Here is a 54,695-nt window from a genome sequence, read left to right as displayed (position 1 = left end):
TATCCTGTGCTTGTATTGTCGTCAGGGCAATTCAAGTTTTCGGATAGGCACTAAGCGTAAGTTTGCCTCTGTCATGTGACATTTTGCAGTTTCTCCGCTTATTAGCGTTTTCAACAAACTTTCTTCCGACAGGTTGACGGCTTCGCACCAAGCTGAACATGAAACTGAATTGCCAAGTTGCTGAGTCAAACTATCTCGGACTTGAGTAACATACTGCAACTGTTTAACTTGTCTTCCGTAATAGATTTCTTCGTCTTGACTTAATGGTGGAATGCGCCCAATTTGATTGAGATAAATTTTGAGAAAGTCCATGATGCGTTACTGAATTTTAGTAGAACTTCGATTTGCCTTTGAAAATCGGCGCAAAACCTCGACGCGAATAGCATTGAACGACTCGGTTAGTGACTGTTGAAAAACGTTGTAGAAGATGCCTTTTGGGGTGCCAGATCTAGGCTGTGCCTCAACAACCTGAGTAATCAAAACTTGATCTGGCTTTGCTGCTAAACACGGTGCAACAGATTCAATCAGCCAGTAGCCCTGTATCTGTTGAAAGTCGCCCTCAATCTGTTTGAAATCAATGCGCTGATTTTTAGTTTCGGCAATAGCAGACCGAGTGCGCGATCGCAACGTCATAAAAAAGACTTGTCGTGCCTCGATTTGCTCAATTACCTTGCGATCGCCCTCTGCCACAAGAACTTTGCTAGAAATCACGTTTGGCATGAAATTGGGTAAGTTTCTGTAGTCTGTAAGAACTGCCCAAGCGACTTCTGGAGATGCCCGAATCAGAATTCTGGCAGTAAATCTTCCCTGTTTGCCAACTACTATGGGCTGCCCTTTCTTTAAAGCAACTCGTTGCTCTAAAGGCAGGCGATCGATAGCGCTACTAAACAACTGAGCGGATGCAGGCAGGGCCGTCACAAGCAGTATGAGCATTATGCCAACGCCATCCGATAGCCTATGAATCTGAACACAATGCGCCATAAAACAAGGCTCCAAGTAGACTGTTTGGGTTCAGTAGAATTTTTATATTCTCGCTTTTTGGTCAGCTACCGAAAGATTGGATGACCTAGAGAAAAAGCAATACAGTCTGCAATCAAGAGAATGCCTAATCCAATTAGCAAAGCTCGTAATATTCTGTGTCCCCACTTCTGAATTGATCGGTTAATTCTACGCATCAAATTGATGCTGTGTCCGCCTAGACAGATATAAAGTCCCAATAGTACGATCAGCGGCAGAACAAAGATTAGGTTGTAAATTGCTAGGATACTCATCGTGGTAAGCAGATCAGGGCGCGATCGTACAATTCGCTCGATTGCGGCTAAGTAAGGGAGTGCAGTTGGAAAATCCCAAAGCGTGGCAGCACTGCCAAAGAGAAAGGTTTGAGCGATCGTCAATCGAAACGGGCGTTTTGTTTCTTGGGAATTAGCCTCAAACTTGTTTAGATTCCAGCCCACCATCAACAGAACGACCCCAAGGATCAGTTGAAGCATATACATCAAGGTCGTTGGCAGCTTCGGGAAACTGATGTTTAATTGGCTGGCTCCGAGAACTACTGCTAATCCTGCTGTCCAGTAGGTAACGAATACTCCCGCAATAAATGAAACTGAACGAGCAACAGGCTTAGGCGTACTGAGTAAATAGATTTGGACGGTGGTCGTTGTAGGATTAAGGCTGTCTAGTGCTGCGATCGCGACCAAATAAGCAAGCAAAGATGACATCTGGGAACACCCAATAAGAGCTAGAAAATATCAGCCGGATCAGCCGATTGGAGTTTTCGCATGGCGATCCCTCCAGATGCAGTGCACATCACAATCGTCAACGTCAACACCAGCACAGCGCGACTTGCGGTCATCCCGATCGGTAGAAAGGTGGCAGCGGCGGCAATAGAATAAAGCCCGATCGAAATCACGAATCCTGGAACAAATCCTAAAATAGCCATGATCAGCGCTTCCTGAATCAGTACGCCAACCAAGTAGCCGTCACTATATCCCATTGCTTTCAGGGTGGCATATTCTGGTAGATGGTCTGATACGTCCGAATAGAGAATTTGGTAAACGATAATCGTGCCAACCACAAATCCAACGATTGCACCAAACCCAAACAGGAACCCGATCGGGCTGCTCGTCTCCCAGTATTTCTTTTCGTGGTCGATGAACTCTTGGCGATTGAGAATGAGAACGCCTTTTAGCTGCGATCGCAGTACGGTTTGAACCTGCTCAATATTCGTGCCTGGTTTGAGCGTGATCGCTCCAATATCGATTTCATCCGCTTTGCGGTCTGGAAAGAGCCTCAGAAAGGTGGAATGACTGGTAATCACATTTCCGTTTGAGGAGAAAGAAGCTCCCATCACGAAGGTTCCAACGACTTTAACCTGAAAGTTATTAAGTTGAATCGGAACAGTTCTTGATTGCTGAAGCTGCTCAACAACATTGCCAAAGTATTGTTCCGCGCCTGCGCGATCGTAGAGAATTCGATTTAGTAGCTTCAGATTATTCTGATGGGCTTGAACTTCTGGCAATGTGATCGCTGGATTGAATGGATTGACAGCAAATACCGTTGTGGGCTGATTTTTCCGAGTTTGAGCATTTCGCCACTCGCCTCGACCCAAGTAGAGATAATTCATTGATTCAACTCCTTCAACTCCTGCCGCCTGATATAGCTGCTTTCTGGGGAAGCTTCTCACTACATTCAGACTTTCAAATAACGGATTGATCAAAAATAGATCCCCTTGAAGAGAGGCATAAGGTTTCACAACAGAACCAAATAAAGCATCCAGAATTCCCAGTTGAAAAAACATCAGAATATCTGCAAAGGCGATTCCAGCGAGAGCCACTGCCAGACGAGCTTTTTCGCGTTTTAGCTGAAACCAAGCGAGTGGCGTTTTGCGGAGTAGATTACGAAACATAATTAATCTTGGTTAGGGTCGAATGGCAACCTGTACTTGTAAATTTGTCAGTCCAGAAACGCGATCGCTCTCTTCTGCATTCAATCGAATTCTGACTTTCACGACTCGCTGATCTAGATTTTCTCCCGGTTGGTTACTAGTAATTTCTTGTCGGCTCACTTGCAGTCCAATTTCCTCGACAGTGCCCCGCAGTTCACCAGAAAACGGCTCTCCTGTAATCACTGCCTGTTGCCCAACACGAATCTTTTTGATGTCGCTCTGGTACACTTCGGCAACCACACGCATCTGACGAGTTTGCCCCAGATCTGCAATGCCGTTTGTGCCGACGACTTCGCCAGGTTTGGCATAGATTTCGAGAATCTGTCCGGCTTGGGGCGATCGTACTTCGGCTTGTCGCAAATCTGCTTCGGCCCGTTTGACCGTTGCGATCGCTTGATTCACTTTTGCCTGAGCCGTCTGCACATCTTCTGGACGCACTTCCGCAATGCGATTTAGGTTGGCTCTAGCTGATTTGATTTGTGCCTGTAACGTATTCGTTGTTCGGTTTTGATTCGCTTTGCCTTCATTAAACTGTGCCTGTGCTTTTTGAAGTGCTAATCGCTTTTGGTCAAACTGAGAGGCAGAAATTGCGCCTTGTTGGTAGAGCGATCGATTGCGATCGTATTCAGCGCGGGCATTGTTAACTTCTGCCTCCAGACTCGCTAAAGTGGCTTGTTGTTGCTGAGATTCACCCGCTAATTCAGCTTGTAGACGAACAATCTCTGCTTGCTGAGCATTGATTTCGCCAGATCTCGCACCTGCTTTTACTTGAGTAAGTTCTGCTTGAGCAACGGTGACTTGCTGTTCAGCTTCCAAAAGCGCTCCTTGTAAACGATCATAGCTGTCTAAAATCGCGATTACTTGATTGGCTTTGACCCGATCGCCTCGCTGGATTAGAAGTTGAGAGACACGATCGTTGTTCAGCGTGGCAGGAACCGAGATTTTTACAACTTCGGTTTCAGGCTCCAGCGTGCCCAGCGCGACGACAGATTCGATCGTTGGAATAGTTGGAGGCGTTTCGGCTGGCTTTACAACAAATTGCGAAATCCCGTGGTAAGCAATTCCGCCTGTGATGGCGGTTGCGATCGCCAACATGATTAATGTCCGTCGATTAGGAGGTTTAGATAACAGAGCGAAACTCATAAGGCTTCTTAGTTGATGTGCAAGGAATGCAAAACTCGACTGCTGACCATCATAGGCGAGGCGCTGCTTGCACACATGAAGCAATACTCCCAAAGTTTGAATGGTCTAAATAACTCAAAGCAGTAGGACAAATCTCCCAATTGCGATCATGACAATTGTCTCTATGCTTCAAAGACCAATTTGATTACGCTAAGTCCTGTAGGCAACAACCAAGGATATCCAGTGGAGGAAGCGCTTATGGCTACAAAGCCAACTGCTAGCCCAATCAAACGAAATAGATTGAGGTATCAAACAAACTGTAAAGTGGTCACGATCGCAACCTTCACTGTTTTACTATTTGGAACAGTTGAACTATCGAGCCAAGCACAAGAACAAGCTGCCGGAAACGCTCAAGTCATTAAGGTTAAATTAAACGAACTCGCCGGAGTCGCGGAGTGGGTGAGAGTCGAAGTCAACGGAAACCGAGTTAGGCTATCTCATTCGATTACGTCGCCCAGCGGTATTTCTAGAGCATTGAGATCAGTGATTCCTCTCAGCATCAACAATACTTGGTATGATCACCCAACCACTCGCATTGTGTTTCAGCCTGATGGGTGTCAAGAAACAATGCCTGCAAGCATTTTACCTACTAGAACAGGCAGCTGCATCATTGTAGGACGCGACTTTGTGGATTTACCGCCTGGAACAAATCTATTCAACGGAAGGTTCACCGTCGAATATACCCGAAGCGATTTGCCAAGTTCTGTAACGTTCAGAGTCCCGCAGCAAAATCAGCAGAATAATTAGAGTGTGAGTTGCTGACTCCTAACAATCATGGCTAGAATCCAGACCGATTCTCAACTGTCCACATCCTTTTTTCAGTTCGCGGATCATCCGTTTCGGCTATTGCGACGAGTCGAGTGCCTGTTCTTGGGAATGAGCATTGTTGCCGAACTTCCCTGGAGCCGCATTCCCTTTCTCGAAACCTTCGCGCAAGCTCCCACACAGACTTATCAGTGGATGTCATTTTCGCCAATGCTGGTGCTACTGTGTATTGCAATCCTAGCGTTGATGGGTATGCGCTTACCTACAGGACAACTCGCTGGAAAAGTGCTATATATTGCGATCGCGCTAGGATTGATCTGGCTCACCATTGCATTAGAGGGAGGTCGCAGCCCTTTTATGACGCTCTACTTAGTGGTGATCATTCGTAGTTGTTTGATGTTTCCATCACTTGGCTATCTAATCGTCACGGCAATTGTCTTTCTATCCTGCTTCTTGTCGATTCTGCTACTTCAGCCCGATGTTCAAACTTTGCGAAACTGGTTTTTCAATCCCCAGCAGATTGATCCAGAGCGATCTCAGCTAGTCCCTTGGATCTGGACAATCAATTACTTTTGCATCATGGGATTGAGTACGTTTCTCCTATTGCTGCTGGTGCGATCGCTAATTGCCGAAAATCGGAGCCGTCAAGAACTTGCGATCGCGCATACTCAACTTCAAAAATACGCCCTGCGGATTGAAGATCAAGCCATGCTACAAGAGCGAAACCGAATTGCCAGAGAGATTCATGATTCCCTTGGTCATGCCCTCACAGCGCAGGATATTCAGCTACAGAATGCGATTCGATTTTTTCAACTTAATCCTGAGAAATCGCTCAACTCAATTCACAGTGCCAAGCAACTAGGCAAAACGGCTCTCCACGAAGTTCGGCAATCAGTGTCAGCGTTGCGAGTTGTGCCGATTGAGCGGCGATCACTAGCCACCCTCATTCATGATCTAGTCAAAGAGTTTCATCAAGCTCACGCTCTAATTCTTAAATGCCAGATCAATCTACCTGAATCTATCCCGATCGATGTTGAAATCGCAGTGTATCGGATTGCTCAAGAATGCTTCACAAACATTATCAAACATAGCCAAGCTGCTGAAGTTGCACTTCAATTAAACACTGATCAGGAGTGGCTATATTTTACGATTCGAGATGACGGACGAGGGTTTAATATTGAACAGAATATAAGTGGATTTGGATTGCAGGGAATGCGAGAACGAGCGATCGCACTCGATGGAACGTTTCAAATCATCAGCCAACCGGGAGCGGGATGCTGTGTTACGGTAAAACTGCCATTGGTGAAATTCTGAGTTTTGTTGCTTCGCATCCATGACTATGAATTACTTTAGTTCAAACTCGGCAGCAGAGCGTTACGCAAAGGGACGACCCTACTTTCACCCAATGATTGTTAGGTATATCAAAGCGTTTCTTGCGACTGTGCAAGCTTCCGAAGGAATTGTGGAACCTTTCCCTTCTGTCCTGGATGTCGGTTGTGGTACAGGTCTTTCTACGATCGCTCTACAAGAAATTGCTCAAAACATCACTGGCATCGATATCTCAGCAGAGATGATTGCCTTAGCTCCGAGAGAAAACAACCTTCAATATTTTGTCGCTTCAGCAGAAGAACTTCCATTTGAGGAAAACAAATTTGATCTGATTACGCTATCTCAAGTGTTCCACTGGCTCGATAGAAACAGGTTTTTTGTAGAAGCTAACAGAGTTCTTCATGCAAACGGCTGGCTGATTGCTTACAGCAACGATTTTTTAGGGCAAATGGTTAGTAGTCTTGAGTTCTACAGATGGTTTAAGACAGAATATCTTGTGAAGTATCCGACTCCACCTAGAGGTATGACTACCTTTGCGCCAGAAAATATAAATCCTTATGGCTTCCATTTTATCAAAGAAGAACAGTATGAGAATGCGATCAGATTCTCGCTTGAACGATTAGTAGATTACCTGGTTACCCAAAGTAATGTGATTGCGATCGTCGAAGGTGGAAGGGAAACGATTGAAGAAACCAAAACCTGGCTAGTGGAAGCCATCAAACCGATGTTTAGCAGTGTTGAGGAGGAATTCTTGTTTAGTGCATCCATTTGGTATATGCAATGTACCACCGAGGTTTCTGGGATGAGTGAGGCAAAACAATGATTCGCTTGGTATTAGTCGATGATCAGGTGATTATTCGTCAGGGGCTAAAGAGCCTATTGGAGCTAGAGCTTGACTTGGAGATTGTGGGCGATGCAGAAGATGGTCAGCAAGCGATCGACCTGATCGCCTCACTACATAGCACTCTACAACAGCCGGATGTTGTACTGATGGACGTGAGAATGCCAATCATGGATGGAGTTGCTGCAACTCAACACCTGCGCGATCACTTTCCAGAAACGCGAGTTTTGATTTTGACCACCTTTGATGATGCCGAGTATGTGTCTCAAGCCATGCGATTTGGAGCCAGCGGCTATCTGATGAAAGATACCCCCGCAGAAGAATTGGCAGTTGCCATTCGATCAGTATTTCAGGGCTACACTCATCTGGGGCCTGGGTTATTTGAAAAAACACTGAGCGCACCCACTTCAGGTCGCTCGAACGAAGATACAGACCTCTCTCCTAGAGAGTATGATGTCTTACGCTTGATTGCGTCTGGTGCAAGTAACCGAGAAATTGCACAGAAGTTATATATCTCAGAGCGAACGGTACGAAACCATGTCACGCATATCCTAAATCGATTGAATTTGCGCGATCGCACTCAAGCTGCACTCTGGGCGCACGGGAATTTAGAGCAGCGATCGTTCTAGAGGTTGTTATGCACTTTTGAATCCGATACCCACGAACTGTCTGACCATCAACATCACAAATGCAATCAGGTGAGACCCGATTAAGGTGTCCGTAAGCCGTTCGTAATCTCGTGCCAAGCGCCGAAACCGGAACATCCAGCCAAAACTGCGCTCTATTACCCAGCGCTGGGGCAATAGCACAAAGCCCTTCTTAGCCTCCGGCAGTTTGTTAGTGTCACGAATTTTTCGCCACGTCTCAGAGAATAAAAAACAACATTTCAGAGCCTCTACCAGATAAGCGTTTCAAAAACCTCCCAATTATTCTTCGACCGATGGCGAAAAATTAAAGACACTAACTTGATTGCAAGGTGCGACTATCCAGAATCACCGCACTCGGTTGCGCGTTTCCCCTGCTAAGATTTGCAGAACCTCGCGCAAATCCTGCACCATCGCTTCAAAGACCCCAGCTTTGAGCCACCGTTGCGTTTGTTGGTAGACGGTGTGCCACGGCGGTAGGTCATGCGGCATCAGTCGCCCAGCCCCACCCGTGCGAACAATCCAGCGCCCAGCCCTGGAGGAGGGTTTCCCTCAGTAGGGGGTTGGGCAAGAGCGCGCACCCCATTGAATACTTCCTGTAGGCTATGGTCGCGTTGTGGCGCATCTTCTATCATTAAGGTTAAATAAGTAAGGTTAAATAAGGAGCGACAAACGCCCATTCTTCGTCGCTCACGTCTGTTGGGTAGGGTTTTCTAGTTATACTTTCAGTTCAGCGAAAAGTGCCTAACACTCTCTAAGCCATCCACTCGACCAGTTCTTGAGTAAAAACTTGCACAAAACCGATCGCCACCTGGATTAAGGGAAACCCCACCAGACTGATCAAGGCTGCCTGACGAGTTCTAATATCCAACCCCTGTCGCACGGCCACAATGACCGCCAGCAAACTCCAGACGGCCAAAATAAACTCGATCGGTCGCCCCAACAACGGAACCAGCGTCAAAAAGTTGAGCACTTGAGGCGCATAAGCAAACCCGATCGGGCCAAGTAAATCGCCATACGTGGGGTCGATCGGTTTCAACCACTGACCAACTTTGAGAATGGTAAATGTCCAAAAATAATAGCCTGCTACAACACTCAAACCACTTAAAAAAAGCGCAATTGGTAATATAGGAAAAGTCGCTCGGTTGATGATTAAAATGACCATCGTCCCCAATACGTGAGAGAACGCAGCGAGTAATACAATCGTCAATGCTAAACGATGAGTTTTTGGCGTGTTGTGAGCGTTCTCATAAAAATCAGCGTTCAGTGAGAGCGCTTTGATTAAGGTTGTCCAAACTCCTTCTCTAGCGGGCTGACGGCTCACAGGGGTTACAGTCCTACAACTGGCGATAGATGACAGGTCGATCGAGCTATGGTCTGATGCAACAGATGTCGAAGCTGCTGCGCCAATTCCAAAATAACCATACCTTATTGAGATTAAATGCTGTCGCTGATCGAACGAATTTTATCGCGCCTCCGAGGTGAAACGTTGAAGCTGTTTTTCTTAGCAGGCGGGTTGCTGTTGATTTGGGGGACGGTGGCTCCGATCGGAACGCTAGTCTGGTGGCTCAATCAAGGAGTCGAAGGTCTGGGCTTGAGGCGTGAAACCAAAAAGCTGCCTGCCACGGTTGCTCGTGCAACTCAGAAGATTGTTAACTGCTACATCGTCTATCTACCGGGGGTGGGAGATTCGTCGGCCAATGAGTTGAGTGCGGGGGAGGAATATTTTCTCGATCGCTTGCAAAAGGCTCATCCTAATTGTGTGACGGTGCGCGATGTGTTTCCTTATTCTGCGGCAAATCAAGATCTGGCCGGGCAAAGGTTTTTGGCTCCCTTCTGGCAAGCTGCCCAAAAAGGAGAAGGCTGGTTTAAGAATGCTGATGTTTTGATCAAGATTCGGAATTTGTGGCGCTTTGCGATTTCTGCGGACGATCGCTATGCTCCCGTTTATAACCAGGGAATTGCGGCGGCGATCGTCGATCGTATGAATGCCGTTCACCCGATTTCGCAGTCTGGTCAGCCGATTCGGGTGGTTTTGATTGGGACGAGTGGCGGGGTGCAGGTGGCGCTGGGGGCGGTGCCTTATTTAAACGAGTGGATTAAGCCTGAGTTAGCGGTGGTTTCGGCGGGGGGTGCGTTTGATGGTGAGGCGGGGTTTGAGTCGGCGCAGCGGGTGTATCACTTACAGGGCGATCGCGATTGGGTGGATGACATCCCTCGTGTGGTGTTTGCGTCTCGCTGGCCGTGGGCGATCCAGTCTCCGTTTAATCAAGCTCGTCAACAGGGACGCTTTACCAGTTTGAACAGCGGCAATCATACGCACGATGGCGCTCAGGGCTATTTTGGGCAAGCGATCGCCCACGATCGGACGACCTACGTCGATCTGACGCTACAAAAAGTCAATCAGTTGCCCATCTGGTCTAACAACAAGTAGGCTCAATTTTTTGGGAAACAAAATTGTCCACCATGATTGTGACTCCAGTGTCGTCAAGCATTTTGCGCGGAAGTTTATATTTGACAGATTTTGGAATTTTTGGGTGAGTTGAAGAGGCGCGATCACACAGAGGCACTTCACACTCGATTCATAAGACTTCCTTAGTTTTACGGAGACTGAATCATTCGATTGCTATTTTATGTGCATCGGATGAAATCCTGGATCTGTTTGCATGACTGACGTTTTTCTCTCTTATTCTCGGAAAGATAAAGCTTTTGTGCAAACGCTGCATGACTCACTGAGAGCACAACAGCGAGAAATCTGGGTGGATTGGCAGGCGATTCCTCTGACGGCTGATTGGTGGCAGGAGATCGAGCGAGGCATTGAAGGCACCAACACCTTTGTGTTTGTGATTAGTCCTGATTCGGTGGTGTCTGATGTTTGTCGTCAGGAGATCGATCACGCAGTCAAGCACAATAAGCGATTGGTGCCGATCGTTCATCGCGAAGGTTTTGACTTGTCAGCCGTTCATCCGATGTTGTCGAGACACAATTGGCTGTTTTTTCGCGAGATAGATGAGTTCGATCGTGGCTTTGCTTCCTTGGTTCAGGCGATCGAAACGGATTTAGAGTATGTGCGATCGCATACCCGCTTGACAGAACGAGCGGTCGAATGGAACGGCAAGCAGCGCAATGAGAGTTTTGTTCTTAGAGGGGATGACCTCAAGTTTGTAGAACAGTGGTTAGCCAATGGTGAGCAAAAAACGCCTGTACCGACTGAGCTACAGCGAGAATACATTCGTGCCAGCCGGACGATCGAAGAAGCGACGCAGATTTTGATCGAGGCAGGACAAGAGGCAGAAAAGCTAGTGCGGAGTGCCAGAAGACGAGCGGCGATCGCGCTAACCGTGCTTGGGGTGGCACTAGTTGGCGCAGGAATCGCAGGAAGTTGGGCAGTTAAGGAACGGAGTGATGCGCGATCAGAAACGCGACTGGAGCGATCGAGCGTGTCGGCAATGAGACGATTTGACTCAAACCAAACGGATGGGCTGCTCTCGGCAATGCGATCGGGCTTTGAGCTACAGTCCTTAATTCGTGAAAAATCTTTGGGAACCTATCCTGCCAGCCCGATTTGGGCACTCCAATCAAGCCTGGTCAAGATTCGCGAAACTCTACTGCCCGGTCGTCAAGATCTCATTTGGGGTGTGGCGTATAGTCCCGATGGCACCCTGATCGCAACGGGCGGCAACGATGGCACCTTAAAACTGTGGAATCCAGACGGCAAGCTGACCGCGGAAGTGAACAGCGATCAAGAAGTCATCTGGAGTGTGGCATTTAGTCCTAATAGCAAACTAATAGCCACAGGCGGCGGCAAGGAAGGCAACACAAAGCTTTGGGATCGCAACGGTAAGCAGGTGAAGGAGTTGGAAGGGAAGCAAACACTCGTTTTGAGTGTGGCCTTCAGCCCCGATAGTACGCTGATAGCTACAGGCGGCACTGATGGCACCCTAAAACTGTGGACTCCAGACGGCAAGCAAATTTTGCAAGACCGGGCAGGTAAGCCAATGCCAGAAGTGGGATGTCGCCAGTCCGAGGTCTACAGTGTGGCCTTTAGCCCTGATAGTCAGCGAATGGCGATCGGCTGTAGCGATGGCACTCTAAAACTTTGGGATCGAGATGGCACTCCGATTCAGGAGACTCTAGAAACCAACCACATCAAAGTCAATAACGTGAAGTTTAGCCCAGATGGGCGGCAAATTGTAACGGGCGGTGAGGATGGCACTGTGCGACTGTGGAACCGAGACGGCAAATCGATCCGAGAGTTGAAAGGGCGACAGGGCATTGTTCAGAGTGTGGCATTTAGTCCAGACGGAAAGCTGATTGCGGCGGGCGGGCATAATGGCAATACACAGCTTTGGGATCGAAACGGCAATCCGATCGACGAGTTCAAAGGTAATCAAGGCATTATCTGGAGCATCGCCTTTAGCCCAAACAGTCAGCAGATTGTCACAGGCGGCAATAATGGCAACGCGAGTCTCTGGGATCGAGACAGCCGTTCGATCGGCAAGTTGACTGAGAAGCGAAGCGGTATTTCTAATGTAGTCTTCAGCCCAGATGGTCAGCAGGTTGCCATCAGTGTGGATAAAACTATCAGTAATGGCCCAAGCATTACAGAACTCTGGAGTCGAGACGGCAAGCTGATCAAAGCCTGGAAAAATGACCAGGAGAAGGTTTTCACTGTGGCGTTTAGTGCTGATGGTCAGCAGATTGCAATAGGCGGCGATCGGGGTACAACCAACCTGTGGGACAGAGAAGGCAAGTCGATCGGGGAGTTGAAAGGTGAGCAAGGCTACGTCAGAAGTGTTGCGTTTAGTCAAGACAGCAAGCTGATTATCACTGGAGGCGGCGACAGCACAACGAAACTATGGGATCGAGACAGCGGCGAATTGATCAGAGCGTGGAAAAATGACCAGGGGATTGTCTGGGGTGTTGCGCTTAGTCCTGATGGCAAGCTGATTGCATCGGTCGGTAATGATGGTCAGGTCAAGCTATGGAATCAGAATAGTGAACAGATCGGCGGGTTTCCCTGTCAGCAAGGCATTGTCAAAAGTGTCACGTTTAGTCCTGATGGCAAGCTGATTGCGACGGGAGGCAACGATGGCAACACAAAGCTGTGGAATCAAGACGGTAAACAAATCGGTGAGTTTCCTGGTAGTCAAGGCAGTGTCAATCGCGTGACGTTCAGTCCTGATGGCAAGCTGATTGCGACCGTTAGCAGCGGTGGCACGACGCAGTTATGGCATCAAGAGGGCAAGCAAATCGCGCAATTTGAGGGAGGCTACCCATCAACACTGAGTCCTGATTGGAAAACGATCGCCATCACTGAAACGCCCCTCGGCTCTGATACCCAAATCGTCCGGCTCTACCGCATTGACCTCGATCTCGATAGCCTCCTGCGCCGCGCCTGCCAACGTCTCAAAAACTATCTGCTCTACAGCCCAGACCTGAAGGACGATCGCGATCGCTGTGCCGCTCACCTGGAAGGACGTTCAGAACGCAAAATAGAACCCACGATCGATATTGTCTACCGAGGGTTACAAAAAGAGTCTTGATAAACGACTAGCTTTTCTTTCTTCTAAACTTTAAGTCGTCAAATAAGGCATACAGCACAGGCACCACAATCAAGCTCAGTAGCGTTGACGTGACAAGCCCACCCGCGATCGCCACTGCCATCGGAGAGCGCAATTCTGATCCAGCCCCCAAACCCAGGGCGATCGGCACCATGCCCAAAATCGTCGCGGCCGTCGTCATGAGAATCGGTCTGAGGCGAATCGGGCCCGCTTTGAGAATGGCTTCTGTCCGCTCCAGTCCTTCTTGTCGAAGTTGATTGATGTAATCGACGATCAGAATGGCGTTTTTATTAGTCAAGCCCAACAAAAAAACGAAGCCAATTAGCGAAATCATGCCAAAGTCGCTCTGGGTGAACAACAACGCCAGCATCGCACCCACCAGCGCCAGCGGTAGCGAAAAGCCCACCACGAGCGGATCGAGCCAACTGCGAAACAGCGCCACCAGCACGACGACAATACACAACGCAGACAAGGCCAGGGTCGTCCCAAAACTCTGAAAGATTTCACTACTCGTGGCCGAATCTCCGCCCAGCGCCAACGTCACCCCAGCCGGAAGGAGTGGTTTTGCTTCAGCGACCAGGCGCTCAGTGGCATCTCCTAGAGACAAATCTTTGCCCAAATTGGCACTGATATAGGCGACGCGCTGACCATTTTTGCGATCGATAACCGCGATCGTCTCTTTTTCCTGGCGGCTGCCTGAGACGGTGACATCTGCAAACCCTGGTAAAGTCTGGACTTTGGTTTTAATGTCGGCTGCCACTTGAGACAACACTTTCACATCGTCGCCTCGAATCGCTAACTGCAACGGTTTTTGATTGCCCGCCTCGACAAAGGGAATGTCTTCGACACTGGTGGTTACGCCTTCCAATTTGGGCAATGTAGCCCGAAACTGATCCTGAAGTTTGGCAGTTGGTGTGGGGTGATTGGGCTTTAATTTAACTTGCAGAATGCCCTTGTTGGGTTCTCCTTCACGCGAGCCGACGATCGTCAGTACGGTATCCACTTCTGGCGATTTTCTCACGACCTCTTCAAGCTGGGTTGCTACTTTTAACGAATCTTGCAGGGGATTAAATGCAGGCGGAATCAGAGCCGCAGGGTTTTGAGGGGTTTGAAGATTTTGAAGATCTTGAGGATTCTGAGGATCTTGAGGATTCTGAGGATCTTGAAGATTGGCTTGTGAAGGCTGTGCGGATTGGCTCTGCTGCGCTGCTCCTGGTGGCAAGGTCGGCAATGGAGACACATAGCGAATATTGAATTCACCCCGATCGAGCTTAGGAATAAACCCCTGGGGAATCAGTGGAATCAGCGCCACACCCGCCACCAGACTGAGAATCGCAATGCCCACGACGACCGCTCGATGCCGCAGTGACCAATTTAGTAAGCGTCGATAGGCTGCCGCAAATCTGATCCAGAGTCCGCTGGTGTGTTCGGGCGATCGGTTGGGGTTGGCTCTAAGCAGATAGAGCGAGAGAACTGGGGTCAGCGTGCGGGCAACCAGCATGGAGATGAGCATGGCGGCGGTGACCGTGATCCCAAACGGCTTAAAAAATTGACCAATCACACCGCCCATCAGTCCGATCGGCAAAAAGACCGCCACTGCTGTCAAGGTGGCCGCCGTTACAGGTAAACCAATTTCGCTCGTGGCTGATAAGGCGGCTTGTCTGGGCGATGCTCCAGCATCAATGTGACGGCTGATATTTTCGACATCGACGATCGCATCATCGACGACACTTCCAATCACCAACGCCAACGCCAGCAGGGTAATCGTCTCCAGATTAAAGCCAAAAATCGCCATGACGATAAATGTCCCCAATAGCGAAATGGGAATCGCCAGCGCAGAAATCAGCGTCGCTTTCCAGCTTTTGAGAAAGGGGAAAATGACGATCACAGCCAGAACGATCGCTTCGATCAGTGCGTCGATTGTTGATCGATTGGCTTTGCGAATGTAGTCGGCTTGAGTGGCGGCCAAAACCAGTTTCACATCTGATAAGTCGGACTGAAGTCGCGCCACTTCTGTTTCGACGGCATCCACGACTTCTAGAGTATTCGCCGATCCACTTTTGATCACCTGGAATGCCAACACATTTTGTCCATTAAATCGGGCCAATGTTCCCGCCGTTTGAGGAATGGGAGATCCTCCGATCGCTGCGTTTCCTTGCCCCAGTAGTGAAACTTTGAGAACGCCAGGAATCTTCTGAATCGGAGGAAGAATCTGATCATTGGCTAATTTTTTTAAGTCATCGAGACTACGAGACTGACTCTCAATGGCGTAGCTGACGGCGGCTGATTCGTTGAGATTGAGCGCGATCGCTTCAAACTTCCCATCTTTAGGCAAGCTCACCTTTTCAACGGCTTCTTTGACCAGCCGAGTCGAGTCTTCTAAACTGGTGCCCACCTGAAACGAAACGCTGACCACCGATCGACTGGCATAGGTTGAAGCGTTGACCTGATTTAAACCTTTAAGGGATTGTAGAGCGGCTTCGATCGGTTCAGTCAGTTGGCGTTCAGTTTCAACCGCCGTAGACAGAGGGGCAGTCGCATTCACCACCACCACTGGGAAGGCAATATCTGGAAACAGCGCATATTTGAGCGAACTGAAGGCCAAAATTCCGGCGACGGTGACGGCAATCCAGAAGCCCAGCGTCAACCACGGAGCAGAAATTGCCCACCGCGAAATGTTGAAGCGCTCCCGGACAGGTTGGTTGCGAGGTGCCATAGTGAGTTTTTGAGGGGTGAGATGCGGCGATCGCAGTGCTTTATCAGACTACTGTAAGCAACAGGCCGTTTGAGCTATTTTAACGACTGAGTTAGGGGAATGTTCACTCGTTTAACTTACGATCGACCGCCTCAAACAGTTCCTCAAATCCCGATTCGCTGTGAATTTTGGCGGTCAGGGTGTTCATGTCTTTGAGCGTGTTGGTGAGGTCAGCGATCGTCATTCTGATTTTGGTGTAGAGGTCGATCGATTCTCGAAAGCCTTGCAAATATTCAGAACCCACGCTTTTCATTGCTTCGTCTAGAGATTGTTTTTCTTGTTCCCAGTGTTGGAGATATTGGATGCGATCGAGAGGCTTGTAGATTTTGGCATCGTCGAGAACAATTGGAAAGATACGATTTTTGAATGACTGGTTTGCAGCGATTTCCACCAGTTCAAACATGCAGTTTTCGGACTTGAGATATTTTTGGCTGATCACAACGATTACACATTTTCCGCGACCGATACGCTGCATAAATTGGGTGATGCTGCCTTTGAATTCTAGGTCTCGTTTGTCGCGAACGATCGTGATCCCTTTTTGCTGGAAGGTGCGATCGACTTGATTGACAATTTCCTCACTTTCGCCGCCCCAGGCGTAGGAGATGAAGACTTCTTGGGTGGGTGCAATCTCGCGAGGCGTTTTGTAATCGATATCTCTGGGATCTCTGGAGAGTTTGGTGCGATCCATGATGTCGTCGATCAAACCGAGAACGTTCACCATGTCGAAGTTCTTCTGACACTGGATTTCGCGCTGCTGATTATCGATAAATCGGCGTAGCGTTTCTAATGGATAAAAATAGAGATCTTGCTGATTTTTGCATCCCGCACAATTGCAGGGGATGAGTTTTTGGTATTTTAATCGTTTGTAAGTTGCGTGAATTTTATCGATTTCATAAGTGACAATATCCATTAATCGCTTTTTGTCTTTACCAATCACCCGAACTTTAATTTCGCGTTTACCATAATTCTCAATCACTTCTGCTTTAGCGTTGTCTTGCTGAAGAATCACGCCACTGCGCCAGACATATTTCTGTTCGTCAATCCATTGGTGCATTGATACGATGAACTGTGTGAGAATGCCTTTAGGCATGAATTCGTAGGTGTATCTCAGAATTAGATTGTTGGATTCATCCCAGTGATAGTCGGGCTGATTGATCGTGAGTAACTGCGGTGCAATATATTCGTTTCGGTTGGGAATCTGATAGCATAGCCGAAACTTGATCATAACTTGCAGCAGTTTGCCGCGCATGTGGGCGTAGGTGGCTTCATGCCAGATGGCTGAGAGATCAGCGCGATCGAATCTCCCCAGTTTCCCAATCACAATCTCGCTATCCAGAACTTTGTAGACGGCATCGGTGCCCCACTTGGGTTTGAGAATGACGGTTTCAGTTAACAGATCGTCGTCCTGAAAGTGAAGACAGACACCCAGATCATGCAGATAGCCACTGAGCTGTAGGGCATCTTCAGGCTTCTTGAAGCCGTTTTGGTGGCAGATTTTGAAATATTCTTCGAGGCTGATGTGGTCGCGATCGTCTCTCTCCAGCGCCTCCCGAACTCTCACCCAGGTTTTGGGCAGTGCGGTTCCGATGTGGGGTAAATGAGCGATCTGGTGTTTGATTTCTTTGAGAATGTCATCCAGACCTCGATTGGTCGCGAGATTAGTCGCTAAGGTTTTTTCGAGATTGGTGAATTGCCCTCGTAGAGCAGCTTCGTTGATTTCGCGGTGTCGATCGTGCTTCTCATTTTTGATGATCAGCAGAGGACTGTTTTCACTGAGAAGTTCGACAATGTTGAGCCAATAATGGAAATCGGTGTCTTCTTTACGACTGTCTGCAACAAGTACATAGAGAGAACGTTTAGTGAGGAAAAATTGATGGGTAGCGTGATAAATCTCTTGCCCGCCGAAGTCCCAGATGTTGACACGGAACTGCTTGCCATTTTTCATCGGTAAGTACCATTGAATGACCTCAATGCCTTCCGTCGATGGTTCCCTTTCTACAAGTTGATATTTTGGGTTCTCAATCTTTTTAGCAAGAGATGTTTTTCCTGCTCCGCCTTCACCAATGACTAGAAGTTTGGCTTCGTAGAGACGATCAATTCCTTCTTCTTCCTGTTGCTGAAAATACTTTCTGATTGCCCCAATTCCCTTTTCCGCAACTTCTAAAGGTGGAGTCCTAAGAGGATTCTCAGCCAAAGACAGGTCAGTTAAGTTTTGGATTTGAGTAATCGAACCAGGAATAACTGTAATCTGATTTTTGTATAAATTTAGTCTTATTAAGTTTTGAAGTTGAGCAATAGCAACAGGAATAGCGGTAATTTGATTATGAGACAAATACAGTTTTGTTAGGTTTTGGGCTTGGGCAATAGAGTCAGGAATAACTGTGATTTGATTGATAGATAAATCTAGTTCTGACAAATTTTGGAGATGAGTGATGGCATTAGGAATAACTGTGATTCGATTGTTATATAGATACAGTTCTGTTAAACTTTTAAGATGAGCAATAGAATCAGGAATAACTGTGATTTGGTTGTCGAATAAGTCCAGCTTCGTCAGGTTCTTAAGTTGACCTATTGCATCAGAAATAACTGCGATCCGATTATTGGACAAATCCAGTACTGTTAAATTTTGAAGTTGAGTAATTGCATCCGGAATGACTGTAATTTTATTGAAGGATAAATTAAGTATTTCTAACTGCTTCAATTCAAAAACCTCGGCTGGAATGCGAGTTAGATTGCTCTCCTCTCTATCGTACTGTCTACCTTCTAAGTCTAGTTGTTTAAGCTGTTTCTCCTTTGCCTCCTGAATCTTTCTCAAAACACGATCGGGGGTTCTATCTTCTCTAGGTTCCTGGCTAGTCATCTTGAGGAGGGATGGGGTGATTTTTGAGACGCTCTCCCCAATTATCACTGCAAATCTGAAGGGCGATCGCTGTGAGGAGGCGTGGTCACGATCGAGACTTTAAGCTGCGTCTATCTTGCCCTTTGCTTCAGCAACAGCCGTAGCAATCACCTCATCGCTCACACCATGCCGCCGCAAACTCTCAACCAAATTCGATAGCTCAAAATCTTGATCAAAACGCTCAAGATCCGCCCGTAAACCCTGCCCGATGTAAGCTCGAATCAGAGGTTCACAGCCAGAAAAGCCAAGCTGAGGTGCAATGCGCTGTAGATCTTCCACAACATCCTCTGGAACACTCAACTGAATCGTCATCATTGGGCGATCCTTTCTCAATCGCTGCTTCAAATCATTGATCTTCATAGCGAATTCTCTCTGAGTTAGTTGCCAACCGTGCAGAAATGAGCCGAATTATATCTTCTCGAAGGACAACACCACATAAAGCAAGCGCCAATCTACAGTGACTCCTATGACAGCTTCTCGCTCCTCACCATCAATGTAGCCAGCGTCTTCGACTTGTAAAAACGGATCAAAAAATGTTTCGCAAGCTGTCTCAAAATTGACCCTATGTTTGATGAAGTTTGACGATGCTTTATTGCTGTCCCATTCAAATTGAATCTTGTGTAAAGTGTAACTGACGTTCATGATCTTGCCTTACCTGCGCCAGAGCATCTTCCCCCGCAATGGTTTGAACGCTTCCATTTCTGACTTCATCCCGTCGCCGCTTTGCCTCCAAAATCCACGCGGTTTGAATTGCCAAATCAGTGTCAAATTCTAAGCTTTCTACCAGCTTCTCAGCCAAAAGCGCTCTGGATGCACTGGGTAGAGATAAGAGTTCTTCGGTGAGTTCTTTGATCGACTTCATGACCCCACAACCTATTAGGTTTTAATTGTAGTTTAACGTGCAAAAACGCTTTTACCAATCAGTTCTACAGGGTTTATGACCATCGATCGCTCTCCCCAATTATTACTGCACTGAGGGGCGATCGCTCAGGAAAGGTCGATCGTTGTGGTTAAGAAGCTGCTTGGTAAATGGCAGGGCGATATTTTGGTTCAGGAATCGGTTTGCCCTCAGCCGAAAACGAAAACACAGCCCGAATCGCCTCAGCAGTCAGAGTCGGATAATTTTCTAAAACCTGCTGCTCAGTCCACCCAGCCGCAAACAAACCTAAAATAAACTCCACAGATAGCCATGTTCCTTTAACGACAGGTTTGCCCAGAAGAATCTTGGAGTTGGAATGAATATATTCTCGCCAATCTAGTGCTTGATACCAAATCAACCAACAAATGATACTCATAAAAAATCAGTTAATTAACCGATTTCTATCTCTTAGATTTGAAAAGAACCTATCAGGGAAGCCGTTTCAAAGTCCCCCAAACTGGGGGATTTAGGGGGCGAGGATCTGTATCAGTAACTAGTGGATTTGGTATGAGACATCAAAGCTGCTCCTTCAACTTATTTTCTAAAAGGCTACCTGACGAGTATTCATTGCCCATTTTCTTCATACACAGGCGACCACAATTCTGTGATTGCAACTTCCCAACCTGGTAGCAACTCTGGAATTGTTAACGTATCGCCATCTCGCAACATTTCAACAACATCAGAATTGGGGCGATAAATTTCAACTTCGTGTTTATCTGGGTTAACAAAAATTCCAACCTGTGCGCCGAGTTCTAGAAACTTTTGAATCTTCTCTCTGAGCGGTTTCATATTGTCACTGGCAGAGCGCACTTCAACCACCAAATCGGGCACCAGTTCCACAAACGATCGGGGACTCCGCCGCAGCCGATCTGCCCGCACAAATGAAACATCCGGTGCCCGTAGATCTAAATTCGGCATAATAAAACCAGCCCCAGAACCCGTCACTCGTCCCAGTTTTCGCGGTAGCACCCAGATATTTAGAAAAGTGACTAACCGAGCGATAATTTCCTCAGAAATAAAGTCAGATGGACTCATTACAACAATTTTTCCTTCGACCAGTTCCAGTTGATAGTCGGGATACTGGCTCTGAAATGCCTGCAAATCGGCGATCGTTAGAGGCATCGTTTCACCTCAGCAATTTAATAAGTTGGAGCATTCTCATTATCGTTCATTGTTCTGTGATGAATCGAAATTGGATGCTTGACGACAGCAATCAATCCGTGTATTCTCACAAATTAAGGTTACTTTTCTGAAGAGATTAAGTAGCCCTAAACCGACCCAAAGCCTATTCGCTGACGCTATCCGAGACTGATACCAACAATCCCGGACAGCTAACCTCCCAAACTGATTTACCCAGTCTGGTGGCTAACGGAGTATTTTACCACTCCTCAAGTTGCCCTGATTTGTAATGTGTGCGGGGCGATGTGTTTTTGGGTCTGGGCGGTCGTCTAGGAGAAATTCTGGGAGCGATCGCCCGATTTCCAATTGTCATTCCAACCACAATTTCAACAATTAGAACTATTGCAATGAACGAAGAATCACTGCTTAATCGGGCTGCTTTGATTTGTCCCAATCCCTACGACTACGACCCTGCCTGGGAGCGCGTTTTGATGTTGTTAATTAGTTCTCCCGACGGCTTGAGCGACACGATTCGCAACTTACACGCTAGGGGATTTGCAGAAGCGGCTACTTGGAGTCGTCCTTTACCGATTCCCAATTCGCAAGAGGTGATGAGTGTGTTGTCAAAGAGAAGGATGAGGGATGAATAGTTTTCTCATCTGTCTCCAATGAGAGTTCTGAAAGTCAAAGTCCCTCACTCGTGGGGGATTTGGGGGGCTGTCTAGATTAACAACCGCAGCGAAAGGTTTCATCAAATTCACATTGTTTTACGACGGGTGGGTCATCTCTTCGGGTCGCACAAAGCGATCGAACTCCTCACCCGTCAAAAACTCTAGTGCAATACAAGCTTCGCGCAACGTAGAATTCTCTTGATAGGCTTTTTTGGCGACTTGGGCCGCTTTGTCGTAGCCAATTTTGGGATTCAACGCAGTCACTAGCATTAATGAGTCGTTGAGAAACTGAGCAATGCGATCGCGATTCGGTTCGATACCCACAATCATGTGATCGGTGAACGAAGAACAAGCATCACAAAGAATGCGAACAGAATGTAAAAGGTTATGAATTAAGACAGGCTTGAATACATTTAGCTCAAAATTGCCTTGACTGCCTGCGAATCCAATGGTGGCATCATTTCCTAACACTTGCACACACACCATCGTCATCGCTTCGCACTGTGTCGGATTCACCTTTCCCGGCATAATTGAGGAACCGGGTTCGTTCGCAGGGAGAATCAATTCGCCCAGTCCACAGCGCGGCCCAGACCCCATCCAGCGCAAGTCGTTGGCAATCTTCATCAAGGCACAGGCTAACGTTTTGAGTGCGCCACTGGTGGATACGATCGCATCATGTCCCGCTAAGACCGCAAACTTATTGGGGGCGCTAACAAAGGGTAAGTGGGTGAGTTTCGCGATTTCTGCTGCCGATCGCGCTGCAAACTCAGGATGAGTATTCAACCCAGTGCCGACAGCGGTGCCTCCGATCGCCAGTTCATACAGTTCAGGCAAGTTTGCTTCGATACGTCGAATTGCTTGATTTAACTGCGCCACATATCCAGAAAATTCCTGCCCCAATGTCAACGGAACGGCATCCATTAAGTGAGTTCGCCCAATTTTAACAATGTCATCATACGCCTGTGATTTATCTAACAACGCATCTCGCAATTTGACGATCATCGGAATTAATCGCTGAGTGATTGTCTCCACTGCCGCAATATGCATCGCTGTGGGGAACGTATCGTTAGAAGATTGAGACATATTAACGTGATCATTGGGATGAATCGGTTTTTTACTACCCAGTTCACCACCAGCAAGCTCGATCGCTCGATTAGAAATCACCTCATTGGCGTTCATATTTGTCTGAGTGCCGCTGCCCGTCTGCCAAATGCTCAACGGAAAATGATCGTCCAATTTCCCTGCGATCACTTCGTCGGCTGCTTGCGCGATCAAATCGACCTGCTCTTGAGTCAGTTTGCCTAAATCATGATTCACGATCGCCGCCGCCTTTTTGAGAATGCCAAACGCCCGAATCAACTCCCTCGGCATGACATCCTGACCGATCGCAAAATACATCAAAGAACGCTGCGTCTGTGCTCCCCAATAGCGATCGTTTGGCACAGCGATCGACCCCATACTATCCGTCTCATTCCGAGTTAATCCAGCGTCTGACATAAGCTCATTCCTCTGTTCATCGTTCTTGATCCTACTGCTGTGGGGTGATCAAGGAGCGAGTGCAGGACAATTCGGATGAGAGGGTTGACATGAGGTAGATTTGTGTATTTAATGTTGGTATATTCAGTAAAAAGAGCTGAATAAGACACCATAAGAATTCTCTCGCAGCAGCACAGGGAGAAGACAAAAGACGGGTGAGCGAGTGCTAAAAAAGCTGAAAATCACCTTAATTCATAAGGGTTTTAGCGTAAATCTCCCGATATCTGTTGCCAACGAGTTCATTGAAAAAAGCGATTCATCGCAAGGAGTCAGGAATGAAAAGCCATCCCCTACTGAACTTTTTGAGGTCTTTGTTTTCGCTGAGAGTACAACGACTGGTCAAAGGTTCCTCACCTCAATCAATCGGTGTACAACAGCCAATCGGTGTACAACGTTTCAACTACCTCGAAGAACAAGGAATTGTGACTGAGACCATCTATCCCAATCAACTTGGAAGAGTCAGTTATCAAGCCTCGTGGTGGTTTGCAGCTTGTCCACACAATGTTGTCCTATTACCCGGAACCCCCATTCGTGTCCTCGATCGCATCAACATTATTCTGATCGTGGAACCGCTCGCTCCCAGCAATTCACAGTCCAACCCATCTATCAATGCTGCTTAAGTGGAGGCAATATGCAACTCAAATGCTCATACAGACTCAAATCTCATCCCCTCAATCCTGCCCTTCCCTACAGATGGAGCAAGCATCCACTTCCCAGGTATCAGCGCAATCAGTTGAGAAATCCAGCTTCTGTTCGCCGATCGCCACGCTGCCAGCCTCAGAGCCACACGGCTCAAATCGCTATCTCTTCGAGTCACCTGCACGGGGTCGCCCCTCTGCCTAAACAAGACGGATTAGCCGAATCATCAGAGTGTGACGACTCAGGCAGGTAACCCGTCGAATGTCTTCAGTCTGCATTGGTCATCCAGGATTTGAATTTGCCGATGCAGGCTGTTCTCTTCATAGAAGCAACACAGGATAGAATATTTGTATAAGTTTTGTGTGTCCGTTATTGAAAATACACTCAGGACTTGTAGTTTAGATTATCTTTCTGGGAATCCTACCCTTAAATCAGGGTGTGGGCAACGCAGAAAGATAGAACCTCTCCCAGTTTGTGTTTGTCATGCTTGGTGACGCTCTGACGGGTACGCGCAGTAGAAACAAGAGAAGGACGTATATGGCTGAGAAAGTGCTCACGAAAAGAAAGCGGCTAAACCTCGACCTGGCTCCAGAAGCTTACGATTTGCTTCAAGAGTTGGCAACCGATTCTGGAAAGAATATGGCGGAGGTTTTGCGGACTGGACTGGCGCTTTATGGCATTGCCCATGAAGAAAAAAAGAAAGGTCGCAGTCTTGGAGTGGTAGAAGACGATCGAGTGATTAAGGAAATCGTCATTCCCTAATGAAACTCGCTCAAGTTTGATTTACTGCCCCTATTTTCAACCCCTTAAATTCCAGGAGGGCTAGTCTTCTTTAACAACCTTAAGTTAATTGCTGGGAAACTACTTGTAGAGTATTTGTTTGTAGATATTCTATTTCCCAAGCTAGTATTTTCTTCGACTTGAGTGTTAGGTGAGGAGTGGCTTTCCTGGGGTTTTTTGTAAATAAGGGGGGCTATGGCGGCGGAAAAAATAACAACTGAAGAGTTTCTCAGATTGGCTGGAATTGACCAAAATTCGTTCAAAATCATATCATCTGATCTCAAAAAGACTCAGACGACCGATGAGTTTCTTAAAGAACACGGTGTCGGCAAAGATGCCTTGACGGCCGACCAGGCTAGAAGTTTTGAACTCAGGCATCGCTTGACTGCAAGAATGATCATATTGGGATCTCTGGTTGCCCCGATGTCGATCGCTCCTTTTTGGCTCATGGCATTACTTTCTTTGCCTGCTTTTGGCCTAAAGCCTTACTCAGAAGCGATGCAGGCGGGTCTTTTAGCTGGGTTAGTATCAGACGTTGCAGGACTTTATTACGTGGTTACCCGCGATTTATTTCCGAAGGGTCAATCCTCCAACACAAAATCATCCAACACAAAATCAAAAGAAGAAGAGGATGGTGAGGATTAGAGTTAATCTTCACTTTCATCAATGGCTTCGATCTCTGAACTCTCCTCAATATGAATTTCTGGAATGCATTTTTCTCGAAAGTAACCTTCGTCAATGATGATAGTTTCTCTCGACGGTTCATTATCGCCTTCCGTAGCGGAACTCATCCACATCTCTTCAAAAATCAATTTGTATCGTCGGAGTTCTACAATGCGATCGTGCATTTTTTTGAGTAGTTTTCTGATTCGAGTCGATCCAATTTGTAGATCCTCTTCGCTGAGTTGATCGATTTGAGTTTGGTACTTTTCAATCTCTGCTTCTTTAGTTCTGAAGGTACGTTCAAATGCTTCAACGTTGTGATTAATAGAGTGAAAAAGCGGTTCTTGACCGCGATCGCAAAGCTTTTTAAGGGTGGGTTTGAGAAGGCGATCGAGAAATTCTTGAGAGCAATCAAAGGCGGTTTCAAGGTTGTCTAATCGATCTTCTAAGTCGCTCTTGGTTTCTTCTAAATGACGGATCGATTCTGACTGCTCACAACGTGCCCCAGCCTTCAAAAATCGCTGTTCTTGAGCAATGGATAGGCCTTGGTTTTCTCCGATCGTGGCATCGGTCATTTGGGTATTTGTCCAGATCGCCTCAGTTAGATTGGTCGATCGTAGATTCGATCGAGTCAGATTTGCCTCACTAAAATCGGCATAGCTAAGATAGGCGCGGCTTAAAGAAGCATCCGTCAAATCGGCTCCTTTCAGCACTGCATTGAGCAAATTTGCGGCTCTCAAACGCACTTCATGCATCACGGCTCCCGTCAAATTTGTGCCGCTTAGATAAGCTCGACTCAGATCAGCTTTTCTCAGATTGGCACCCGTCAAATTGGCATCACTGAGATCAGCCCGTCGCAAAAATGCCTGACTGAGATTCGCATTCTCCAAATTGACAGACGTAAACTCTACTCCACTCAACCGGGCCTGACAAAGATTGACACCCCGCAAGTTGGCATCGCTGAGATCGGCCCCATTGAGCCTTGTTCCTTTTCCACTCAAATCAGCTTCTTCGAGGTTGGCAGCCATTAAATTTGCCCGATTGAGACAAGCTCCGCGAAGCATGGCAAAGCTTAGATCGGCTCCTGCTAAATCGGCTCCTTCGAGCAAAGCGCCATTCAAGTTAGCGCGGTGGAGTGTGGCAAATCCCAGGGCAGTTCCTCGTAGTTCAGCGTTTTCGAGGTTTGCGTCCCTGAGATTGGCTCCCTTAAGTTGAGCGCGGCGAAGTTTTGCGTGACTCAGGTTGGCATTGCTCAAATCCGCGCGGCTCAAGTATGCGCCATGCAAAATCGCAAAACTGAGATTGGCACCGCTTAAATTTGCCGCCTCCAAATTTGCCCCTGTCAGTTTCGCATCAAATAGGTTCGCTCCCGCTAGCTTTGCCCGATTGAGCTTTGCTTCGCTGAGGTCGGATCGTTCCAAACGTGCGCCTGTGAGATTGGCATCTTTGAGGAACGCATTCGAGAGGTCAGTCCCGCTTAAAATCGCTCCGTCGAGATCCGCCTGAGTCAGATTAGTGCGTCTCAGGCTTGCACCCCGAAGGTTGGCCTGACGCAACTTAGCTCCTGACAGTTTGACGCAGCGTGCTTGGGCTTCTTGAAAATTGGCGCGATCAAGGCAAGCCCCATTCATCACCGCATTGTTCATGGTTGCATGAGTCAAATTAACCTCTTCTAAGTGAGCCTCAATCAGATTGGTGCGAGTGAGTTGGGCCCCACTTAGATCAGCGCCCGTCAGAATGGCTGCTTCGAGTTTGGCTCCTTGAAAGTTTGCTCCCTTGAGATTCGCTTCAAACAGGTTGGCACGGTACAAGTTGACACCTTTCATTTGAGTGCCGCTGAGGTTCGCTTTTCGCAGGGTTGCCCGATAAAGTTTAGCTCCTCCCAAGTCCGCTCCTTCTAAATTTGCGTGGTCTAGGGTAGCGTCCTCCAGATCAGCACGACGCAAACTAGCTTGAACTAGCGTTGCACCCGTTAAGTCTGCTCCGGTCAAGTCTGCTTCTCTCAGGTTGGCTCGACTCAGATTTGCTTCACATAGGTTGGCTCCTCTTAAATTGGCTCGACTTAAGTTGACTTCTCTCAAATCAGCACCCCGAAAATCATACTGTTGCCAGTTTTGGCCCGCGTAGTCTCCGCCAGGTTCCAGATTGCACATATCCCTCTCATCGTTGGACGTACACACGTAAGCGCTTTTTTCTGAGTTTTGCTTTACCGATCTGACACCCGCAAATTGCAGCTAGAGGGTGAAAACTGAAAGAGTGGGAAGGGGTTTACGTTGATCCTTGCTGGTTCTGAAGCGGAGACTGTCTTCGCGCCTGGATTGTGTAATATCGGTTGCATGGGTAATCGTCACTTAGTAAAAGCACCATTGAAGTTGATGTAAAAGCTCAGGGATTCTACACGAGTTATTGGAAAAGCGGATTGTTCAACTCAGTAATCTTACGGAAACTATCTTACCAGTTTATTTTTAGTTACAAAAATCTAAGAGCTAGTGATTGAACTAACCCCATTTAGGTGATCTTCATCACGTTCCCTAATCTTGCAAGGACTGTATCGGATTGATTCTCATCCCTCCAAACTCCCTGCTTTTACACGCCGATCGTCAATTTCCACCAGTTCAGCGTTCCGCCATCATTCGGAATTGCATCTACGATTTTAAGCTGCCAGCGTCCCTGAGTCTGTTGTCCTAAAAACTTTCTCAGCGTTGACGTGGTTTGCATTGTGTAGATCGTTTGTAGTTTTGTTCTGCGTCCCAGCGTTCTCCCTTGTAGTGTGACTGACGTTCCCACAGGTGAGATTAGATTGACCGAAATATCTCCCAAATACGTGTGATCAATGTCTACCGCAACCTGTATTTCTCGTAAAGCTGCCGTATCACCGACTTGAATCACACTCACAATTCCTTGAGCATTGTTATCAGGAATCACAACGCTGGTTGTATTTTGAAGCTGAAGCGATCGTGTCGAAGCCGTCAACATCGATCGTCTCTGAGTCGCAGCCTGCACCGCTTTTGCAGCATTCACTTTGCCATACCCAAACCAATCAGAACGTCCTCCCGCCTCATAAGTCCCTTTGCGTAACCCAAACTGCGGATCGGGGTCAGCATCAACAATTTTATCCGCCGTCTGCTGAAGGATCTGCCGCACTTCTTGAGCCGTCAGATCAGAATTTGCCGACAGCACCAGGGCTGCCACTCCAGCCACCAACGGACAAGCGCTCGAAGTCCCGCCAAAATCAGAGGTGAAATTGGTTTGATCGTAGCCATCTGCGTTGGTGCGATCGGTCGTAAACACCCCCAATCCTCGCAGCGAACTTCTGATCTCTGGTGGCGTGTAGACATAGCCCAAATCAGGCAAGCCAACTCCCGGCGGCGCATTGTTGCTGGGCCCGCAGATAGAAACATCTGGCCCCCAATTGCTGTAGGCTGCTTTCTTGCCCAAACTTGTCGAAGCAGACACGGTAATCACATCAGGATGAACGGTAAATCCGCCTAACCATTTTGTATTTCCAGTGAGTGCATTGTTTTGCCAACCTGATTCATTGATCGTTCCGCTGGTTGGTCGGTTTGCATTCCCCGCAGCGAATAAGATCACGCACCCTTTCCCATTCCGTCCTTCGGTTGCAGCGCGTGTAATTGCGGCTCGTTGTCGCAGTGAAAGCGGGTAATAGACGGCACTCGGCCCCCAGCTACAAGAAATTACCGATGCGCCTTTGGTGACCGCCCAATCAAACAGCGCCTCGATCGTTTCATCATCCAAAAAGCCTGTGGTTTTGATGGGCATTAGCGCACAACCGGGAGCCGCCCCCACTGTGCCAAATCCGTTTTCTTCGGCAACCGCAACCCCTGCACAAGAAGTCCCGTGATTTTCATCTGTTTCGTCAGGGAGCGGGAGGAAGGTGTCTTCCTTAAAGTTTCTGGGCGCGACGATTTTGCCGACTCCTTGAAAGTCAGGATGGTTTAGATCAACGCCATCGTCCATGACCGCAACGACGATCGAACGGCTCCCCCGCGTGGTTTCCCAGGCTTGTTCGGCAAACACATGAGAATTGGCGGCTAAATCCTGACCGCCTGTGTGATTGAGATGCCATTGTTTGGGGTAGAGCGGATCTTTGGGACGATAGTGCGCCTGACTTTGCACAATCACATTCGGCTCTGCGGTGAGAACTTCTGTTTTGGCGATTAATCGATTGGCAATTTTGACCGGATTTTCGGTCGCATTTGCAGTCAGTTGAAAGACAAACGTATTTGGAATTCCAGCGATCGTTTTCCCTTGTTGCAGTCCTAACTCGGTGGCGATCGCTGCAATCGTTTCCGCTTTTACAGCGGGGGCAAATTGAATCGTGATCTCATTCGTCAGGTAAATACGCGAACCGGGATTGTCTTTAATTTGATAAATATTGCTGGCATAATCGACCGCATCCGATCCGCGCACCTCTTTTAACACCTGATCTTTTTGCGTGGGATTGACCACAAACTCCGTCAACTGTGGCGGCCCAGCTTTGGGATCGATCTCAGCGGGAATGTTTTTGGCTAAATCTTCGACCTGTTGCTGAGATTTGGCCTGGACTGCAAAGCGATCGTTCACCTTTTCGATCACCAACTCTTCGCCCCCGCGCTGAAGAATCTTGCCCCGACTCTCTTCGGCAACACTGGCATTTGCGGGAGGTTCGATAGGTGGATTGGTCATAGCAGTCCCTTCCTTTAAGCGTCTGATGCCTGGTGACTACGCAGCCCAAACGACAGGCTACGGAACTAATCACCTTAAGTTTATCGGACTTGTGCCACAATGCTCGATCGCGCTCCCCTCTAAACTCTTCCAAAAATGGGAAACAATAGACCTCCTGCATGAATAGAATTTTCGATGTCACCTGCTGCTTAGGTCTTGCTCCGTTTGGGTCGGCTTGTGCCCCCTAAATCCCCCATTCTGGGGGACTTTGAAACCGCAAGTCTTGGCTCAAAGTCCCTCACTTGTGGGGGATTTAGGGGGCGTTTCCGGATTCGCGCAGGAGGTCTAATAAGCATTCTAAATTGATTGCGTTCTCTCTAATCAAACAGCAGGTTTCCAGGTGCCGTGGAATCCGAGAGGAATCACTTCTGGCAATGCTAAACGACAGACGGGAGAATCATCCAGGCGATCGCTATCAAAGATCCAAACCTCACTGCGATCGCGATCTCCATCATAGACAATGGTGAGAATCCAGCCGCGATCGAGATCTTCAGAATTGGGGGCGTAAATTGGCTCCGTTGGATAGTGATTGTCTCCCATATTGGCTTCGACTAACGCGCCAGTGGATTGATCGAAACGAGCGATCGCTCCAAACACTTCTTGCCTCAAATCTGCCCCCAACCGATGAATCGATAAGTAGGTGTATCGTGCAGGCTGACCGACTTCTTGAGGCTTGACAATGGGGAATTCGCAGGGACGATCGAGCAGTTCAGTGATCTCCAGCACTGTTGCAGAGTGTGGATCAATTCGGATTTGCCAGAGTGTTGGTTTTGCGATTGTTTGAATCTCACCTGTAGCAATCTCTTTTAGATACTGATTTGTATTAAAGTCAGCATACTTCACCACGTTCACAACAGCGTTTCCATCTGTATCCAAATAACCGTTGCCAAAGTGCCATTGATACCACGGGGCTGTTTCACCTTGACTGACGACTTTTAGCGTGTCGCGATCGACCACAAGGATCTGAGTTCCCCGCTCTGGCTGCCACGAAAACGCATCACTAAAGCTTTTTAATCGAGCCAATACGGGCAGAGGATTTAGGCGAGTTGGCGGCACAAAAAAGATGAGATACTTCCCAGCCATCACAAAGTCATGCAGTAAAGGATATCCCTCTAAAGCGGTACTGCTTCTTTGTTTTAGCGTTCCGTTTGCGCTGATGCGATAGAGATTTAGGGTGGCTGTTTTGCCAAAACTCACGCCAAAATTGTAGATGTCTCGTGTTTGAGGGTCGCGTTTGGGATGGGCAGAAAACGGCAGCGATTTGGGCAAACCTCCCAGATCATCAAAGCCGCGAGTTTCCAGAGTTTCTAAATCCAGCCCATAGGGATGTCCACCTTCCCAGAGGGCGAGGAGGCGATCGGGCAGCGCCAACACAGACGTATTTCCAGCATTCTTAGTAGCCTTAAACCGCTCCCAAATTGCCCCCGGCGGCATCATGCCATAGCCACCATAGATAAACCGTCCCGCCCGTTCTTCTTCCTGAAATTCTGCACTCTGCACATAGCGATAAACGCCCGTCGCACCCGCCGCCCTAAAATGAACGCCCAACACCGCCCCATCGCCATCAAACCAATGTCCTACAGGCTGTCCGCCCCGCTCTAACCGCCCCGGCCCATTGCGATAAAGTGATCCTTGTAAGCCCGATGGAATGGCCCCAGACAAAATCGCCAAAGGAGTCGGCTCAAATCCGGTTGCCGTGTGTAAAATTGCCTTTGCCCAAGTCTTCTTAGTCAGGGAACTAGTCACGATCGTCTCCTAAATCAGTCTTCTAGTCTAGCGTGGGCCTTTGACGTTAAACTTTTGTCTCTCGTCCAACATCTAAGGTCTCTTGTCTAATGAAAAATTAATGGAATTTGTAGATTGCGCGATCGCCCTTGGTAGTAATTTAGGCGACTCTCAACTGATTTTAGACGCTGCGCTAGAAAGGCTCGATCGCAGCATGGGGATCAAAGTCGAAACGCGATCGCATTGGTATCAAACCAAAGCCGTCACCCTGCCAGACAGTCCCCCTCAGCCCGACTACCTCAACGGCTGCGCCCTGCTCAAAACTACGCTCACCCCTGATCAACTGCTACAAACCCTGCTCAGTATCGAAACTCAATTTGGACGCATCCGCCAAGAACAATGGGGGCCTCGGACACTTGACTTAGACCTGCTCCTGTTTAATGATGTAATCCTGAACACGGCTCATCTAAAAATCCCGCATCCCAGAATGTCCGATCGCGCCTTTGTGCTGGTTCCCTTAGCCGAAATTGCCCCCGACTGGATCGAACCTGTGTCTGGAAGAGCGATCGCCCAACTCGCCCAAGCGTTAGACCCCTCCGACCTTAAAAAACTCACCTAACCCATTCTTTTTTCCTCCCTCCTCCCTCCTCCCTCCTCCCTCCCTCTCCCTCCCTCCCTTAAACCCCTCACCCCCCTTACCACATGCCCCTGGGTTCAGAACCTCCTCAACTCCTGAAACAGCGCCTTTCCTATAAGGGTCGCAAGTTCAATTTTGAAGTGAATCGGCTCCGGTTACCCAATCGTGCAGAGGGTGACTGGGAATGTATTCGTCATCCGGGAGGCGCGCTTGCAGTGCCCATTACGCCTGACGGTAAGCTAGTTTTGACTCGGCAGTATCGCTTTACTGTACAGGGTCGTTTGTTAGAATTTCCAGCGGGAACCGTTGAGCCAGAAGAAGATCCGCTAGAGACGATCGAGCGCGAAATCCAGGAAGAAATCGGCTACAAAGCAAGCCAGTGGAAGAAGTTAGGCGAATTTTTTCTCGCACCTGGCTACTCAGATGAAGTGATCTACGCATTTTTGGCAACCGATTTAGAATTGCTAGAAAATCCACCCAACCAAGACGACGACGAAGACATTGAAACCGTTTTGATGACACTTCAAGAAGTCGAAAAAGCAATCCAGGAAGGCACAATCTCAGACGCAAAATCGATCTGTAGCTTGATGCTGGCCCGGCCCTTGTTGGAGGGGGTTTAGACGTTGGACTTTGGAGAAGGGTTGATAATTTTGATCTAGAGGATGCGAAACAGTCGAAAAATTAGGACTTGGCAGTAGTGGGATTTTCGGCGTTGCTGAATCAGAGGATGAATTGCCCCAAAGCGGAGGGAAACCCCAATGTTCAAAGTCCCCCAATTTTGGGGGATTTAGGGGGCGAAAAGATTGACACTTCACACAGATTCATCCCTCCAATCAGCAACGCCGGATTTCTAGATCCCCGCTTTACTGAGGCTACGGTGTACACATAGGTCGTTGATTGTCTCCGTTTCAGTCGGTTGTTGCCCCTAAATCTCTGAGAAGCTTTAAACTCCTGAGAAGTTTTTGCCTTCTAGAAGCCTTTCTTTCTCAAAGTCCCCCATTTTGAGGGATTGGGGGGCAAAGCATCTCGGCGCTACACAGATCGATCGACTTGTGCACACGATCGCATTGCTCAGGAATGAGAATTGAATAATACCGGATTTTGTAGGGTGTGTTGAGCCACGCAAGACGCACCGATTGCAACCGTTGGCGGTGCCTTTCTCTATCGCTCAACACACCCTACGCAATGGTCGGTTTTATTAAATCCACAATTATCACAATTATAAGGAGGTGTTGGGGGAGGTCGAAGATCGGTTGCAATAACAAATTGATTTGGTTTGGTATGAGACTTTAAGAGGATTAATCAACCTCATCAAAAAGTCTAAGATCTAAAATCCCAGTTCAAGGTTTAATGTCTTCTTTATGTCTGATCTAATCTTGTTTTGGCACCGTCGGGATCTGCGAACTTCTGACAATATTGGGTTGGCTACTGCGCGTCAACAGAGTACCAAAGTGGTAGGCGTTTTTTGTCTTGATCCCAGCCTGTTGATCGATGTTGCGCCTGCGCGAGTCACTTATCTGATCGGCAGTTTGCAGTCACTTCAACAACGGTATACCGAAGCAGGCAGCCAACTTCTGATCTTGCAGGATGACCCTCGAAAAGGCTTGCCCCGACTGGCCAACACGCTCAACGCTAAAGCCGTCTTCTTTAACTATGATGTAGAGCCTTACGCCCGCGATCGCGATCGCACCGTCATTCAGTCCCTCAATCAGACCAGCATCGAAGTCAAAACATTTTGGGATCAACTCCTCCACTCGCCCGAAGACATCAAGTCGGGATCGGGAGAGCCTTACACTGTTTACAGTCCCTTTTGGCGAAACTGGAACAGCAAACCCAAAGCAGCCCCCGCCCCTGATCTCGCAAACGCAGAAGGTCTGACAGAGCCGGAAATCGAGGTTGCAAAACAAGCCGGAACGATCGCCCTTCCAAGCGCCAAGGATCTCGGTTTTGTGTGGGACAATCCACTGATGCTGCAACCCGGAGAACAGGCAGCTAAAGATCGACTAGAAGAATTTACGCGATCGGCGATTAATGAATATCAAGAACAGCGCAACTTTCCGGCTAATCCGGGGACTTCGATCCTGAGTGCTGCGTTGAAGTTTGGGGTAATTGGGGTGCGATCGGTCTGGGCGGCAACGGTAAACGCAATGGAGCAAAGCCGCAGTGATGAAACGCAAGCCAGCATTCAAACTTGGCGGCAAGAGATCGCTTGGAGAGAGTTTTATCAGGATGTCATGTATCACTTCCCGGAGTTGGCGGAGGGTGCCTATCGCAAGGTGCTAAAGACCTTTCCCTGGGAGAACAATGAGGATTATTTTCAGGCGTGGTGTGAGGGGATGACGGGGTATCCGATCGTCGATGCTGCGATGCGGCAAATGAATGAAACCGCCTGGATGCACAACCGTTGCCGGATGATTGTAGCCAGCTTTTTGACGAAGGATTTGCTGGTTGATTTTCGATTGGGTGAAAAGTACTTTATGGAAAGGCTCTACGATGGGGATCTGTCGGCCAATAATGGCGGCTGGCAATGGAGTGCATCCAGCGGCATGGATCCAAAACCGTTGCGGATTTTTAACCCGGCGAGTCAAGCCAAGAAATTTGACCCCAATGCAGAATATATTCGCAAATGGTTACCAGAGCTTCGCAGTGTGGATACGAAAGATCTCATTTCTGGAACGATTTCGGAATACGATCGCAATCGCTGCAACTATCCCGCGCCGATCGTCGATCACAACCAACAACAACGCCACTTTAAACAACAATATCAACAGCAAAGAGAACTCACAGGCGACAAATCAGAAGTTAGCTAATCGTGTCGGGGTCAATGCCAAGCGATCGTAAGTATTCAGCCAGTTGATTTGAACGGTTAGCGGCTTGAGAAGCCTGTTCAGCCAGTTGTTCTGCTCGTTGACGTTCTTGAATTGCAGCTTCATCGGGGGTCGGCACTAGATGTCCGTCTGCGGTAAAGTAGCGAAGTTGGCGGTTCTCGATGCCTAAAAAGAGATTTAACTCTTGGCTCCAAAGCCAATTATTCTGACTGGGTGCAATGGGTTGATACTGGTGTCCCACTAACCGAAATCCGGCAAACTCCAGGCTCTCTGGCGAAAACCAAAAGTACTCTGGAGTCCGAAAGCGATCTTGGTAAAGCGTCTTCTTGAGATTGCGATCGGTGTCAGCGGTGGAAATGGACAACAGTTCGATAATCAGATTGGGATATTTGCCGTCTTCCTCCCAGGTGACCCAGGAATTGCGCGGCACTTTGGCCGTTTGCTTGACCAGAAAGAAGTCCGGCCCGCGAAAGTCCCGGTTCCTCAACTGCTGACGACTGAAATAAATCGTAAGATTGGCACCGATAAAAAAGTCCGTGCGATCGCGCCACAAAAACTCCAGGCAAGCCACCAACAGAGCAAGCTGCGTATAGTGCAAAGAACTTTCCATCTCTGGCTCATCGCTCAACAGTTGAGTTGCGTCAGGCATCAGAGCCTCTAGTTGTTGCGCCGTCAGATTCATAAGACGTTTCCTGGCAACGGGTTGATTTCTATGTTGACTTCTATTATCAGCGATCGCGTCAAAACAATGTTGTTGCGGTCGTGGCTCAGAAGCGCGATCGATATTACAATTTTTCAAGTTTATCGACTGAGCGATCGACTTCGTTGATCATTACTGTTATCTGGATCAAGGGGAAACAACCATGTGGCACCGTTTGAGCATTGTCTTATTCGCTGGCTTAGTGAGCTTATTCTCAATTCTTTTACCGATGAAACCTGTGCAGGCGGCGACTTGTGAGTTGTCTGCGATCGTCTGGGAAGGCTACACCGATTCATCATTTACTAAAGAATTTGCAGAAAAAACAGGCTGCACGATTAAAGCCACCTATGCCGGGTCGAGCGATGAAATGTTTGCCAAATTCCGCACCGGAAAAGGGCGCACCTATGATCTAATATCGGCTTCGGGAGACATTACTCAACGGTTGTACAAAGCGGGTTTGGTGCAAGCGATCGACTCTACTAAATTGCAAAACTACAGTACCGTATTCGACTCATTTCAAGGTGGAAAATGGAATACCTTTGACGGAAAACCTTACGGCGTGACGTTTGCCTGGGGGCCCAATGTTTTGCTTTATAACTCGGAGAAAGTCAAGTCTGCACCTCAATCTTGGGATGTGCTGTTTGATCCCAAGTATGCCGGAAAAATCTCACTGCCCGACAACCCGATGACGATCGCTGACGTTGCATTATGGTTGGGCAAAGACGATCCCTACAATCTCACCGACGCAGATCTGGCAGACGTGAAAGCAAAACTGTTGGAACTACGGCCCAATGTCCGCAAATTTTGGACAACGGCTGGCGAATTGGCAAACCTATTTCAATCGGGTGAAACTGTCCTAGCTCATGCCTGGCCGTTGACCTACACACAACTTAAATCTGAAGGGTTCCCGATCGCTTCTGTCACGCCCAAAGGCAAGCTCACCGGATGGACAGATTCGTGGATGATTTCCAAAAATTCTCGCAACTCAGACGCAGCTTATCAGTGGGTTGACTTTATCCTGAGCGAAGACGGTCAAAAAGGCGTAATGGATGTCACAGGCTATTCGGGTGCAACTGAATTAGGAGTCAAAGCCGTGGGCGCAAAACGAGCCAAAGAATTGTTTATGGATGACCTGTCTCTACACCAGCAAATTAAGATGTGGCAAAACGTCCCCAACTACGATCGCTGGGTACAACTCTGGAATGAAATTCGCAGCTAAGGATTGTGAATCAAATAAACCTGGCGAATCAATTCGCGGCTATCAGACCGAAATCCACCTCCGTGGACTAGCTGTTAGAATCACTTCCTTGGTGCGCCAAGGCACATGTCCTTTTAGCCCCGACCCTGGTCGGCGGGCATCTAAATGACAGCAATCAACAATCTATTACAAAAGCGTCGTCAATCTCAATCGTTAGGATTGTACGCAACGTTAATTCCGCCGTTACTTTGGATGTCGCTGTTGTATTTCATTCCGATCGCGCTCCTTATCTCTTACAGCATTTGGAGATTGGAGGCTTACGATGTGGTGAAAGAATTCAGTTTTGCAAACTTTCAGGCGATTTTTAGCAATCCTTCTTATCGATCGGTGATCATTCTTACCGTCTGGACTGCCTTGAGTGTCACCCTGATCGATATTGTAATCGCCCTGCCGTTGGGTTACTTTGTGGCGAAGTATAGCGATCGCTATCGAAGTCTGCTCACGATCCTGGTCATTCTACCATTGTGGTCAAGCTATCTCGTCCGAGTCTTCGCCTGGAAAATTATCCTCGGCTACAACGGCATTCTCAATACGGCGCTGTTGTCGATCGGACTGCTCAAAGAACCCAGTCAACTTTTTCTATACAATCAGTTTTCGACGACTTTAACGTTTGTGCATGTTTGGTTACCCTTTATGATTTTGCCAATCATCACAGCATTTGAGCGGTTACCCAACGACCTTCTCGAAGCGTCTGCCGATCTGAATGCGCCTCCGTTCACTACTTTTCGTCGAGTGATTCTTCCGCTGGTTGCGCCTGGGGTTCTAGCAGGCTCTATCAACGTATTCTCTCTGACGATGGGAGACTTTATTACACCGAGTTTAGTTGGCAGTTCTAGCGGCATCATGTTAGGAAACATTATTGCGTCTCAGTTTGGCGTTGCTTACAATTTTCCTTTGGGTGCAGCGTTTGCTTTGATTGTGATGTTGATTGTGTTTAGCGGATTGGCGATCGTTCTCAAACAAGGAGCGCTAGAAAATTGACTCTAACACCGAGAACTCAGCGCAGACCGTGGTTTTTAGGAATCTGGACAATATTGGTTTTTGCCTTTTTGTATCTGCCGATCGCTGTTCTGATTCTCATGAGTTTCAACGACTCCAAAATTCTGTCTCTGCCGTTTCGAGGATTCACGCTGGACTGGTACGATCGCGCTTACCATGACACGGCTCTCCAACTGGCGCTGATCAATTCTCTCAAAGTGGCGACAATGGCGACGGCGATCGCCACAACGTTAGGATTATTAGCTGCATTTGCAATTTATCGCTATCAATTTTTTGGTAAAAATGCCTTTCGGATTGCGATTAATTTACCGATTTTGCTGCCTGGAGTGGTGACTGGGGTAGCGATGCTGGCGTATCTTTCTGATTTGGGATTTGAACTTTCGCTCTGGACGGTGATTTTGGGTCATGCGGTGTTTGGTTTACCTGTCGCCCTTGGCTCGATTTTTACCCGCCTGAGTCAATTTCCCCGCAGTCTTGAAGAAGCCGCTTACGATTTAGGCGCAAAGCCAGCACAGGTCTTTACTGGAGTCATTCTCCCTTATATTCGTAGCGCTTTGATCGCAGGTGCTTTATTAGCGTTCACGCTCTCATTTGATGAAGTGATCGTTACCATATTCCTGACCGGACGCGAAAACACGTTGCCAATGGAAATTTGGGGACGACTGCGAACGAATATCACGCCAGAGATTGCAGCGATCGCCACTCTGATTTTGCTGGCCAGTACAATGCTGGTGTTGATGAGTCAGAGGCTGGGAGGGATGAAGGATGAGGGATGAGGGATGAAGGATGAGGGATGAAACATGAAAGATAGTGTGGTTTATTTGGAGTCAGTGAGTAAGGTTTATCCGACGGCGAAGGGGGAGGTGTATGCGGTTCAGGATGTGACGATCGACGTGCGGGCGGGGGAGTTTTTTTCGCTGTTGGGGTCGAGTGGATCGGGCAAAACAACGACACTGCGCTTGATTGGGGGATTCGATATTCCTGAATATGGGCGCGTGTTTGTCGGGGGAGAAGAGGTGACGACGCGGCCGCCCTATCGCCGGGATGTTCACACGGTTTTTCAAAGCTATGCGCTCTTTCCGCATCTGACGGTGGCTGAGAATATTGCATATCCACTGACGATCGCCAACGTTTCTAAAAGTGACATTGCGCCTCGGATTCAAGAATCGCTGAAACGATTTCGGATTGACGAATTGGGCGATCGTCGTCCTGCTCAACTTTCGGGCGGTCAGCAGCAGCGAGTTGCGCTGGCGCGTGCCCTGATCAGTCAGCCAAAAGTGCTTTTACTCGATGAGCCATTGTCTGCACTGGATGCCAAAATTCGGGAAGAGGTGCGCCAAGAACTGCGAGAATTGCAGCGTCAAACTAACCTCACATTCATCTACGTTACCCACGATCAAGAAGAAGCGCTGGCACTGTCCGATCGCGTCGCCGTCATGCACAAGGGTCAAATTCAACAACTTGGCACGCCCAAACAAATCTACGATCGACCCAATTCTCTATTTGTCGCGCAGTTTATCGGCAAGGCTAATTTTCTGCAAGGTCGCGTTCTCGAAGTCACGAATGACGGTTGTCGTGTGAATGTGAAGGGCGTAACGATCGAGGCGATTTCGCCCAACAATCCCGTTCAAATCGGGGATGAAGTGACGCTGATGATTCGTCCAGAACGGCTGCAAGTCAATCATTTAGGCACAGCGGACAACCAGATAGCGGGCAAAATTCAGACGGTTACTTATATCGGTTAACTGCTGCAATCTCAGATGGAAACGGCGATCGGTTCACTCACGGTGACTCAACTCTGTGACGGGCGGGGCGACCAATCTGGACAAACGCTCTCCTGGAATGCTCAAGACTGCATTGTGATCAAAATCTAGCTTGAATTTCAACGTCAGTTTGGTGAACTTCGTTATTGAGGTCTTCTACCCCCAAGCTGTCAATTCTGTAGGACTTTATGACAAGACTTCCAGTTCAAAGTTCTCGTAAGGCAGTTTATCGAATTGATATAACTTTAGTAGATTGCAAACGAATATTTTTAACGTCAATCCGATGAAGTTTTTTCGCTGCGTTGTTTGGCGCTTCTGCTCCCCAACCCCCCAACTTTGGAGAACTTTTAGATCAGATTTCTGGTTCAAAGTCCCCCAGCATTGGGGGATTTAGGGGGCTGCCCGGATTCATCACCGTAGCGAAAGATTCCATCCAATTCACGTTATTTTTAGCAGATTACTTCTCTATTTCGATCGCTCGTCCTGACTTTGCCGAATATACCACCGAGCAAACAGTTGACTAGCACCCACCATCATTAGATTGAAAATCATAGAATCTCTTGAGATCAACATCTCTGGACTCCAACCGTTTCCCACCAACAGAAGGAGCGACGTGAGAACTACCACCGCTGAACCGAGCTTTAAAGAGTAGCCTCGACGAGACAAAGGAAAATAAAATTGATACGTGAGCAAACCGACTAACAGTCCATTCAAGAAACCGATGAATAATCCTGTTGTACTGTTGGCTAAGAGAGAAATAAATCCGATGCCTGTAGTCCGCCAAACCGCATTCCAGAGGATTCGATCGAAGGTCAGGGGCGGCGCGATTTTGCCTTCTTCGACCGTCATCAAATCGTCTGAGGGCTGTGAGTAGCCGTTTTGCAAGATATCCAGCGCTTCTTCTGTGGATTCTAATCGCTCGTCTAGGGCGGGTTCGGTAAGCCAAGTCAACCAATCGGCAAATTCGGGACTGACGTGGGCGACTGACCGAAACTGAATCCGTAAATTACGCTGAGGTAAATCGGCTGGATGCTTGCCCGTCACCAGATAAATCAACGTCGCCCCCAAACTGTAGAGATCCGACGCGGGAGTGGCTCGTCCGCCATACTGTTCGGGTGGCATATAGCCGTAAGTACCGACGACGGTAATCGTTCCGCCTTCTTGAGCGACCAGCGTTTGCACTGAGCCGAAATCGACGAGATAAACTTGCCCGACATGGTTGCCCGATCGGTCTGTCAACAGCAAATTACTCGGCTTAATATCGCGATGAATCACAGGTGGATGCTGGCGATGCAAATAGGCAAGAATTTCTAATAGCGATTTGGCTAACTGCTGAACTTCTATCTCGCTAAATGTCCGACCTGCTGTGAGTTGATCTTGTAGAGACTTTGCCTCAATGTAGCTCTGCACCAGCGCAAAGCCTTTCCCATTTGACCATTCCATCTCAAAGTAGTCGAGATAGCGAGGAATGGCAGGATGATCCAACGCTTTCAGGGTTTCGGCTTCTCGCTCAAACAGTTTGAGATCCGCCCACTCAAAGTCATGACCAAAGGTGAGCAGTTTGACGACCACTGGTTTCTGAGTCTGTAAGTCAAGCGCCAAGAAAGTCTGCCGTCCCGCTTTTTTGCCCAACGACTGCTGAATCTGGTAGCGATCGTGCAGCAATTCCCCAGACATTTCAGAGAGTGCGCCCATCCGTTCCTCGCTGCTTAGATTTACAGTTGAATGTCGCTAACTTAAGGACAGTGGCTTGCACCTTTCATCCCTCATCCCTCATCCCTCCCGATCGCTTGTCCCGCAATCCAAGCCGTCGTCCAAGCGCTCTGAAAGTTAAAGCCTCCCGTCACGCCGTCAATGTCTAGAATTTCACCCGCCAAATAAAGACCAGGGCAACAGCGACTTTCCATTGTTTTGAAGTTAACTTCTTTGAGATTTACGCCGCCACAGGTCACGAATTCCTCTTTAAAAACGCCTTTGCCGTTGACTTTATACTGTCCTTGAGTGAATTCCTGGATCAACAGATTTAGCGTTTTGTTAGAAAGTTCCGCCCAGCGAGTTTGCTTTTGGATGCCGACAGAATTGGTCAGACGCTCCCAGAGACGACGCGGCAAAATGACAGGACAGCTAGAAGCGATCGCTCGTTGGGGCAGTTGTGATTTCACCGCTAATAGCTGTTGTCGAAGTGCTTCAGGATTTTGTTGGGGGAGCCAATTGATCGTCAGCGCCGCTTGATAGTGATCTTCATGTAAGGCTCTTGCACCCCAGGCAGATAGCTTCAAAACGGCGGGCCCACTCAAGCCCCAGTGCGTCACCAACAATGCGCCCGTCTGTTCTAACTTGCTGTCACCCACTTGTAAACGCAACCGTACCGGATCGACCGCAATTCCGGGCAATTCTTGTAGTCGATCGTCCTCAACGTTGAACGTAAACAGTGAGGGAACGGGAGATTCAATAGTATGTCCCAGCGATCGCGCGAATTCGTAGCCTTGAGGACTGCTGCCCGTTGCCAAAATCACTCGATCGGCGGTCAACACTTCCCCTGATCGCAGTTCAATCTTAAAGCCGTCGTCTTTCTTCTCAACCGACTTCACGCCTGCACCGACGCAGAGATTTACCCCGGCGTCGTGAGCTTGCTCGATTAAACAATTGGCGATCGTTTCTGAATTGTCCGTCGTTGGAAACATGCGTCCATCAGGTTCGGTTTTGAGTTTGACCTGACGATCGGTAAACCACTCCACCGTATCCTTGGCTTGAAACTGGCTAAACGCTCCCCGCAAAGCCTTGCCGCCTCTAGGATAATGCTGAACTAGAATTGCCGGATCAAAACAAGCATGAGTCACATTACAGCGTCCGCCCCCCGAAATCCGAACTTTGGCCAGAGGTTGACGACCCGCTTCGAGTAGAGTGACTTGAGCGTGAGGGTGCTTTTGAGCCGCGCAGATTGCACCAAAGAAACCAGCCGCACCGCCGCCGATCGTCACGACTTTGAGAGATTGAAGAGACAAAGGAATTTGTTGAATAAAGTTTGAACCTGGATTGTGACACCCGACTTCGATCGTCAGCAACTCTTTAGAGAACTTTGCACAGATCAGATTCCCCTAGCTCCGTTAAAAAGGGAACCAGACTTTTATTTTCTCCTCTTTTAAGGCTGCTGTGTACATACAAGTCCTTGTCGCTTCGTTTCAAGCGGCTTCAGCCCCCTAAATCCCCCATGCTGGGGGACTTTGACCAAGGAAAGATTTCCAAAGTTCAAAGCCATGACGACGGCTCAAAGTCCCCCATTTTTGGGGGATTTAGGGGGCAAAGGATCTCAGCAATGACTGATCGATCTACTTGTGTGTACACGGCAGCTTTTAAGGGGGGTTAGGAGGGATCAAAAGACAGCCAGCTTCATGAAGAATTGGTATCAACAACCATTCGTACTCTAACAGATCTCCTTATTCAAGGGGCTAAAGATATTTGCATGATTATTTTGAATGATCTGCGATCGAGAAACGAGTTGATCCAATTGATGATGAGTGAATATCACTGGCTCAAGAACAATTACTCATGGTCATTGGTTTAGAAGAGTAGAGCCTTCATCCTTCATTTTCATCATTTATTGCAGGCGCGATCGTCCCAAAGTCGTAATGTACAAAACTGCTTCGTCTGGAGGAATGCCCAACACCTCATTAACCTGGTCATCAAAAAATCCAGCAATGCCACTGACTCCCAAACCGAGTTGGATTGCACCCAGATTGAGCCGTTGTCCCAGGTGTCCGGCATCCATATGCAGGTAGCGGTAAGCCCGATCGCCATATTGTTCGATCGCTCTTTGCAAATCGGCTGTGTGAAATAAAACCGCCCCAGCATCGCGTCCCAAATCCTGGCTCAGACAGAGATAATGTAGCTCTCGACGAAAGTTTTTAAATCGAATCTGACGCAGTTCTTGCGCTCTCGGAGCGTAGTAATAACAGCCTTCTTCTAGCCCATCGACCGAAGAGACTGCAATAAAGGTTTCGACCAAACTGAGATCAAAGTAGTCGGGCGATCCATCTAAATCCTGGTCAATGTAGTGTTGGGGTTGATACGTGAAGTCAAGCAGCGCGTTTAACTCTTCTAAGGTTAGGGATTGCCCACTGTAGCCACGGGTTGATCGTCGCTTTAAGATTGCTTGTTCTAAATTCTCTAGCTGGCTGCCCCAGGCGATCGCGGGTGACGCGGTAGAGACTTTTAGACAAAACGGAAAGTTGTACTTATCCGATCGTTCGCCCACTGTGGGGGGCAGTTTCCAGTTAACTTTGGCAGCAGGGTCAGAAGGAATCTGGGTGACGTGATGCAGATAGTGCAGCAGTTCACCATCGGCAATTTTGGGATAGTCTCGCTGAGTCGTCGCAGGAAGCGCAGTCCGTGTCAGGGGCAAATTTTGGTTAACTTCTCGCAAATCGGCTAAAGGCATGACGGCGATCGCACCTTCCTGATCCGCATCCAGATACAGCAATTGATTGACCGCCTCATCTGCAAATCCGCCAATCAAATGGGGGCGAAAATCATTTAGGGCGCTGGCGAGTTCTAAATTGCCCAAAAGGTGGCCAGAGTCCAAGAAAATTCGACGATAGGCCCGATCCTGATAGCGCCATGCCGATCTAAAAAACACGGCTGTCACCACGATCGCCAACTGTGTCCCTTCGAGGGTCGGATTCCAAAAGCAGGCAGATTGAAGCGTCGTCCAAATATCACTTTCCCAAAATCGCAGGAGAGAATGAGTGTTTGCCTGATAGTGATACAGCCCAGCCGGGAGCAGCGGAGTCCCACGAGAGAGGAGGTAAATTTCTGCGGGGTAGAGTCCTCCAGCCGAAGGAGACGATCGCAAATAGTGAGGGTCGCCCCCCGTGGGAATCATGCCCGTGATGCCATAGCTACAAAACAGCAGATGTGACAGTCTGCGCCACCAGGTTTTGACCGCATCTTGAGCAAACGCATTGGGGTCTTGGCTCAAAAAAGGCTTGAGGTCTAGAGGGGTGCCCAGTTTGTAATCCTTAAAAGGAACGGGCTGCTGGCTCCAATCGAGGGGCTTACTTTTGACTTTAATCGTCTCAGGATTGTATTTTGTGCGCTCGTGGTAGTGTTGAGCGATCGATCCAGGAAGATCTGACATAGGACTCTAAGGAAGGGCTGCGGCTATCTCTGATCTTGACATGGAAAGGGAGGGATGAGGGATGAGGGATGAGGGATGAAAAAGTTATGGTATTGCTCAATCTCAGTATGAATCGTTCTCACGCCAATTAGCACAGCCCAGATCACGATCGTTCAGCCTCGGTGCCAGTCAACAAACTTATCTAGTTTGGCAACCCATGATCAAAGTACAGGAGCCTCAAACGTAGATTCTTTGACAAGAGAAAAGCTAACACAATTTTTGGAGCAGCTTAGATTTCTTGACAAAGGACTATCAGATCAAGACTTTGGACATCCCTCATTCCTTCAATCTTTCTCACCTGAAATGATATGTACGTCTATGTTCTTAAGAGATTTGAGAAGCTGTTGAGTTAATGAACCATGTAATAGATTTTTCCACCACGATCGCTGACTTTCGCCAATGACAATTTGTGTGATTCGATAGTCTCTAGCGATGTCTGCGATCGCTTTTGCTTTGTTGTGTCCTGCAACCCGAATGAATTCTCCTTCAAACTCTCGGCAGAGGCGCTCACAAGTTTCAATATGCAGGCTCTCTACTTTGTTGAGAAAGCGATCGGGATCATCGACAAACAAACAATAGAAGGGCGCGTGCATATAGCCAGCAATTCGGGAGCCACGTCGAACCAGTTGGAGAGCATTGGGATAAGTTGAGACACAAACCAAAACTCGTTCGCGGACATTGCAATAAGGGGCTTTGTGAGTTGAGTTTTCGACTCCGATCGCGTCTTCTTCTACGTTGTCGGCCAGTTCTCGTAGGGCCAGTTCTCGTAGGGCAATCAGATTGCGTCGTTGAAAGAAGTTTTGTAGAGACTGATCGATCTTTTCGGGAGCGTAGATTTTGCCGTCTTTGAGGCGCTCTTCTAACGTTTCTGGCGTGACATCGACGACGACGACTTCATCCGCTTCATCGAGCAGGCGATCGGGAATCCGTTCTCTCACAACCACGCCTGTAATGCGCGCAACCAGATCATTGAGGCTTTCTAAATGCTGAATGTTGACCGTAGAAAACACATCAATTCCAGCCGCCAAAATCACCTCAACATCCTGATAGCGTTTTTCTCGTTGAGAGCCAGGGACGTTGGTGTGAGCCAGCTCATCGACTAAAACTAACTGAGGATGACGAGTCAAAATAGCATCGGTATCCATCTCAGTCAGCGTCACTCCTGACCAGGTAATCTGTTGTCGAGGCACCAGTTCTAAACCGATGGCTTTGGCGATCGTTTCCTGGCGATTGTGGGTTTCTAATAAACCAATGACCACATCAGTGCCTTCTTTTTTGAGACGGTGCCCTTCTTCCAGCATTTTGTAAGTTTTGCCCACACCGGGAGACATGCCAATAAAGGCTTTGTGCTTACCACGACGACCAGCCCGCATGTAAGAGATATCAGGAGAGGGATTGGGCAAATTTTTCATCGTGCACAGATGATGATATGGACAGCAGCGTAACCGATAAAAGTTTTTGAGGATTTGCGGTCAGATGTCTTTAGTCAGGGTCTTACTTATTCTAAAGAACAAGTCTGAAGTGAATAATAAACTGGACAAGTTTTTTTGAGAACAAACTCAAGCTCTGAAACCATCATGGGATGAAACGCCATTGCCAGAATGTGATCTCCCAGACGAACAGTAGGGTTCTCGCTCAAGGGAATGACTCGATCTTGTCTCAAGCACCCTAAAATTAAGCATTTCTCAGGAATCTGAAGATCGGCTAACTGACTTCCACAATAGCTACTATTGAACTCAATTTTGACTGCAAACAAACTTGGCTGGACGGGTCTTGTTGAGAGGATAATTCTTTCTTGTTCCATAGCTACACCTTGTCCTAAGTTGAGTAATCTTTGAAGAATGTTTCAGCTAGGCACGAGAGTAAGGATAGTTTTTAGCAAGTGAGTAGAGTAAAGGTCTAACGTTCAGACTTACTGGCTGTTTGAGATGATGTGAACATCTGTTTGTTTGAGCGATCGGACAAGCTGATTGATCAATGATTCGCGCCAAAAGACTTGCCAGCAAGACTGATCAGATTGGCCTAAAACAACTTGAGTAATCCGATGAGATTGTGCAGCTTTAATGATTTCCTTCCCAAGAGGCTCTCCTGTGGCTTGAATAAATTGTGCATCAAACTTTTGACAAATTCGCTCACACCTTTCTAGAAAACGGGCTTCAGATTTAGTGGGCGATCGCTCAGTTCTTTGAACAAACAAAACATAAAGAGGAGCATTCATGTAGTCTGCAAGTTTTGCGCCGCGTTGTACCAATCGCAAAGAGTTGGGAGCAGTCGAAATACAAACTAAAACACGCTCGTGAATCTGACAAAAATTAGTTGATAGATTGCAGTCATCTTCGCGGCGTTGAATGGCTGCGCGAGTGCCTTCGATTTGATCAGCAACTTCTCGAAGGGCTAGTTCGCGTAGAGCTACCAGGTTGCGACGCTGAAAAAAGCCCTGCAAAGCCTCGTCAATCTGCTCAGACGGATAAATTTTTCCGTTGAGCAAGCGTTGTTCCAAGGTTTCTGGAGTGGCATCGACCACAATTACTTCAGCGTTGTCGAGTAGAGAATCTGGAAGACTGCTACTTGAGATCGTTCCTGTGATTTGTGCTACCCGACGACTCAAATGGCTAATGTGTTGAATGTTGACGGTGGAGTAAATATCAATGCCTGCTGCCAAAATTGCTTCAATATCTTGACAACGATCGTGGCAGTTTGAGTGAGCAAGTTCGTCAATTAAAACTAATTTTGGGTGGCGCTCAATCACTGCATTCGTATCGAGTTCCCTCAAGACGAGTCCCTCTCTCAGGGTGGTTTTGGACGGAATAACTTCTAATCCAATCGATTTGTCGGTGGTTTCCTGGCGATCGTGGGTGTTCAAAAAACCAATCACCACATCGACCCCACTTTGTCTAAGACGATGGGCTTCATCTAGCATTCTGTAGGTTTTGCCGACACCGGGAGCCATGCCAATAAAAATTTTGTGTTTACCGCGACGGGGCAGACGTTCATGAGTGCAATTAAACCTCGGAGCTAAGGAACACACCTTATAAACCTTTCCTTTGACGATTAACTAGATTTGAAGTGACTTGTGCAAAATCGTTTTGACTGTCGCACTTTTTGAGGCAATGCCCAATATACTTGTGATTGCACTGGATTTGAATGATTAATCTTTCATGAGACGATCGCTTCCTTTAAAATTAAAGGGGATTTAAACAAACGATTAAGTCTCAGAGGTGAAGTGCTTGAGGTGAGATGTTTAAGGTGATGTGAATTCGCTGAAATTCTTTCGCGCTGTTCCCTGAAGCTTTTGCCCTCCGCTTCCCTCTGAATGACTTTCACTAGCGGGATCTCGAAGCGCGTGTAGCAAAGCATTTCACCGAATTCACATCTGACTACATCCTGGAACTCTAGGCGGCTGGCTTGAGTTTATCTAAAGCCAGGTTGAGCTTCAAGACATTTACGCCAGGTTCGCCAAAAATGCCCAAAAAGCGACCATCCGTATTTTGTGAGATCAGAATTTCGACCTGATTGGGCTGTACTCCTCTAGCTTTGGAGACGCGATCAACTTGAGCAGTGGCCGCCTCTGGTGTAATGTGTGGGTCAAGGCTAGAACCAGAGGTATAAACGAGATCGGCCGTCGGTTTTACGCCTGCCTTTTGGAGACGAGGAATGTCACCTTCGATCGCGTTGGCTGGGTCAGGATCGCTCTTACCTCTGATTCGATCCAACAAGGCGGGATTGCTAGGAGCTAGATTGCTCGCCCCGGATACGCCCGTTTTGAGAACACCCGCTTCGTCCTTTTGGGGATCAGCCGTACTGTAGCTGGTGGTGCTGGGGCGACTGTTGAAATATCTGTCTGAGGTAAACGGCTGACCAATCAGCGCCGATCCAACGTCTTGACCTTGAGCATTTTTAATCAGACTGCCATTGGCCTGAAACGGAAAAACAATCTGCCCAACCGCAATCATGACCAAGGGATACATCACTGCGGTCAACACCCAAAGCACCAGGGTAGATCTGACGGCTCTACCTGCCTCACGCGCAAAACTCATTAGAATCTCTCCGGTACAAACATGACAAAGAATAAATAGATGCCCAGGGCGACCACAACCAGTCCGAGCGCTGACAACCAATAGGTTTGGCTCCGAGACAGATCGCCCCCCGTAGCCGCAAAGACCGCAGGCGCTAAGACCAGATTGAAACACAGTCCTAGAAACAGGTAGAGCGGTAGTTTTTGTCTGCGCCACTCAGCAAAGAGGTCGATCGCAGTTTCGACAATCTGAACAGAAGTTTGAGAAAATGATGAACGAGTTGGTTTCATAGTGATGATTGGTTCTAAGAAAAAGGAATCAGCACATCGATGATTTTGATGGCAATAAAAGGAGCAATGACACCGCCAACGCCATAAAGCAAAATATTACGACGCAGCAATTGATCAGCCGTCAATGGCCGAAACTGCACGCCCTTTAACGCCAACGGAATCAAAGCAGGAATAATCAACGCATTGTAAATTAAGGCTGAAATGATGGCAGACTGGGGACTTTTTAGCTGCATGACATTCAATGCCCCAATGCCAGCCGCCGCAAAGATTGTCGGAATGATCGCAAAATACTTGGCAATGTCGTTGGCGATCGAGAAGGTCGTCAGGGCCCCACGAGTGATGAGAAGCTGTTTGCCGATCGTCACTAGATCAATCAGCTTAGTCGGGTCAGAATCTAAGTCCACCATGTTGGCCGCTTCTTTGGCAGCCTGGGTTCCCGAATTCATCGCCACACCGACGTTGGCTTGAGCGAGAGCAGGCGCATCATTGGTGCCGTCTCCCGTCATGGCGACCAGCTTGCCCTGAGATTGTTCTCGACGGATGACATCGATTTTGTCTTCGGGAGTGGCTTCGGCGATAAAGTCATCTACGCCTGCTTCTTGAGCGATCACCGAGGCGGTAATTTGGTTGTCACCTGTGAGCATGATCGTTTTGACTCCCATGCGGCGGAGTTGATCAAAGCGTTCTCTTAGACCTGGTTTTACAATGTCTTTGAGGTAGATCACGCCGTAGATTTCGCTATCTTGACAGACGGCGAGGGGCGTTCCTCCCAGTCGAGAGACGCGCTCATAGGCTTCGTCTAGTTGAGAAGGGACAGTGCCCCCGCGCGATCGCACAAATCCCCGAATCGCATCGACTGCCCCTTTACGAACTTCGCGCCCGTTGGGTAGGTCAGTGCCGCTCATTCGAGTTCTAGCGGAGAATTCTACTCCAGAAGCATTGTCGGTATCGAAGCTGACAGTCGCGCCATTTTGCTCGGCTAACCGAACGATCGATTTCCCTTCTGGCGTTTCGTCAAACACACTGGCGGCGAGCGCAACCTGAGACACTTCTTCAAGACTGTGACGATTGACAGGGATGAACTCAGCCGCTAACCGATTGCCTAATGTGATCGTGCCTGTTTTGTCGAGTACCAGCGTGTTGATGTCTCCGCAAGCTTCGACGGCTCGACCCGATGTGGCGATGACATTAAACTGAGCGACGCGATCCATCCCGGCGATGCCGATCGCACTCAACAAGCCCCCAATCGTCGTCGGAATTAGGGCAACTAGCAGCGAGATCAGAATGGCGATCGTCGTCGGTGACTGCACATAGTTAGCGAGTGGTGATACCGTGGCTACCACAATCAAAAAGACGAGCGTCAGAACCGAGAGCAACACTGTCAAAGCGATCTCGTTGGGCGTTTTGCTGCGGGATGCCCCTTCGACTAGCGAAATCATGCGATCGATAAAGCCTTGACCAGGATCAGACGTGACTCTAAGAATCAATTCATCAGACAGAATGCGCGTTCCCCCCGTTACCGAACTCATGATATCTGTACCGGGCTGTTTGAGAACGGGAGCCGATTCGCCTGTGATTGCAGATTCATCAACCGATGCGACCCCCTTGATCACTTCACCATCAGAGGGAATCATATCGCCTGCGACGACTTTCACCTGATCGCCTTTTCGCAGTGCGGTCGAACTCACTTCTTGAAGGGAGCCGTCTGGCAGTAGTTTGCGAGCGATCGTATCGGATCGAGTCGATCGCAGCGAATCCGCTTGGGCCTTCCCTCTTCCTTCGGCAACCGCTTCCGCAAAGTTGGCAAAGACAATGGTGAAGAACAAAATCAGTGTAATCAGTCCGTTGAGCACCCGTTCTTGACCCGGATCGCCCTGGACAGTGCCAAACAGATTGGGATCAAGGGTAACGAGCAGAGTGACGATCGTGCCAATCCAGACCACAAACATGACGGGATTTTTGACCTGATTGCGCGGATCGAGCTTGGTAAATGACTCCCGAATTGCTCTCTGATAAAGCCCACTCATGTTTACTTTAGGCGTGCGTCTGCCAGCGTCGCGAGTGTTGATTGGCTGAGAAGCGATCGGAGTCGTATCCTGTGGAGTGTCCATAAGTTCAGAATTTGTCGGAAGTGAGGAGTAACAATCAGGCTCAATTTTGAAGGTGAGAATTTAGCTACCCAATTCCTTTAGCAATTTGGAAAGCTTCGGCGATCGGCCCCAGCGCCAAAACTGGGAAGAAGGTGAGTGCGCCTAAAATTAGGACTACGCCTGCTGTCACTCCAGTAAAGAGTCCTGTATCGGTACGCAGCGTTCCGGTGGTGAGCGGAACAGGCTGTTTGCGCGACATGCTATCTGCCAGCAGCAGAAGGGCCGTGATCGGAGCAAAGCGTCCGATTAACAAACTAAAACAAGTGCTGAGATTCCACCAGAGAGCGGTCGCGGTTGGGGTTGCGCCCCCCGCTATCGCAAACGGCGACGGCTGAGAATCGCCCAATCCTTCAAATCCAGAACCATTGTTTGCAGCGGCTGACGCATATTCATACATCACTTGAGCTAATCCATGAAAACCAGGATTACTAATACCCGCTAACTGATCAGGAAATGCCAGCGCGATCGCTCCGGGAATTAGAATTGCGATTGGGTGAACTAATAGAATCAGAAAGCTGGCTAAAACCACTTCTCGCTTCTCAATTTTGCGCCCCAAAAACTCCGGAGTTCTACCGACCATTAATCCTGTGACGAATACTGCGAGGATCAAGTAAGCGAATAGATACGCTGTCCCAGTACCCTGTCCGCCCCAGATGATTTGCAGAAACATATTCGACAAAGTGACAAAGCCACCATTGGGCATAAACGAATCGTGCAAACTGTTGACTGCACCACACATCGTCCCCGTCGTCGTCGTCGCAAACAGGGCAGACTGGGCCCAGCCAAACCGGACTTCTTTTCCTTCTAGATTAGGAGCCTGACCTCCTAGCAGCGCATTGACTGCGGGGTTACCGTTGTATTCTCCAATTGCGTTGGTGATGATGAAGCCAACATAAATTGAGAACACCATCCCATACACTAACCAGGCTTGTTTTCGATTGTTAGCAAACACGCCATAGGTGTAGATAAAGGACGTTGGAATACACACCATTCCCACAATTTGAATCAGATTGGTGAATGGATTTGGATTCTCAAACGGATGAGCTGAGTTAATGGCAAAGAAACCGCCGCCGTTTTCTCCCAACTGCTTGATAATTTCGTAGTGCGCCACCGGCCCGCGAGCGATCGCTTGACTCACAGTCGGATCTTCTAGTGTCGCCACCACTGCTGGCCCTGCGAACGTTTCGGGAACACCAGATGCAATGAGAACAACCGCCCCCACAATGCTGATTGGCAACAAAATGCGGGTAATTGATCGAATCAAATCCACATAAAAGTTGCCCAAGGGCCGACCCGTCAATCCGCGAATAAAGGCAATCCCCACGGCTAACCCCGTCGCTGCCGAAGTAAACATGTGATAGCCCAATCCCAACATCTGAGTGCCATAGCTCAGGTAGGTTTCGCCAGAGTAGTGCTGCTGGTTGGTGTTAGTGATAAACGAAATCGTGGTATGCAGCGCAGTGTCCCAAGTTGGGGCACCAACTCCCGTTGGATTAAACGGTAACCAACCTTGGCTGAGAATGATCAAAAAGAGCAGCAGAGCCATGACAAAGTTGCTGTATATGATCGCTCGTGCATATTGCCAACCCGTCATGTTTTCTCTGGCTTGAACACCCGACAAAGCGTAAAGTAAGCGCTCGATCGGATTCAGAATGGGGTCGAGCAGAGTTCTTTGTTCTTGATAAACGCGGGCCATATACCCCCCCAAGAAGGGAGTCATTGCTACTACAATGAGCAGCGTCAATGCAATTTGAAACCACCCTTGAAGCATGGTTCATTGAACTCCAATATGATAAATCTGAAATTTTGGTTGAGAAGGCGATCAAGCTTCAGTCGTTAGACCTTAGACTTTAGACTTTGAATACAGGTTGTTAGTCTTTGGTCTTCGATCTTTACCAATCCTGTATCGCTAATGGAAGAAATTGATATGAAAAGCACAACCATAAGCCCATCTAACTACTAGACTGTAGACACTCAAATCTGTATTTCTAGTAACTAGAACTTTTTGCCTTTAGAAGCCTTCAATTTCAATCATGTGAGAACTATTGGAGAATAACAAGGTATATCTTTGCGTTTACCCCGCTCATCTCTTTCTCCAAAGGTCTTTCTAGTAGCTAAAGCATTTCGGCTGTTTAGATAAAATCTATATCTGTGTGTATACTCGATCTAAACATCAAGTGGACAAAGAATTCACCGTAGTTCCGGTAGTTTGTAAAAGTCAATCAGTCAAAAGACCTAATTAACTGTAAGCTCGATAAATCTTGCAGACAACGCTTGTCCAAAAGTCTTCCAGAATTAGGAGACAGAAACACTCAACAACGAAGCGAAAGACATCATCGAACCAACACTAATTAAACATTCTGTAACTGCTGTTGGGCAAACTGCACGCGCGATCGAATCGCTAGACTTTCATCTGTTTGAGCAAGGTGATGGAAATGAGCCTGAATTTGAGCAAACCAATCAGGATACGTTTTGACCACGGCGATCGCTAAGAATTGTAGTGCCAAAATAGCTGCATATCGAACGACCCATTCATGATCGTGAGAAACCTTCAGCAGAGCCTGGAGAGCCTGAAGTTGTGCCGATTGTCTGTGAGTGGAGTCTAACTTTTCCCAGTTGATCGTGCCCAATCCTCTCGTGGCAGCCCGTCGCACACTCATCGCAAAATCATTCTGGGCCGCAGTAAGCAAGATCTCCAAACCACGAGGGTCACCGATACCAGCTAAAGCACGCACCGCCCAGGCTCTCGCTCCATAATTGTAGCCATCCAACTGTTCTAATAATGGACCGACGGACGCTTCCCCAAGTCGAATCAACCCATCTACCGCTGCAACCGCTGCCCCAGGATTGTTATAGCCAAGCGCCGTGATCAACACTGGGATTGCTCCGATCGCTTCAGCACTGGCCAGATTTTGCACTGCCTCTAACAGACGAGTTGAGGAATCGGCTTGATCAACAGCAAGAATTAAAGTTTGGATGTCAGTCACGATCGCTTGGAAACAAAAACTAAATGGACTTAGACGCAAAGAACCGTTTGCATCTTCACCCCTTTCTACCGTAATGGCGATAGCTCACCTCGTCTTCAGTAGCTAAAGTTTAGGGCCGATCAACACTCAATAACACGGCAAGTTCAGCGTCTTAGGATAGAAACCGACAAGCCTCATTCCAGGATTTAGAA

Annotated in this window: 46 protein-coding genes and 1 pseudogene; 17 read left to right on the top strand and 30 right to left on the bottom strand. The window is 48.1% G+C overall.

Annotation, left to right across the window (positions count from 1 at the left end; translation table 11 throughout):
* Positions 1-21 precede the first annotated feature (21 nt).
* The 5 genes from ACJ2PR_RS16955 to ACJ2PR_RS16935 all read right to left on the bottom strand — a co-directional run bounded on the left by ACJ2PR_RS16955 (position 22) and on the right by ACJ2PR_RS16935 (position 4,087).
* Positions 22-312 (bottom strand): sigma-70 factor domain-containing protein, encoded by a 291-nt coding sequence (locus ACJ2PR_RS16955; RefSeq protein WP_446877869.1) that lies wholly within the window; start codon positions 310-312, stop codon positions 22-24.
* Between the two features lie 6 nt (positions 313-318).
* Positions 319-981, bottom strand: coding sequence for an SRPBCC family protein (locus ACJ2PR_RS16950; RefSeq protein WP_446877868.1), 663 nt, complete (start codon positions 979-981; stop codon positions 319-321).
* Positions 982-1,046: 65 nt separating this feature from the next.
* A complete protein-coding gene (locus tag ACJ2PR_RS16945) occupies positions 1,047-1,718 on the bottom strand; it encodes a GAP family protein (protein WP_446877867.1) in 672 nt (223 codons plus the stop codon).
* Positions 1,719-1,738: 20 nt separating this feature from the next.
* Complete coding sequence (gene devC / locus ACJ2PR_RS16940; RefSeq protein ID WP_446877866.1) at positions 1,739-2,905, bottom strand: ABC transporter permease DevC; 1,167 nt, start codon at positions 2,903-2,905, stop codon at positions 1,739-1,741.
* 12 nt (positions 2,906-2,917) lie between these two features.
* Complete coding sequence (locus tag ACJ2PR_RS16935; protein WP_446877865.1) at positions 2,918-4,087, bottom strand: ABC exporter membrane fusion protein; 1,170 nt, start codon at positions 4,085-4,087, stop codon at positions 2,918-2,920.
* Positions 4,088-4,324: 237 nt separating this feature from the next.
* Here ACJ2PR_RS16935 and ACJ2PR_RS16930 point away from each other — a divergent pair, with 237 nt between their 5' ends.
* The 4 genes from ACJ2PR_RS16930 to ACJ2PR_RS16915 all read left to right on the top strand — a co-directional run bounded on the left by ACJ2PR_RS16930 (position 4,325) and on the right by ACJ2PR_RS16915 (position 7,690).
* Entirely contained in the window at positions 4,325-4,873 is a 549-nt protein-coding gene (locus ACJ2PR_RS16930; protein ID WP_446877864.1) for a hypothetical protein, read from the top strand.
* Between the two features lie 27 nt (positions 4,874-4,900).
* Positions 4,901-6,205: a sensor histidine kinase gene (locus ACJ2PR_RS16925; protein ID WP_446877863.1), complete on the top strand. Its 1,305-nt coding sequence runs from the start codon at positions 4,901-4,903 to the stop codon at positions 6,203-6,205.
* A gap of 91 nt (positions 6,206-6,296) precedes the next feature.
* On the top strand, positions 6,297-7,043 hold the full coding sequence (locus ACJ2PR_RS16920; protein WP_446877862.1) for a class I SAM-dependent methyltransferase: 747 nt from the start codon (positions 6,297-6,299) through the stop codon (positions 7,041-7,043).
* Positions 7,040-7,690: a response regulator gene (locus ACJ2PR_RS16915; protein ID WP_446877861.1), complete on the top strand. Its 651-nt coding sequence runs from the start codon at positions 7,040-7,042 to the stop codon at positions 7,688-7,690. The genes ACJ2PR_RS16920 and ACJ2PR_RS16915 overlap by 4 nt, the downstream gene beginning before the upstream one ends.
* 6 nt (positions 7,691-7,696) lie before the next feature.
* Here ACJ2PR_RS16915 and ACJ2PR_RS16910 read toward each other — a convergent pair.
* Together ACJ2PR_RS16910 and ACJ2PR_RS16905 are read right to left on the bottom strand one after the other, a co-directional pair.
* Positions 7,697-8,426: pseudogene (locus ACJ2PR_RS16910) on the bottom strand (transposase).
* 33 nt (positions 8,427-8,459) lie between these two features.
* The gene (locus tag ACJ2PR_RS16905) at positions 8,460-9,029 is read right to left on the bottom strand and encodes a YIP1 family protein (protein ID WP_446858148.1); all 570 of its coding nucleotides are present in this window, start codon (positions 9,027-9,029) and stop codon (positions 8,460-8,462) included.
* 117 nt (positions 9,030-9,146) lie between these two features.
* On the opposite strand from ACJ2PR_RS16905, the gene ACJ2PR_RS16900 reads away from it, so the two are divergent.
* Together ACJ2PR_RS16900 and ACJ2PR_RS16895 are read left to right on the top strand one after the other, a co-directional pair.
* Positions 9,147-10,139: a hypothetical protein gene (locus ACJ2PR_RS16900; RefSeq protein WP_446877860.1), complete on the top strand. Its 993-nt coding sequence runs from the start codon at positions 9,147-9,149 to the stop codon at positions 10,137-10,139.
* Positions 10,140-10,371: 232 nt separating this feature from the next.
* Positions 10,372-13,251: a WD40 domain-containing protein gene (locus ACJ2PR_RS16895; RefSeq protein ID WP_446877859.1), complete on the top strand. Its 2,880-nt coding sequence runs from the start codon at positions 10,372-10,374 to the stop codon at positions 13,249-13,251.
* A gap of 7 nt (positions 13,252-13,258) precedes the next feature.
* Here ACJ2PR_RS16895 and ACJ2PR_RS16890 read toward each other — a convergent pair whose 3' ends face one another.
* The 7 genes from ACJ2PR_RS16890 to ACJ2PR_RS16860 all read right to left on the bottom strand — a co-directional run bounded on the left by ACJ2PR_RS16890 (position 13,259) and on the right by ACJ2PR_RS16860 (position 20,964).
* Positions 13,259-15,985, bottom strand: coding sequence for an efflux RND transporter permease subunit (locus ACJ2PR_RS16890; protein ID WP_446877858.1), 2,727 nt, complete (start codon positions 15,983-15,985; stop codon positions 13,259-13,261).
* A gap of 103 nt (positions 15,986-16,088) precedes the next feature.
* Complete coding sequence (locus tag ACJ2PR_RS16885; RefSeq protein ID WP_446877857.1) at positions 16,089-18,884, bottom strand: COR domain-containing protein; 2,796 nt, start codon at positions 18,882-18,884, stop codon at positions 16,089-16,091.
* A gap of 99 nt (positions 18,885-18,983) precedes the next feature.
* Positions 18,984-19,283, bottom strand: a complete 300-nt coding sequence (locus tag ACJ2PR_RS16880; RefSeq protein WP_446877856.1) for a hypothetical protein — start codon at positions 19,281-19,283, stop codon at positions 18,984-18,986.
* A 48-nt stretch (positions 19,284-19,331) separates the two neighbouring features.
* A complete protein-coding gene (locus ACJ2PR_RS16875; protein ID WP_446877855.1) occupies positions 19,332-19,565 on the bottom strand; it encodes a BrnT family toxin in 234 nt (77 codons plus the stop codon).
* Positions 19,528-19,785, bottom strand: a complete 258-nt coding sequence (locus tag ACJ2PR_RS16870) for an addiction module protein (RefSeq protein ID WP_446868777.1) — start codon at positions 19,783-19,785, stop codon at positions 19,528-19,530. The genes ACJ2PR_RS16875 and ACJ2PR_RS16870 overlap by 38 nt, the downstream gene beginning before the upstream one ends.
* 148 nt (positions 19,786-19,933) lie before the next feature.
* Positions 19,934-20,218, bottom strand: coding sequence for a DUF433 domain-containing protein (locus ACJ2PR_RS16865; protein ID WP_446877854.1), 285 nt, complete (start codon positions 20,216-20,218; stop codon positions 19,934-19,936).
* A 188-nt stretch (positions 20,219-20,406) separates the two neighbouring features.
* The gene (locus ACJ2PR_RS16860; protein ID WP_446877853.1) at positions 20,407-20,964 is read right to left on the bottom strand and encodes a Uma2 family endonuclease; all 558 of its coding nucleotides are present in this window, start codon (positions 20,962-20,964) and stop codon (positions 20,407-20,409) included.
* A gap of 290 nt (positions 20,965-21,254) precedes the next feature.
* On the opposite strand from ACJ2PR_RS16860, the gene ACJ2PR_RS16855 reads away from it, so the two are divergent.
* Positions 21,255-21,611, top strand: a complete 357-nt coding sequence (locus ACJ2PR_RS16855) for a hypothetical protein (RefSeq protein WP_446877852.1) — start codon at positions 21,255-21,257, stop codon at positions 21,609-21,611.
* A 117-nt stretch (positions 21,612-21,728) separates the two neighbouring features.
* Here ACJ2PR_RS16855 and fumC read toward each other — a convergent pair whose 3' ends face one another.
* Complete coding sequence (gene fumC, locus ACJ2PR_RS16850; RefSeq protein ID WP_446877851.1) at positions 21,729-23,129, bottom strand: class II fumarate hydratase; 1,401 nt, start codon at positions 23,127-23,129, stop codon at positions 21,729-21,731.
* Between the two features lie 314 nt (positions 23,130-23,443).
* On the opposite strand from fumC, the gene ACJ2PR_RS16845 reads away from it, so the two are divergent.
* The 3 genes from ACJ2PR_RS16845 (at position 23,444) to ACJ2PR_RS16835 (ending at position 25,232) form a co-directional block, all read left to right on the top strand.
* A complete protein-coding gene (locus ACJ2PR_RS16845; RefSeq protein WP_446877850.1) occupies positions 23,444-23,788 on the top strand; it encodes an NfeD family protein in 345 nt (114 codons plus the stop codon).
* Between the two features lie 556 nt (positions 23,789-24,344).
* Positions 24,345-24,569 (top strand): hypothetical protein, encoded by a 225-nt coding sequence (locus tag ACJ2PR_RS16840; protein ID WP_446858131.1) that lies wholly within the window; start codon positions 24,345-24,347, stop codon positions 24,567-24,569.
* Between the two features lie 213 nt (positions 24,570-24,782).
* Positions 24,783-25,232: a hypothetical protein gene (locus ACJ2PR_RS16835; protein ID WP_446858130.1), complete on the top strand. Its 450-nt coding sequence runs from the start codon at positions 24,783-24,785 to the stop codon at positions 25,230-25,232.
* Positions 25,233-25,234: 2 nt separating this feature from the next.
* Here the strand turns inward: ACJ2PR_RS16835 and ACJ2PR_RS16830 are convergent, their stop codons facing one another.
* From ACJ2PR_RS16830 to ACJ2PR_RS16820, 3 genes are all read right to left on the bottom strand, one after another.
* The gene (locus tag ACJ2PR_RS16830) at positions 25,235-27,403 is read right to left on the bottom strand and encodes a pentapeptide repeat-containing protein (protein WP_446877849.1); all 2,169 of its coding nucleotides are present in this window, start codon (positions 27,401-27,403) and stop codon (positions 25,235-25,237) included.
* 433 nt (positions 27,404-27,836) lie between these two features.
* Positions 27,837-29,936, bottom strand: coding sequence for a S8 family serine peptidase (locus ACJ2PR_RS16825; protein ID WP_446877848.1), 2,100 nt, complete (start codon positions 29,934-29,936; stop codon positions 27,837-27,839).
* Between the two features lie 360 nt (positions 29,937-30,296).
* Entirely contained in the window at positions 30,297-31,721 is a 1,425-nt protein-coding gene (locus tag ACJ2PR_RS16820) for a carotenoid oxygenase family protein (protein ID WP_446877847.1), read from the bottom strand.
* Positions 31,722-31,821: 100 nt separating this feature from the next.
* Here ACJ2PR_RS16820 and folK point away from each other — a divergent pair, with 100 nt between their 5' ends.
* The 3 genes from folK (at position 31,822) to ACJ2PR_RS16805 (ending at position 35,147) form a co-directional block, all read left to right on the top strand.
* Positions 31,822-32,319: a 2-amino-4-hydroxy-6-hydroxymethyldihydropteridine diphosphokinase gene (gene folK / locus ACJ2PR_RS16815; protein WP_446877846.1), complete on the top strand. Its 498-nt coding sequence runs from the start codon at positions 31,822-31,824 to the stop codon at positions 32,317-32,319.
* 83 nt (positions 32,320-32,402) lie between these two features.
* Positions 32,403-32,957, top strand: coding sequence for an NUDIX hydrolase (locus ACJ2PR_RS16810; protein ID WP_446877845.1), 555 nt, complete (start codon positions 32,403-32,405; stop codon positions 32,955-32,957).
* 741 nt (positions 32,958-33,698) lie between these two features.
* Positions 33,699-35,147: an FAD-binding domain-containing protein gene (locus tag ACJ2PR_RS16805; protein ID WP_446877844.1), complete on the top strand. Its 1,449-nt coding sequence runs from the start codon at positions 33,699-33,701 to the stop codon at positions 35,145-35,147.
* On the opposite strand, the gene ACJ2PR_RS16800 is transcribed toward ACJ2PR_RS16805, so the two are convergent.
* The gene (locus ACJ2PR_RS16800) at positions 35,140-35,847 is read right to left on the bottom strand and encodes a Uma2 family endonuclease (RefSeq protein WP_446877843.1); all 708 of its coding nucleotides are present in this window, start codon (positions 35,845-35,847) and stop codon (positions 35,140-35,142) included. The two genes, ACJ2PR_RS16805 and ACJ2PR_RS16800, sit on opposite strands and share 8 nt — an antisense overlap.
* Before the next feature lie 181 nt (positions 35,848-36,028).
* Between ACJ2PR_RS16800 and ACJ2PR_RS16795 the strand changes: the two genes are divergently transcribed.
* From ACJ2PR_RS16795 to ACJ2PR_RS16780, 4 genes are all read left to right on the top strand, one after another.
* Entirely contained in the window at positions 36,029-37,084 is a 1,056-nt protein-coding gene (locus ACJ2PR_RS16795) for an ABC transporter substrate-binding protein (protein ID WP_446877842.1), read from the top strand.
* Between the two features lie 144 nt (positions 37,085-37,228).
* Positions 37,229-38,104 (top strand): ABC transporter permease, encoded by an 876-nt coding sequence (locus ACJ2PR_RS16790; protein ID WP_446877841.1) that lies wholly within the window; start codon positions 37,229-37,231, stop codon positions 38,102-38,104.
* On the top strand, positions 38,101-38,898 hold the full coding sequence (locus ACJ2PR_RS16785; RefSeq protein WP_446877840.1) for an ABC transporter permease: 798 nt from the start codon (positions 38,101-38,103) through the stop codon (positions 38,896-38,898). Before ACJ2PR_RS16790 ends, ACJ2PR_RS16785 begins: the two co-directional genes overlap by 4 nt.
* Before the next feature lie 24 nt (positions 38,899-38,922).
* Positions 38,923-39,867: an ABC transporter ATP-binding protein gene (locus tag ACJ2PR_RS16780; RefSeq protein WP_446877839.1), complete on the top strand. Its 945-nt coding sequence runs from the start codon at positions 38,923-38,925 to the stop codon at positions 39,865-39,867.
* A 483-nt stretch (positions 39,868-40,350) separates the two neighbouring features.
* On the opposite strand, the gene ACJ2PR_RS16775 is transcribed toward ACJ2PR_RS16780, so the two are convergent.
* From ACJ2PR_RS16775 to ACJ2PR_RS16725, 11 genes are all read right to left on the bottom strand, one after another.
* Entirely contained in the window at positions 40,351-41,580 is a 1,230-nt protein-coding gene (locus tag ACJ2PR_RS16775; protein ID WP_446877838.1) for a serine/threonine protein kinase, read from the bottom strand.
* 71 nt (positions 41,581-41,651) lie between these two features.
* Positions 41,652-42,890 carry an NAD(P)/FAD-dependent oxidoreductase gene (locus tag ACJ2PR_RS16770; protein WP_446877837.1) on the bottom strand — a complete coding sequence of 413 codons (1,239 nt, stop codon included), beginning with the start codon at positions 42,888-42,890 and terminating at the stop codon, positions 41,652-41,654.
* A 593-nt stretch (positions 42,891-43,483) separates the two neighbouring features.
* A complete protein-coding gene (locus ACJ2PR_RS16765) occupies positions 43,484-45,022 on the bottom strand; it encodes a SagB/ThcOx family dehydrogenase (RefSeq protein ID WP_446858116.1) in 1,539 nt (512 codons plus the stop codon).
* A gap of 323 nt (positions 45,023-45,345) precedes the next feature.
* Positions 45,346-46,473 carry a universal stress protein gene (locus ACJ2PR_RS16760; RefSeq protein WP_446858112.1) on the bottom strand — a complete coding sequence of 376 codons (1,128 nt, stop codon included), beginning with the start codon at positions 46,471-46,473 and terminating at the stop codon, positions 45,346-45,348.
* An 86-nt stretch (positions 46,474-46,559) separates the two neighbouring features.
* Positions 46,560-46,865: a TrkA C-terminal domain-containing protein gene (locus tag ACJ2PR_RS16755; protein WP_446877836.1), complete on the bottom strand. Its 306-nt coding sequence runs from the start codon at positions 46,863-46,865 to the stop codon at positions 46,560-46,562.
* Between the two features lie 108 nt (positions 46,866-46,973).
* Positions 46,974-48,089 (bottom strand): sensor histidine kinase KdpD, encoded by a 1,116-nt coding sequence (locus ACJ2PR_RS16750; RefSeq protein ID WP_446877835.1) that lies wholly within the window; start codon positions 48,087-48,089, stop codon positions 46,974-46,976.
* A gap of 364 nt (positions 48,090-48,453) precedes the next feature.
* Positions 48,454-49,098 (bottom strand): K(+)-transporting ATPase subunit C, encoded by a 645-nt coding sequence (kdpC, locus tag ACJ2PR_RS16745; RefSeq protein ID WP_446877834.1) that lies wholly within the window; start codon positions 49,096-49,098, stop codon positions 48,454-48,456.
* A complete protein-coding gene (locus tag ACJ2PR_RS16740) occupies positions 49,098-49,367 on the bottom strand; it encodes a potassium-transporting ATPase subunit F (protein WP_446858108.1) in 270 nt (89 codons plus the stop codon). Before ACJ2PR_RS16740 ends, kdpC begins: the two co-directional genes overlap by 1 nt.
* 14 nt (positions 49,368-49,381) lie before the next feature.
* Positions 49,382-51,478, bottom strand: a complete 2,097-nt coding sequence (kdpB, locus tag ACJ2PR_RS16735) for a potassium-transporting ATPase subunit KdpB (protein WP_446877833.1) — start codon at positions 51,476-51,478, stop codon at positions 49,382-49,384.
* A gap of 64 nt (positions 51,479-51,542) precedes the next feature.
* Complete coding sequence (gene kdpA / locus ACJ2PR_RS16730) at positions 51,543-53,288, bottom strand: potassium-transporting ATPase subunit KdpA (RefSeq protein ID WP_446877832.1); 1,746 nt, start codon at positions 53,286-53,288, stop codon at positions 51,543-51,545.
* A gap of 580 nt (positions 53,289-53,868) precedes the next feature.
* Positions 53,869-54,504, bottom strand: a complete 636-nt coding sequence (locus ACJ2PR_RS16725) for a HEAT repeat domain-containing protein (protein WP_446877831.1) — start codon at positions 54,502-54,504, stop codon at positions 53,869-53,871.
* Positions 54,505-54,695 lie beyond the last annotated feature (191 nt).

The organism is Phormidesmis sp. 146-33 (assembly GCF_052939515.1).
This window is presented reverse-complemented; position numbering and strand designations above follow the sequence as displayed.

What these genes read in the sequence shown, in the direction of transcription:
- ACJ2PR_RS16955 (WP_446877869.1), bottom strand. Translation starts at nt 312, where the DNA reads ATGGACTTTCTCAAAATTTATCTCAATCAAATTGGGCGCATTCCACCA.
- ACJ2PR_RS16950 (WP_446877868.1), bottom strand. Translation starts at nt 981, where the DNA reads ATGGCGCATTGTGTTCAGATTCATAGGCTATCGGATGGCGTTGGCATA.
- ACJ2PR_RS16945 (WP_446877867.1), bottom strand. Translation starts at nt 1,718, where the DNA reads ATGTCATCTTTGCTTGCTTATTTGGTCGCGATCGCAGCACTAGACAGC.
- devC (WP_446877866.1), bottom strand. Translation starts at nt 2,905, where the DNA reads ATGTTTCGTAATCTACTCCGCAAAACGCCACTCGCTTGGTTTCAGCTA.
- ACJ2PR_RS16935 (WP_446877865.1), bottom strand. Translation starts at nt 4,087, where the DNA reads ATGAGTTTCGCTCTGTTATCTAAACCTCCTAATCGACGGACATTAATC.
- ACJ2PR_RS16930 (WP_446877864.1), top strand. Translation starts at nt 4,325, where the DNA reads ATGGCTACAAAGCCAACTGCTAGCCCAATCAAACGAAATAGATTGAGG.
- ACJ2PR_RS16925 (WP_446877863.1), top strand. Translation starts at nt 4,901, where the DNA reads ATGGCTAGAATCCAGACCGATTCTCAACTGTCCACATCCTTTTTTCAG.
- ACJ2PR_RS16920 (WP_446877862.1), top strand. Translation starts at nt 6,297, where the DNA reads ATGATTGTTAGGTATATCAAAGCGTTTCTTGCGACTGTGCAAGCTTCC.
- ACJ2PR_RS16915 (WP_446877861.1), top strand. Translation starts at nt 7,040, where the DNA reads ATGATTCGCTTGGTATTAGTCGATGATCAGGTGATTATTCGTCAGGGG.
- ACJ2PR_RS16900 (WP_446877860.1), top strand. Translation starts at nt 9,147, where the DNA reads ATGCTGTCGCTGATCGAACGAATTTTATCGCGCCTCCGAGGTGAAACG.
- ACJ2PR_RS16895 (WP_446877859.1), top strand. Translation starts at nt 10,372, where the DNA reads ATGACTGACGTTTTTCTCTCTTATTCTCGGAAAGATAAAGCTTTTGTG.
- ACJ2PR_RS16890 (WP_446877858.1), bottom strand. Translation starts at nt 15,985, where the DNA reads ATGGCACCTCGCAACCAACCTGTCCGGGAGCGCTTCAACATTTCGCGG.
- ACJ2PR_RS16885 (WP_446877857.1), bottom strand. Translation starts at nt 18,884, where the DNA reads ATGACTAGCCAGGAACCTAGAGAAGATAGAACCCCCGATCGTGTTTTG.
- ACJ2PR_RS16880 (WP_446877856.1), bottom strand. Translation starts at nt 19,283, where the DNA reads ATGAAGATCAATGATTTGAAGCAGCGATTGAGAAAGGATCGCCCAATG.
- ACJ2PR_RS16875 (WP_446877855.1), bottom strand. Translation starts at nt 19,565, where the DNA reads ATGAACGTCAGTTACACTTTACACAAGATTCAATTTGAATGGGACAGC.
- ACJ2PR_RS16870 (WP_446868777.1), bottom strand. Translation starts at nt 19,785, where the DNA reads ATGAAGTCGATCAAAGAACTCACCGAAGAACTCTTATCTCTACCCAGT.
- ACJ2PR_RS16865 (WP_446877854.1), bottom strand. Translation starts at nt 20,218, where the DNA reads ATGAGTATCATTTGTTGGTTGATTTGGTATCAAGCACTAGATTGGCGA.
- ACJ2PR_RS16860 (WP_446877853.1), bottom strand. Translation starts at nt 20,964, where the DNA reads ATGCCTCTAACGATCGCCGATTTGCAGGCATTTCAGAGCCAGTATCCC.
- fumC (WP_446877851.1), bottom strand. Translation starts at nt 23,129, where the DNA reads ATGTCAGACGCTGGATTAACTCGGAATGAGACGGATAGTATGGGGTCG.
- ACJ2PR_RS16845 (WP_446877850.1), top strand. Translation starts at nt 23,444, where the DNA reads ATGAAAAGCCATCCCCTACTGAACTTTTTGAGGTCTTTGTTTTCGCTG.
- ACJ2PR_RS16840 (WP_446858131.1), top strand. Translation starts at nt 24,345, where the DNA reads ATGGCTGAGAAAGTGCTCACGAAAAGAAAGCGGCTAAACCTCGACCTG.
- ACJ2PR_RS16835 (WP_446858130.1), top strand. Translation starts at nt 24,783, where the DNA reads ATGGCGGCGGAAAAAATAACAACTGAAGAGTTTCTCAGATTGGCTGGA.
- ACJ2PR_RS16830 (WP_446877849.1), bottom strand. Translation starts at nt 27,403, where the DNA reads ATGTGCAATCTGGAACCTGGCGGAGACTACGCGGGCCAAAACTGGCAA.
- ACJ2PR_RS16825 (WP_446877848.1), bottom strand. Translation starts at nt 29,936, where the DNA reads ATGACCAATCCACCTATCGAACCTCCCGCAAATGCCAGTGTTGCCGAA.
- folK (WP_446877846.1), top strand. Translation starts at nt 31,822, where the DNA reads ATGGAATTTGTAGATTGCGCGATCGCCCTTGGTAGTAATTTAGGCGAC.
- ACJ2PR_RS16810 (WP_446877845.1), top strand. Translation starts at nt 32,403, where the DNA reads ATGCCCCTGGGTTCAGAACCTCCTCAACTCCTGAAACAGCGCCTTTCC.
- ACJ2PR_RS16805 (WP_446877844.1), top strand. Translation starts at nt 33,699, where the DNA reads ATGTCTGATCTAATCTTGTTTTGGCACCGTCGGGATCTGCGAACTTCT.
- ACJ2PR_RS16800 (WP_446877843.1), bottom strand. Translation starts at nt 35,847, where the DNA reads ATGAATCTGACGGCGCAACAACTAGAGGCTCTGATGCCTGACGCAACT.
- ACJ2PR_RS16795 (WP_446877842.1), top strand. Translation starts at nt 36,029, where the DNA reads ATGTGGCACCGTTTGAGCATTGTCTTATTCGCTGGCTTAGTGAGCTTA.
- ACJ2PR_RS16790 (WP_446877841.1), top strand. Translation starts at nt 37,229, where the DNA reads ATGACAGCAATCAACAATCTATTACAAAAGCGTCGTCAATCTCAATCG.
- ACJ2PR_RS16780 (WP_446877839.1), top strand. Translation starts at nt 38,923, where the DNA reads ATGAAAGATAGTGTGGTTTATTTGGAGTCAGTGAGTAAGGTTTATCCG.
- ACJ2PR_RS16775 (WP_446877838.1), bottom strand. Translation starts at nt 41,580, where the DNA reads ATGGGCGCACTCTCTGAAATGTCTGGGGAATTGCTGCACGATCGCTAC.
- ACJ2PR_RS16765 (WP_446858116.1), bottom strand. Translation starts at nt 45,022, where the DNA reads ATGTCAGATCTTCCTGGATCGATCGCTCAACACTACCACGAGCGCACA.
- ACJ2PR_RS16760 (WP_446858112.1), bottom strand. Translation starts at nt 46,473, where the DNA reads ATGAAAAATTTGCCCAATCCCTCTCCTGATATCTCTTACATGCGGGCT.
- ACJ2PR_RS16755 (WP_446877836.1), bottom strand. Translation starts at nt 46,865, where the DNA reads ATGGAACAAGAAAGAATTATCCTCTCAACAAGACCCGTCCAGCCAAGT.
- kdpC (WP_446877834.1), bottom strand. Translation starts at nt 49,098, where the DNA reads ATGAGTTTTGCGCGTGAGGCAGGTAGAGCCGTCAGATCTACCCTGGTG.
- ACJ2PR_RS16740 (WP_446858108.1), bottom strand. Translation starts at nt 49,367, where the DNA reads ATGAAACCAACTCGTTCATCATTTTCTCAAACTTCTGTTCAGATTGTC.
- kdpB (WP_446877833.1), bottom strand. Translation starts at nt 51,478, where the DNA reads ATGGACACTCCACAGGATACGACTCCGATCGCTTCTCAGCCAATCAAC.
- kdpA (WP_446877832.1), bottom strand. Translation starts at nt 53,288, where the DNA reads ATGCTTCAAGGGTGGTTTCAAATTGCATTGACGCTGCTCATTGTAGTA.